Annotated in this window: 44 protein-coding genes and 1 other RNA gene (1 of these 45 only partly in view); 34 read left to right on the top strand and 11 right to left on the bottom strand. The window is 64.9% G+C overall.

The genetic code is table 11. The features are described from left to right. Positions 1-83: 83 nt before the first annotated feature. Genes WS61_RS17095 through WS61_RS17090 form a run of 3 tightly spaced genes read left to right on the top strand, consistent with a single transcriptional unit; the run spans position 84 to position 1,996 of the window. A complete protein-coding gene (locus tag WS61_RS17095; protein WP_059501709.1) occupies positions 84-1,343 on the top strand; it encodes a hypothetical protein in 1,260 nt (419 codons plus the stop codon). Between the two features lie 4 nt (positions 1,344-1,347). Beyond that, positions 1,348-1,821: a hypothetical protein gene (locus WS61_RS34900; protein ID WP_157692743.1), complete on the top strand. Its 474-nt coding sequence runs from the start codon at positions 1,348-1,350 to the stop codon at positions 1,819-1,821. Then, positions 1,796-1,996 carry a transcriptional coactivator p15/PC4 family protein gene (locus WS61_RS17090; protein ID WP_059501707.1) on the top strand — a complete coding sequence of 67 codons (201 nt, stop codon included), beginning with the start codon at positions 1,796-1,798 and terminating at the stop codon, positions 1,994-1,996. Before WS61_RS34900 ends, WS61_RS17090 begins: the two co-directional genes overlap by 26 nt. Positions 1,997-2,017: 21 nt before the next feature. Here the strand turns inward: WS61_RS17090 and WS61_RS17085 are convergent, their stop codons facing one another. Further along, positions 2,018-2,320 carry a hypothetical protein gene (locus WS61_RS17085; protein WP_157692742.1) on the bottom strand — a complete coding sequence of 101 codons (303 nt, stop codon included), beginning with the start codon at positions 2,318-2,320 and terminating at the stop codon, positions 2,018-2,020. A 1,049-nt stretch (positions 2,321-3,369) separates the two neighbouring features. On the opposite strand from WS61_RS17085, the gene WS61_RS17080 reads away from it, so the two are divergent. Both WS61_RS17080 and WS61_RS33595 read left to right on the top strand, forming a co-directional pair. Continuing rightward, positions 3,370-4,284 carry an integrase domain-containing protein gene (locus WS61_RS17080; RefSeq protein WP_059501704.1) on the top strand — a complete coding sequence of 305 codons (915 nt, stop codon included), beginning with the start codon at positions 3,370-3,372 and terminating at the stop codon, positions 4,282-4,284. Further along, on the top strand, positions 4,277-4,486 hold the full coding sequence (locus WS61_RS33595; RefSeq protein ID WP_095211757.1) for an AlpA family transcriptional regulator: 210 nt from the start codon (positions 4,277-4,279) through the stop codon (positions 4,484-4,486). The genes WS61_RS17080 and WS61_RS33595 overlap by 8 nt, the downstream gene beginning before the upstream one ends. Before the next feature lie 57 nt (positions 4,487-4,543). On the opposite strand, the gene WS61_RS17070 is transcribed toward WS61_RS33595, so the two are convergent. The 5 genes from WS61_RS17070 to ompA form a co-directional block, all read right to left on the bottom strand. Then, a complete protein-coding gene (locus tag WS61_RS17070; protein WP_059501699.1) occupies positions 4,544-5,791 on the bottom strand; it encodes an integrase arm-type DNA-binding domain-containing protein in 1,248 nt (415 codons plus the stop codon). Positions 5,792-5,992: 201 nt separating this feature from the next. Beyond that, positions 5,993-6,362: a transfer-messenger RNA gene (gene ssrA / locus WS61_RS17065) on the bottom strand. 17 nt (positions 6,363-6,379) lie between these two features. Continuing rightward, positions 6,380-7,093: a phosphoglycolate phosphatase gene (gene gph / locus WS61_RS17060; protein ID WP_059501698.1), complete on the bottom strand. Its 714-nt coding sequence runs from the start codon at positions 7,091-7,093 to the stop codon at positions 6,380-6,382. 13 nt (positions 7,094-7,106) lie between these two features. Beyond that, positions 7,107-7,805 (bottom strand): bifunctional 2-polyprenyl-6-hydroxyphenol methylase/3-demethylubiquinol 3-O-methyltransferase UbiG, encoded by a 699-nt coding sequence (gene ubiG, locus WS61_RS17055; RefSeq protein ID WP_059501696.1) that lies wholly within the window; start codon positions 7,803-7,805, stop codon positions 7,107-7,109. A gap of 152 nt (positions 7,806-7,957) precedes the next feature. Then, a complete protein-coding gene (ompA, locus tag WS61_RS17050) occupies positions 7,958-8,626 on the bottom strand; it encodes an outer membrane protein OmpA (RefSeq protein ID WP_006400736.1) in 669 nt (222 codons plus the stop codon). Between the two features lie 528 nt (positions 8,627-9,154). On the opposite strand from ompA, the gene gyrA reads away from it, so the two are divergent. The 16 genes from gyrA to cysM all read left to right on the top strand — a co-directional run bounded on the left by gyrA (position 9,155) and on the right by cysM (position 26,891). After that, positions 9,155-11,758 (top strand): DNA gyrase subunit A, encoded by a 2,604-nt coding sequence (gyrA, locus tag WS61_RS17045; RefSeq protein ID WP_059501694.1) that lies wholly within the window; start codon positions 9,155-9,157, stop codon positions 11,756-11,758. Positions 11,759-11,841: 83 nt separating this feature from the next. Next, the gene (locus WS61_RS17040; protein WP_006486966.1) at positions 11,842-12,441 is read left to right on the top strand and encodes a DUF2059 domain-containing protein; all 600 of its coding nucleotides are present in this window, start codon (positions 11,842-11,844) and stop codon (positions 12,439-12,441) included. Between the two features lie 155 nt (positions 12,442-12,596). Further along, positions 12,597-13,679, top strand: coding sequence for a 3-phosphoserine/phosphohydroxythreonine transaminase (serC, locus tag WS61_RS17035; RefSeq protein WP_059501692.1), 1,083 nt, complete (start codon positions 12,597-12,599; stop codon positions 13,677-13,679). Positions 13,680-13,712: 33 nt separating this feature from the next. Next, on the top strand, positions 13,713-14,795 hold the full coding sequence (gene pheA, locus WS61_RS17030; protein ID WP_059501691.1) for a prephenate dehydratase: 1,083 nt from the start codon (positions 13,713-13,715) through the stop codon (positions 14,793-14,795). A 187-nt stretch (positions 14,796-14,982) separates the two neighbouring features. Further along, positions 14,983-15,909, top strand: coding sequence for a prephenate dehydrogenase/arogenate dehydrogenase family protein (locus tag WS61_RS17025; protein WP_059501689.1), 927 nt, complete (start codon positions 14,983-14,985; stop codon positions 15,907-15,909). A 13-nt stretch (positions 15,910-15,922) separates the two neighbouring features. Beyond that, on the top strand, positions 15,923-17,227 hold the full coding sequence (gene aroA, locus WS61_RS17020) for a 3-phosphoshikimate 1-carboxyvinyltransferase (protein ID WP_059501687.1): 1,305 nt from the start codon (positions 15,923-15,925) through the stop codon (positions 17,225-17,227). 13 nt (positions 17,228-17,240) lie between these two features. After that, a complete protein-coding gene (cmk, locus tag WS61_RS17015; RefSeq protein ID WP_059501685.1) occupies positions 17,241-17,927 on the top strand; it encodes a (d)CMP kinase in 687 nt (228 codons plus the stop codon). A 141-nt stretch (positions 17,928-18,068) separates the two neighbouring features. Next, entirely contained in the window at positions 18,069-19,781 is a 1,713-nt protein-coding gene (gene rpsA / locus WS61_RS17010; protein WP_011544885.1) for a 30S ribosomal protein S1, read from the top strand. A gap of 22 nt (positions 19,782-19,803) precedes the next feature. Beyond that, entirely contained in the window at positions 19,804-20,127 is a 324-nt protein-coding gene (locus WS61_RS17005) for an integration host factor subunit beta (RefSeq protein WP_006486894.1), read from the top strand. Between the two features lie 209 nt (positions 20,128-20,336). Next, entirely contained in the window at positions 20,337-20,630 is a 294-nt protein-coding gene (locus WS61_RS17000; RefSeq protein ID WP_012328123.1) for a lipopolysaccharide assembly protein LapA domain-containing protein, read from the top strand. 53 nt (positions 20,631-20,683) lie between these two features. Next, complete coding sequence (gene lapB / locus WS61_RS16995; RefSeq protein ID WP_059501683.1) at positions 20,684-21,856, top strand: lipopolysaccharide assembly protein LapB; 1,173 nt, start codon at positions 20,684-20,686, stop codon at positions 21,854-21,856. An 89-nt stretch (positions 21,857-21,945) separates the two neighbouring features. Further along, on the top strand, positions 21,946-23,346 hold the full coding sequence (locus WS61_RS16990; protein ID WP_059501682.1) for a UDP-glucose/GDP-mannose dehydrogenase family protein: 1,401 nt from the start codon (positions 21,946-21,948) through the stop codon (positions 23,344-23,346). Between the two features lie 7 nt (positions 23,347-23,353). Continuing rightward, on the top strand, positions 23,354-24,304 hold the full coding sequence (rfaE1, locus tag WS61_RS16985) for a D-glycero-beta-D-manno-heptose-7-phosphate kinase (protein ID WP_059501680.1): 951 nt from the start codon (positions 23,354-23,356) through the stop codon (positions 24,302-24,304). Positions 24,305-24,367: 63 nt separating this feature from the next. Then, positions 24,368-25,360 carry an ADP-glyceromanno-heptose 6-epimerase gene (rfaD, locus tag WS61_RS16980; RefSeq protein WP_006496538.1) on the top strand — a complete coding sequence of 331 codons (993 nt, stop codon included), beginning with the start codon at positions 24,368-24,370 and terminating at the stop codon, positions 25,358-25,360. A gap of 74 nt (positions 25,361-25,434) precedes the next feature. Next, the gene (locus tag WS61_RS16975) at positions 25,435-25,776 is read left to right on the top strand and encodes a helix-hairpin-helix domain-containing protein (RefSeq protein ID WP_059501678.1); all 342 of its coding nucleotides are present in this window, start codon (positions 25,435-25,437) and stop codon (positions 25,774-25,776) included. A 212-nt stretch (positions 25,777-25,988) separates the two neighbouring features. Continuing rightward, positions 25,989-26,891 carry a cysteine synthase CysM gene (gene cysM, locus WS61_RS16970; protein ID WP_059501676.1) on the top strand — a complete coding sequence of 301 codons (903 nt, stop codon included), beginning with the start codon at positions 25,989-25,991 and terminating at the stop codon, positions 26,889-26,891. Between the two features lie 76 nt (positions 26,892-26,967). Here the strand turns inward: cysM and mltB are convergent, their stop codons facing one another. Next, positions 26,968-28,311, bottom strand: a complete 1,344-nt coding sequence (mltB, locus tag WS61_RS16965; protein ID WP_082751483.1) for a lytic murein transglycosylase B — start codon at positions 28,309-28,311, stop codon at positions 26,968-26,970. A gap of 43 nt (positions 28,312-28,354) precedes the next feature. Between mltB and WS61_RS16960 the strand changes: the two genes are divergently transcribed. Then, positions 28,355-29,278 carry a histone deacetylase family protein gene (locus WS61_RS16960; protein WP_034206723.1) on the top strand — a complete coding sequence of 308 codons (924 nt, stop codon included), beginning with the start codon at positions 28,355-28,357 and terminating at the stop codon, positions 29,276-29,278. A 30-nt stretch (positions 29,279-29,308) separates the two neighbouring features. Here WS61_RS16960 and WS61_RS16955 read toward each other — a convergent pair whose 3' ends face one another. Beyond that, a complete protein-coding gene (locus WS61_RS16955; protein ID WP_059501726.1) occupies positions 29,309-30,229 on the bottom strand; it encodes an alpha/beta hydrolase in 921 nt (306 codons plus the stop codon). Between the two features lie 218 nt (positions 30,230-30,447). Between WS61_RS16955 and WS61_RS16950 the strand changes: the two genes are divergently transcribed. The 5 genes from WS61_RS16950 (at position 30,448) to WS61_RS16930 (ending at position 34,877) form a co-directional block, all read left to right on the top strand. Further along, entirely contained in the window at positions 30,448-31,482 is a 1,035-nt protein-coding gene (locus WS61_RS16950) for a methionine ABC transporter ATP-binding protein (RefSeq protein WP_059501671.1), read from the top strand. Beyond that, positions 31,472-32,125, top strand: coding sequence for a methionine ABC transporter permease (locus WS61_RS16945; protein ID WP_006486982.1), 654 nt, complete (start codon positions 31,472-31,474; stop codon positions 32,123-32,125). The genes WS61_RS16950 and WS61_RS16945 overlap by 11 nt, the downstream gene beginning before the upstream one ends. Before the next feature lie 29 nt (positions 32,126-32,154). Continuing rightward, positions 32,155-32,949, top strand: coding sequence for a MetQ/NlpA family ABC transporter substrate-binding protein (locus WS61_RS16940; RefSeq protein ID WP_059501669.1), 795 nt, complete (start codon positions 32,155-32,157; stop codon positions 32,947-32,949). A gap of 226 nt (positions 32,950-33,175) precedes the next feature. Further along, positions 33,176-33,925, top strand: coding sequence for an electron transfer flavoprotein subunit beta/FixA family protein (locus WS61_RS16935; RefSeq protein ID WP_059501667.1), 750 nt, complete (start codon positions 33,176-33,178; stop codon positions 33,923-33,925). A 16-nt stretch (positions 33,926-33,941) separates the two neighbouring features. Further along, the gene (locus WS61_RS16930; RefSeq protein ID WP_059501666.1) at positions 33,942-34,877 is read left to right on the top strand and encodes an electron transfer flavoprotein subunit alpha/FixB family protein; all 936 of its coding nucleotides are present in this window, start codon (positions 33,942-33,944) and stop codon (positions 34,875-34,877) included. A gap of 361 nt (positions 34,878-35,238) precedes the next feature. On the opposite strand, the gene WS61_RS16925 is transcribed toward WS61_RS16930, so the two are convergent. Then, positions 35,239-36,525 carry a D-amino acid dehydrogenase gene (locus WS61_RS16925; protein ID WP_059501664.1) on the bottom strand — a complete coding sequence of 429 codons (1,287 nt, stop codon included), beginning with the start codon at positions 36,523-36,525 and terminating at the stop codon, positions 35,239-35,241. A gap of 145 nt (positions 36,526-36,670) precedes the next feature. Here WS61_RS16925 and WS61_RS16920 point away from each other — a divergent pair, with 145 nt between their 5' ends. Both WS61_RS16920 and WS61_RS16915 read left to right on the top strand, forming a co-directional pair. Further along, a complete protein-coding gene (locus tag WS61_RS16920) occupies positions 36,671-37,159 on the top strand; it encodes an Lrp/AsnC ligand binding domain-containing protein (RefSeq protein ID WP_012492860.1) in 489 nt (162 codons plus the stop codon). 91 nt (positions 37,160-37,250) lie between these two features. Then, positions 37,251-38,429: a PA0069 family radical SAM protein gene (locus tag WS61_RS16915; RefSeq protein WP_059501662.1), complete on the top strand. Its 1,179-nt coding sequence runs from the start codon at positions 37,251-37,253 to the stop codon at positions 38,427-38,429. 51 nt (positions 38,430-38,480) lie between these two features. On the opposite strand, the gene WS61_RS16910 is transcribed toward WS61_RS16915, so the two are convergent. Further along, the gene (locus tag WS61_RS16910) at positions 38,481-38,948 is read right to left on the bottom strand and encodes an NINE protein (RefSeq protein WP_059501660.1); all 468 of its coding nucleotides are present in this window, start codon (positions 38,946-38,948) and stop codon (positions 38,481-38,483) included. A 111-nt stretch (positions 38,949-39,059) separates the two neighbouring features. After that, positions 39,060-40,199 (bottom strand): sorbosone dehydrogenase family protein, encoded by a 1,140-nt coding sequence (locus WS61_RS16905; RefSeq protein WP_059501723.1) that lies wholly within the window; start codon positions 40,197-40,199, stop codon positions 39,060-39,062. 152 nt (positions 40,200-40,351) lie between these two features. Between WS61_RS16905 and rpsP the strand changes: the two genes are divergently transcribed. From rpsP to WS61_RS16880, 5 genes are all read left to right on the top strand, one after another. Further along, the gene (rpsP, locus tag WS61_RS16900) at positions 40,352-40,606 is read left to right on the top strand and encodes a 30S ribosomal protein S16 (RefSeq protein ID WP_006476550.1); all 255 of its coding nucleotides are present in this window, start codon (positions 40,352-40,354) and stop codon (positions 40,604-40,606) included. A gap of 42 nt (positions 40,607-40,648) precedes the next feature. Continuing rightward, complete coding sequence (rimM, locus tag WS61_RS16895) at positions 40,649-41,326, top strand: ribosome maturation factor RimM (protein ID WP_059501658.1); 678 nt, start codon at positions 40,649-40,651, stop codon at positions 41,324-41,326. 1 nt (position 41,327) lies between these two features. After that, a complete protein-coding gene (gene trmD, locus WS61_RS16890; RefSeq protein ID WP_059501656.1) occupies positions 41,328-42,122 on the top strand; it encodes a tRNA (guanosine(37)-N1)-methyltransferase TrmD in 795 nt (264 codons plus the stop codon). A gap of 132 nt (positions 42,123-42,254) precedes the next feature. Next, positions 42,255-42,647 carry a 50S ribosomal protein L19 gene (gene rplS, locus WS61_RS16885; protein WP_006486838.1) on the top strand — a complete coding sequence of 131 codons (393 nt, stop codon included), beginning with the start codon at positions 42,255-42,257 and terminating at the stop codon, positions 42,645-42,647. 87 nt (positions 42,648-42,734) lie between these two features. After that, positions 42,735-42,854, top strand: partial view of a CoA pyrophosphatase gene (locus WS61_RS16880; protein WP_059501654.1) — the 5' portion only. Its footprint extends 567 nt past the window's final position; 120 of the gene's 687 nt are visible here — the first part of the coding sequence; it begins with the start codon at positions 42,735-42,737; its stop codon lies off the right edge, out of view.

Raw genomic sequence — 42,854 nt, 5'->3', positions numbered from 1 at the left:
AGGAGAAACTCATCCCCCATTGATGACTCGTTCTTTGTCGGCCCGACTACCTGTCAGATCAAGTCCCGGCTAATACATCTGACTTGCATACGATCGCGGTCACGGCCGGCGTCAACAAGCTGCCGTACTTTCAGCTGCTACAGGACGTCGGCGCCGCCGCATTCCACGGCGAGACGAAGGACTTCCTGACGATGCATGGCATCATCGCCGAATCGCTGGCCGGCGAGCTGAATCGCATCTCGGGTGACCTGCTGAACCCGTCTCTGGCCGGGAAGCTCGCCAATTCGACGATGAAGGTGTCGCTGCTGCAGGCGTGGACCGACGGCCTTCGCCGCGGATTCAGTCTGTCGATGATGGGTGCGCTGGGAAAAATGGGACAGACGCCGTGGGAGCGGCTCCACAACTATGATCGCACGCGTCTCGAGCGCGCCGGCTTCACGCCCGAGGATTGGGAAGTGATCAATCGGACGCAACTGACCGAATACCGCGGACGCCAATTGCTCACGCCGGAGTCGATACACGACACCGGCGCGCCGCGCACCCAGGAAGTCGTTCAGAAGGTGCTGTCCTTCATCAACAATGAGGGCGAGACGGCCGTCCTCAATCCCGATCTTGCGACGCGTGGCGTGACGACGTGGGGTATCAAGGCGGGCACGGTGCCCGGCGAGCTCGCGCGCGCGGTGATGCAGTTCAAGGCGTTCCCGATCGCACTGATCTCCCGCCACTGGCGTCGCATGTTGAGCCTGCCGACGGGCTTCGAGGAAGGACAGCCGCTGATGGCAAACCGGTACTTGTACGCGTCATCGTTTCTAGCGTCGTCGGTCCTGCTCGGCGCGGTGATCACGCAGGTGAAGCAACTGCTGCAGGGCAAGGATCCGATCGACATGAGCCGCCCGAAGTTCTGGCTGCAGGCTTCATCCCAAGGCGGTGGCTTGAGTTTTCTCGGGGACATGCTGCTGCAAGATCCAAACAGCCAATACGGCTCTCCTGCGGCGAACGGGATCAAAAGTCTGGTTGGCCCGGCCCCTGGCGCGGTTCTTGGGGATCTTCTATACGACATGGTGATCGCCAACACGTACAAGGCGGCTCAGGGAAAATCCACTGATCTCGGCGCGAAGGCGGTCAACCTTGTGCGCTCACACACTCCGTTCATTAACCTCTGGTACCTGAAAGCCGCGATCGACCACGGCTTCATGAATGCCTTGCAGGAGAACCTGTCGCCGGGCTATCTCGGCCGTCAGCAGCAGAAGGCGGCGCAGGAATGGGGCCAGTCGTTCTACTGGGCGCCGCAGGAGCATACGCCTCATCGCGCGCCGGATCTCAGCCATGCATTCGGAGGGTGATCGAATGGTCGACAGCGAACGTCTTCGGAAGCTGCGTGCGCTTTCCGATTCGTTGGACGGCCACGCCGCGCGTGCGGTGTCCGAGCCGGCGATCGAACGAGCGCTTGCGCGGAAATCGTCGAGCAGCCGGCCCGGATCGTTACGCGCGGAAGCGTCGTCGGCTCGGAACCTCGCTCATTGCCTGCGACGGGCGGTCGAAGTCCTGTCGAGACAGGCGACACCGTCGGTGCCCAAGCCGACGGTGTCCGTGATGCCCGGAAATCAGGCCCTGATCGCGATGGGGCTGACGCGCTGCGCCAGTGGAAGCTGGCGGCACGAACGCGGATTCTCGATCGACCGTCACGACGATGGTATGTGGCAGGTGTCGGAGGCCGGAGCGCTTCTGGCGCTCGGTCAATTCAGGACGGCAAGGGCCGCTGCGACGGCACTCGTTCAGCACATGGAGGCAACCGATGGAAGTCTTGGCACGCGTGCGTAAGAACGACTCGGCGGAAATTCGGATCACGCGCGAGATCTACATGGGCCGGCCCGTGATCAATATCCGTTTGTGGTGCCTTCCGGATGGCGGAGGCGAGATGGTGCCGAGCCGGAAGGGGCTGACCTTCGACGCAGGCAAATGGCCGGAGCTTCTGGAACAGCTGACGCACCGCTAGAGCGGCGTGCTGCCGTTCGCCTCACGACTTTCGCAGGATGTCGGAGACGGACGGCATCCGCTGAAGCTTGGGCGCGTCGTTTGTCGGCTTGCCCGTGACCTGCGCCCAGAGCTTCAGCAGCGTGACGCCGGCGTAATGCTTCGGCTCGGCACCGAGATTGCGATAACCGAGCAGCGTCGTGCGCGGGATCTGGGTGAACTGCGCGATCTCCGCGAGGGTGTAGTCGGCCCGCCGCACGTCCTCGAGGACGCGGAACCAGTCAACACTTTGAGCCGGCTCGATCGGCCGTTTCGTCTGGGTGCCTGCAGAAAGGGATAGCGACATTGCGGTCCCCCAGAGTGGTGATATGTGGAATTGCGCGAATCACCTCGCGCGCGCACATTTTATATATAACGAAGCGAAAATGAGAGTATTAATGTCGAATATTTGGAATTGGTTGGAATATGTGTGAACGTGTGCTGAAGTTTGGACAACTTTTCATCGTGGCGCGGTGATCGCCGCCATCCTCACGAAAAGGGAGCGCGCATACCATCGTGTTGCAAGGACGATACAGGCAATTTGCGGCGCCAATGCGGTGCATCACTTTGCGAAATCGCGAGTACTGGCACGACACATCATCATGTTCGGTGTGCGTCACTCTGTAGACGTGACCGCCATTTTTCGGTGCGGGGCGCAGACTGCTGAAAAGTCGTTGCCAATCTGTATGAGCACCGCTAATGTTGCTCCACACCCCGCCTGGGTAAGGCATCGACTGAAGTGCGCCGAAAGTGATCGGCAATTGCTTGAAAAGCCCGCTCTGCGGGCGCGGTGACTTGATCACCGAATGAACTGAGTAGGGCCCACGCCCAAAATCCGTCCATCGCTTCCTGATGGACTCGTGACTGCTTCGCCGGTAGGCGAGGCCCCAGCTGCTTTTCGCGTCCTGCGAAAGGCAGTGCTATGCAATCCCCGTATGCCGCGCCTGCGGCAATCAATCCGTGACGTGCGCTCCCCAGCGCTAACGCCGTGCCGTGGCGCGCCCGTTTCAATCGTCCTCGTGACGACCGACGGCGCGCCTAACCTCGGCGTCTGCAATCTCGTACCGACTCGCTCGGTACGCATCAATTCGCGCGGTCGGGGCATTGGCGCCCCTCGATCGGTCGCAAAGCCAAAAACACGGATCAAACGGGGGAAGCGTCCTCCTGCCACGCGTCGAACCTCACCGGGTTCATGCGTGCCGGGCTGCGTCAGCTGGCTGGCGTAGAACGCTCCCAATCTCACCAGGCCGAGGCTCGTGCCCCCGTTTGTTGTCTCCCAGCTGCGTTTTCGCGGCTCCGTCCAGCGGATAGGGAGGCAACTGGGGTCGAGCCTCACGTCATGGATTCGGGGTACGCATGTCGCACAAATCTCTCACGGCCGACCTGTGCCGTGCTGCGCGCGGGGCGCGTGGCAAACAGGCAAACTCGACCTCCAAAGGTCGGGAGAAGTCGCTCGCGCGTTTCGCGCGATTTCTGTGGGACACGGGCTTTCAGGTTCACACGACCGGTCAGCTAAAAGAAAAGCATCTGCTCGCATGGTCGAACGACATGACGGCCCGAGGGCGTTCGAAGCGGACGGCCATCAACAACATGACGCACATCCGAACGGCGCTCGAAGGGATCGGGCGCCGGCCGTTTGCCGACAAGATGAGCAATGCGTCACTCGGGCTATCGGGTGCAAGTCGGGCCGGCACGAAGCGGCCGATGATGCGCGACGAGCTGGAACCGTATCGTGCTGCTGTTGCTGCGATCGATCCCGGCATTGCGGTTGTGCTCGAGCTGCAGCTCGAGTTGGGACTGCGTGCCCGCGAGGCTGTCGAAAGCATCAAGTCGCTGGCTGACTGGCAGCGCGCGCTGTCGAGCTCGATCGGAGACGGCTTCGTGACCATCATCCACGGGACGAAGGGAGGCAAGACGCGACGGAGTCCGCCATTGGATCGGCAGCGCGCCGCCGAGCTGGTGGAGCGTGCGATTGGACTGTCGAACCAGTACGGCGGGAAGCTGGTTCGCAAGCCGGATCTGAAGCGGGCGATGGAGCGCTATCACTATGTCGTTCGCAAGGTCGGCATGACCGACGAGCGCGCGCCGCATAGCCTTCGCTACGCATACGCAACTGAGCACCTGGAGCGGCAGAGGGCCGCGGGCGTATCGCGCCGGGAGGCGGCCGCCGGTGTGTCGACGTGGCTTGGTCACGGGGACGGGCGGGGAACGTGGGTGGAGCAAGTGTACGGACGGGAGGCGCTTGCTGAAGGGGAGGCACGCCATGCATAAGCACGTCGACTCGCTGCCGCTCAATGGTCTTTCGCGGTGGAACCAGATTGCGCCGTTCGTGGGCGTGTCCCGCGAGACATGGCGGAAGCGATGCTTGGAAGGGCGCGCACCGCAGCCGATACAGCTGACCGCGCGCTGCACCGTCTGGCGAAACGAAGAGGTGCATCGCTGGTTGGCCGACCCGCAGAGCTATTCCGCGTGAGTGGAGGGGCCGCCGGGCAGGGAGGTGGCGCTCGTTTCTGGGTGGTCGGGCGGGAGTCTACGCGGCTCCAGACGCGGCGGTGATCGGGATGATGTCGGCGCCGGCCCTGAGCCGGTCGAGGTAGTCGGCCCATCGCTGCATCATTTCACGGCGATGCGGCAGGTGTGCGGTGCGGTTGTACGCGCGACCGAGCGGATCTCGCACGGCGTGAGCGAGCTGCGCCTCGACGATCTCTGCCGGCACGCCCAGCACCTCGTCGAGAATCGTCCGCGCCATTGCTCTGAAGCCGTGACCGGTCATCGTGTCGCCGTCATATCCGAGGCGGCGCAGCGCGCCGTTGATCGTGTTGTCGGACATCGGGCGGTCTTTCGTTCGAACGCTCGGAAACAGGAACCGACCGGCGCCAGTCAGCGCGTGCAGTTCGCGCAGGATCGCGACCGCTTGCGCTGACAGCGGAACGATGTGCGCGCCGCCAGCCGCTTTGCCTTGTCTGGTGCGTTTCATCCGCAGGCTCGGGATTTCCCAGGAGCCGGCGTCGAGGTCGAACTCCGACCACTCGGCTGCGCGCAGCTCGCCGGGCCGCTGAAAAACCAGCGGGGCAAGGCGCAACGCACATACGACGGGGAACGTGCCCTGATAACCGTCGATCGCTCGAAGCAGCTCCGCAACCTGCTTCGGATCGGTGATGGCTGCCATGTGCGTTTGCTGTACCGGCGGAAGAGCGCCGCGTAGATCGGCGGTGACGTCGCGCATCGCCCGACCGGTTGCCACTGCATAGCGGCAAACCTGACCGATGTTCGCGTGCAGGCGGTGGGCCGTTTCAAGCGCGCCGCGCTTCTCGACACGGCGCAGCGCGTCAAGCACGTCCGGCGGCGCGAGGTCGGCAACCGGCTTGCCACCGATCCACGGAAACGCGTCGACTTCCAGTCGGCGCAGGATGCGGGCTGCGTGGCTCTCGGACCAAGACGGAGCGTACTTTGCGTGCCACTCGCGCGCGACAGCCTCGAACGAGTTTTCCGCGTTGAGGCGCTGGCTGCGCTTCTCGGCCTTCTTCACCTCGCCCGGGTCGATCCCTGCCGCCAGTTTGTCGCGCGCGGCGTCGCGCCGCTTGCGCGCCTCGATGAGGGGCACGGTCGGATATGTGCCGAGCGCAAGGCTCTTCTCTTTCCCGCCAAATCTGTACTTGAGCACCCACCGCTTATTGCCGGTCGGCTTGATGAGCAGGAACAGGCCTCCGCCGTCGAAAAGCTTCTGCTGCTTTTCGGTCGGTTTGGCGTTACGGATCGCGATGTCAGTGAGGGCCATATGCGCGCTCTTGTGCAGGGGGCTTCCAGCGGGACGATCGGGGGTTCTCGATCCGAATTTTCGAGGAGAACCCCCGCGAGGACCCCCAAGTGGGGGTTGCTGTCGTTTGAAGAAGGTTGCAGAAGTTTGCAATAAAAAACCCCGCAGAGCTAGGCCCGGCGGGGTTTTCTAGTCAAACGTTGGAGACGTTTGGCGGGAATTTGGTGGAGGCGGCGGGAATCGAACCCGCGTCCAGAAGCGCTCCACGACTAGTTCTACATGTTTAGTCCAGTCTTTTGATTTAACCGCAGCGACGCGGACGAACACGCTGCACTACGGCGATTCGCTGGATTTTCGACCCTGGCGTCGCGACGCCGACAGGGCTTAACTGACGTAAATGACCTCTGGCGGTATTGCTACCGGTCTTGCGACACTAGCCCGTCAGTGAACTAGGCAGAGGACGGCGGCCCTTAGGCTGCCAGTGCGAACGTATCGTCGTTTGCAGTTACGATTTTCCCATTGATTAACGAGGTGACGGGTCCTCGACATGCCCTAGCCGCTTCACAACCCCTGTCGAAACCAGGTCGCCCCCGCGGATAAGATCAAACATTATAGCCCAACATCGCGCAGCAGGTCCCGCAGTTCCTGCGTCGTGTCGACGAGGTGCTGGGCCTGCCAGTCGACCGGCGCGACGCCGTCGCCGCAATAGCCGTACGCAGCTGCCACTGTGGCCATGCCGGCGGCGCTGCCGGCCTGAATGTCGCGCAGGTCGTCGCCGACGTAGACGATGCGCGCAGGCGCGAGCGCCAACTGGTCGGCCGCATGTAGCAGCGGGGCCGGATGCGGCTTCGAGTGCGGCGTTGTGTCGCCCCCGACGACGCACGCGGCGCGCGGCGCGAGACCGAGCAGCTCGACGAGCGGCGCCGTGAGCCGCATCGCCTTGTTCGTGACGATGCCCCAGCGCACGCCGCGCGCATCGAGTTCGTCGAGCACGTCGCCGATGCCGGGGAACAGCGTCGTATGCACGCAGAGATCGGTTGCGTAGTTGGCCAGGAACTCGTCGCGCATCGCTTCGTAGCCGGGCGTGTGCGGATCGATGCCGAACGCGCCGCCGAGCAGGCCGCGCGCGCCGGCCGAGGCCAGCGGCCGCAACACGTCGAGCGACGTTTCGGGTAGGCCGCGCTCGCGCTGCATCTTGTTGACGGCTGCCGCGAGATCGGGCGCCGTGTCGGCGAGCGTGCCGTCCAGATCGAACAGGACCGCATCGCAGTGCAGCAAGCGCGGTTCGTCAGCGATCCGCGCAGTCGAAAGGGGAGTCGTCATGCCGGTCGAAAGGTCATGCGCCGCGTCGGCATGCGACGAGGTAGTTGATGTCGGTGTCGTTCGACAGCGCGAAGCGCTTGCCGATCGGGTGATACGTGATGCCCTTGATCTCGACGATGTGCAGATCCGTCGCGCGCACGAAGCCGGCCAGTTCCGACGGGCGGATGAAGCGCGCGTAATCGTGCGTACCCTTCGGCAGCATTTGTGCGATGTATTCCGCGCCGATCACCGCGAACAGATAGGACTTCAGGTTGCGGTTCAGCGTCGAGAAGAACACCCAGCCGCCCGGTTTCACGAGCGTCGCGCACGCGGCCACGATATCGCCGGGTGACGGCACGTGCTCGAGCATCTCCATGCATGTGACGACGTCGTAGGTGCCCGGTTCGCGCGCGGCGATCGCTTCGGCGGCGATCGCCTCGTAATCGACCGAAATGCCGCTTTCGAGGCTGTGCAGGTCGGCAACGCCGAGCGCTTCGGTCGACAGATCGATGCCTTTCACCTGGGCGCCGAGCCCGGCCATCGATTCGGACAGGATGCCGCCGCCGCAGCCGATGTCGAGCGCGCGCTTGCCGGCCAGGTGCGCATGCGCGTCGATCCAGCCGAGCCGCACCGGGTTCAGGTCGTGCAGCGGCTTGAATTCGGCATTCGGATCCCACCATCGGTGGGCGAGGTCGCTGAATTTCTGGAGTTCGTGCGGATCGGCGTTGGTCATGTCGGCAAACGGGCTACGAGAGGAGGGCGATGCATCGGTGCGTCAGCCCCGAGTATATAAGCGGGCGGACGACGAGGCCAGCGAGCGCCTGGACGGGCATCAATGAAAAAGCCCCGCCGGAGCGGGGCTTTGAAGCAGTCGAAAACCGCGGCTTACTGCGCCGGAACGGTCGTCTTCTGCACTTCTTGCGTACCGACCACTTCGACTTCCACGCGGCGGTCCGGTGCGAGGCAGGCGATGAGTTGCTTGCGGTTCTTCTGGTTGCAGCCGGTCGTGACCGGGTTGCGCTTGCCCTTGCCTTCCGTGTAGATCTTGTTGGCCGGCACACCCTTGCTGACCAGGTACGACTTCACGGCTTGCGCACGGCGCAGCGACAGACGGTCGTTGTACTTGTCCGAACCGATGCGGTCCGTGTAGCCCGTTGCGACGACCACTTCCGTGTTCATGCCCTGGATCTTCGATGCCAGTTCGTCCAGCTTCTGCTTGCCCAGCGGCTTGAGCGTTGCCTTGTCGAAGTCGAACAGTGCGTCAGCTTGATACGTGATCTTCTGGCTCGTGATGGCCGGAGCGACCGGAGCGACCGGCGGCTGCGGTGCCTGGGCGACCAGTGCGCCATCGCACTTCGCGTTGGCGGTGGCCGGCGTCCAGAACGCATCGCGCCAGCAGAGCTCGTTCGTGCCGTTCATCCACACCCATTCGCCCGTGCCGTTCACCCAGTTGTCATTGACGGCTTGACGCGACGCCGGCACCGACTGTGCCGAAGCGGATGCAGCCATAACTGCGGTAGCTGCAATGAACGCGAGCTTTGAAAGTTTATTCATATTTCTCCTCTCGAAATTGAGATTACCGCAGGTTTACTGCGAGCCTGTTGACGGTGACAAGTCATACATTGCTCGAAGTATAACATTGGTGCGGCACAAAAAACGCGGCACCGCTCTGTGTAGACTTCGAGCAGCGTCTAACTTTCAGTGCGTTGGCATTTTGCCATATCGTTCCCTTCCTACGAAAAAAAATCCTCCCCACCCCAAGATCGCTTCAACTTTGTGGTGCATGCGCAACACCGGCCTGCCGTAACTTTTAGAGATTGTCAAGAGCGTGGCCGGGAAATCGTACGAATGCATGCCATCGTTTACTCGCGCGCGTGAAACACGGCGGATGGGATCGTATGCGACGTCTCCAGTCGCGCGCGATTTCGGCCGATTCGCCGCCGCCGCGATTTTTGCTGTTTACATATAGAGGGGGAGCGGATTGGCGGCTGATGGGCGCATGTTAGAATCTCGCGTTGCGTTGCGCATGCAGCGCCCACGCGAAAGGCGTTCGCCGTCTTCGCTCCGAAACGATACGGATACATGGATCAATTCGCCAAAGAGACCCTGCCCACCTCCCTCGAGGAGGAAATGCGCCGTTCGTATCTCGATTACGCGATGAGCGTGATCGTCGGACGTGCCCTTCCGGATGTCCGCGATGGCCTGAAGCCCGTGCACCGGCGCGTATTGTTCGCGATGCACGAACTGAACAACGACTGGAACCGCGCGTACAAGAAATCGGCGCGTATCGTCGGTGACGTGATCGGTAAATATCACCCTCACGGTGATACCGCGGTCTACGACACGATCGTGCGGATGGCGCAGGACTTCTCGCTGCGCTACATGCTGATCGACGGGCAGGGCAACTTCGGCTCGATCGACGGCGACAATGCCGCGGCGATGCGTTACACCGAAATTCGCATGGCGAAGATCGGTCACGAACTGCTCGCCGACATCGACAAGGAAACGGTCGATTTCGAGCCGAACTACGACGGCAACGAAACGCAGCCGTCGGTCCTGCCGTCGCGTATTCCGAACCTGCTGATCAACGGCTCGTCGGGCATCGCGGTCGGCATGGCGACCAACATCCCGCCGCACAACCTGAACGAAGTCGTCGACGCGTGCCAGCATCTGCTCGGCAATCCGGAGGCGACGATCGACGAGCTGATCGAGATCATCCCGGCGCCGGACTTCCCGACGGCCGGCATCATCTACGGCGTCGCCGGCGTGCGCGACGGCTACCGCACCGGGCGCGGCCGTGTCGTGATGCGCGCGGCCACGCATTTCGAGGAGATCGACCGCGGCCAGCGGATGGCGATCATCGTCGACGAGCTGCCGTACCAGGTGAACAAGCGCTCGCTGCTCGAGCGGATCGCCGAGCTCGTCAACGAGAAGAAGCTCGAAGGCATTTCCGACATCCGCGACGAGTCCGACAAGAGCGGCATGCGCGTCGTGATCGAGCTCAAGCGCGGCGAAGTGCCGGAAGTGGTGCTGAACAACCTGTACAAGGCGACGCAGCTTCAGGACACGTTCGGCATGAACATGGTCGCGCTCGTCGACGGCCAGCCGAAGCTGCTGAACCTGAAGGAAATCCTGCAGTGCTTCCTGTCGCATCGACGCGAAGTGCTGACGCGCCGCACGATCTACGAACTGCGCAAGGCCCGCGAGCGGGGCCACGTGCTCGAAGGTCTCGCGGTCGCGCTCGCGAACATCGACGAGTTCATCGCGATCATCAAGGCTGCGCCGACGCCGCCGATCGCGAAGCAGGAACTGATGGCGAAGCCGTGGGATTCGTCGCTCGTGCGCGAGATGCTGACGCGCGCCGAGAGCGAGAACGCGGCGGCCGGCGGCCGGTCCGCGTACCGTCCGGAAGGCCTGAACCCGGCGTTCGGGATGCAGACCGACGGGCTGTACCGCCTGTCCGACACGCAGGCGCAGGAAATCCTGCAGATGCGTCTGCAGCGCCTGACCGGCCTCGAGCAGGACAAGATCATCGGCGAGTACCGCGAAGTGATGGCGCAGATCGCCGACCTGCTGGACATCCTCGCGCGCCCCGAGCGGATCACGACGATGATCGGCGAGGAACTGACGTCGGTGAAGGCCGAATTCGGCGACGCGCGCCGCTCGAAGATCGAGCTGAACGCGACCGAGCTGAACACCGAGGATCTGATCACGCCGCAGGACATGGTCGTCACGATGTCGCATGCGGGCTACGTGAAGTCGCAACCGCTGTCCGAGTACCGCGCGCAGAAGCGCGGCGGTCGCGGCAAGCAGGCGACGCAGATGAAGGAAGACGACTGGATCGAGACGCTCTTCATCGCGAACACGCACGACTACATCCTGTGCTTCTCGAACCGCGGCCGCGTGTACTGGGTCAAGGTCTATGAAGTGCCGCAGGGCTCGCGCAACTCGCGCGGCCGCCCGATCGTCAACATGTTCCCGCTGCAGGAAGGCGAGAAGATCAACGTCGTGCTGCCGGTCAAGGAATTCTCGGCCGACAAGTTCATCTTCATGGCGACGTCGCTCGGCACCGTGAAGAAGACGCCGCTCGAAGCATTCAGCCGCCCGATGAAGAAGGGCATCATCGCGGTCGGCCTCGACGATGGCGACTACCTGATCGGTGCGTCGATCACCGACGGCGCGCACGACGTGATGCTGTTCTCGGATTCCGGCAAGGCCGTGCGTTTCGACGAGAACGACGTGCGCCCGATGGGGCGCGAGGCGCGCGGCGTGCGCGGCATGCAGCTCGAGGACGGGCAGCAGGTCATCGCGATGCTGGTCGCGGGCAGCGAGGAGCAGACCGTGCTCACCGCAACCGAGAACGGCTACGGCAAGCGCACCCCGATCACCGAATACACGCGTCACGGCCGCGGCACGAAGGGCATGATCGCGATCCAGACGTCCGAGCGCAACGGCAAGGTCGTGGCCGCCACGCTCGTCGACGCCGAGGATCAGATCATGCTGATCACGACGGCCGGCGTGTTGATTCGCACCCGTGTTTCCGAGATACGCGAGATGGGGCGCGCCACGCAAGGTGTTACACTCATCAGTCTCGATGAGGGTACCAAGCTCTCTGGCCTGCAGCAGATCGCGGAGGCCGAAGAGGGAGAGGGCGAGGCCGACGAGGCGTCGGACGGCGAAGCCTGAAGAACGGATGAGACTCTGGCCGCCGCGGGCGAAAAGCGCCGCGGCCGGCGAGCAACCATTCATATTTCCAAAAGGGAGTGATGATGCAAAAGCAATTCAAGCAACTGGTTCTGCTGGCTGCACTGGTGCCGACGTTCGCGATGGCGCAGGCGCTGTCGAATTCCGCACCGGCTGCTCCGGCGGCAGCTGCGCCGATCGACGCCGACAAGAAGGCGGCGATCAAGGATCTGCTCGACGCGATCGACGCGCCGAAGCTCGTGTCGGCAATCGGCAACAGCGCCGAAATGCAGGCCAAGCAGCTCGTGCCGGCGATCCTGTCGGACGCGCTGTCGGAAAACAAGACGCTGAACGACAAGCAGAAGCAGGCTGCCGTTCCGACGCTGCAGAAGAACGCGGTGCCGAAGCTGGTCGACGGTGCAGGCAAGGTGTTCGGCACGCAGCAGTTCCAGAGCGACGCGATGTCGGCTCAGTACGACGCGTACGCGAAGTACTACAGCACGTCGGAGATCAAGGATCTGACGACGTTCTACAAGAGCCCGACGGGCCGCAAGTTCATCCAGGTTCAGGATCAGGTCGGTCGCGACGTGGTCAACGGCCTGATGCAGAAGTACATGCCGCAAGCGATCCAGGCAACGCGTACGCAGGCTGACAAGGAAGTCGCAGCAGTCAAGCCGGGCAAGTAAGCTGTCCGGGCACGCCCCCGGCCGTTCGGCCGGGTTTGGCGGGAGCCTGACGACAGTGCGATAATGGCCGTTTGCGCGCGAGCGCAAGCGGCCATTTCTTTTCTGGCGCGTTTTGCCGGCGGCAAGCCGGTCGCGTCCCTCCCGAGGTTTTCACGATGCGCGTCTTTAATTTCTCCGCCGGCCCCGCGGCGATGCCCGAGGAAGTGTTGCGGCAGGCCGCCGACGAAATGCTCGACTGGCACGGCAGCGGCATGAGCGTGATGGAGATGAGCCATCGCGGCAAGGAATTCATGTCGATCCACGAGGCCGCGCTGACCGACCTGCGCGACCTCCTCGGCGTGCCGGCGAGCCACCGGATCCTGTTCCTGCAGGGCGGTGGCATCGCGGAAAACGCGATCGTGCCGATGAACCTGCTCGGCTCGCGCAAGACGGCCGACTTCGTCGTGACGGGTTCGTGGTCGCAGAAATCGTTCGGCGAGGCGAAGAAGTTCTGCACGCCGCATCTGGCCGCGACCGGCAAGACGGAGGGCGGCTTCACGCGTGCGCCCGCGCGCGCCGAATGGCAGCTGTCGGACGATCCCGCCTACGTGCATCTGTGCACCAACGAGACGATCGACGGCGTCGAGACGTTCGAGATCCCCGATCTCGGCGACGTGCCGCTGGTCGCGGATGTCTCGTCGCACATCCTGTCGCGCCCGATGGACGTCGCGAAGTACGGCGTGCTGTTCGGCGGTGCGCAGAAGAACATCGGGATGGCCGGCGTGACGGTCGTGATCGTGCGCGAGGATCTGCTCGATCGTGCGCTGTCGATCTGTCCGTCCGCATTCGAATGGAAGACCATCGCCGCGAACAACTCGCTGTACAACACGCCGCCCACCTACGCGATCTACATCGCGGGCCTCGTGTTCCAGTGGCTGAAGCGGCAGGGCGGCCTCGAAGCGATCGAGGCCCGCAATATCGAAAAATCGAAGCTGCTCTACGACACGATCGACGCGAGCAGTTTCTATCTGAACAAGGTCGAGCCGGCAGCACGTTCGCGGATGAACGTGCCGTTTTTCCTGGCCGACGAAACGCGCAACGAAGACTTCCTTGCCGGCGCAAAGGCGCGCGGGCTGCTGCAGCTGAAGGGCCACAAGTCCGTCGGCGGCATGCGGGCGTCGATCTACAACGCGGTGCCGCTCGAGGGCGTGAAGGCGCTCGTCGAGTACATGAAGGACTTCGAGCAGCGCGGCGCCTGACCGCGGCGCTGTTCAAACAGCACGGCAAAACGCATGGACGACGAACTGAATTCCCGCCTGAAACCGCTGCGCGACCGCATCGACGCGATCGACGCGCAGCTGATTGCGCTCCTGAACCAGCGCGCCGCGGTGGCGCTGGAGGTGGGCGAGGTCAAGAAGCATTTCAACGCGCCGGTGTTCCGGCCGGAGCGCGAGCTGCAGGTGATCGCGCGGCTGCAGGACATGAGCGCGGGGCCGCTCGCGAGCGAGCACATCAGCGCCATCTGGCGCGAGATCATGGCGGCGAGCCGCGCGCTCGAGCAGACGATCCACGTCGCGTTCCTCGGGCCGGTCGGCACGTACAGCGAGCAGGCGATGCTCGAGTATTTCGGTCAGTCGATCGAAGGGTTGCCGTGCCCGTCGATCGACGAGGTGTTCCGCTCGGTCGAGGCCGGCGCGTCCGCGTTCGGCGTCGCACCGGTCGAGAATTCGACCGAAGGCGCGGTATCGCGCACGCTCGACCTGCTGTTGCAGACCCAACTGGTGATCAGCGGCGAGCTCGCGCTGCCAATCCATCACAACCTGCTCACGCAGAGCGGCACGCTCGACGGCGTGAAGCGTGTCTGCGCGCATGCGCAGGCGCTCGCGCAATGCCAGCAGTGGCTCGCGGCGAATGCGCCGCAGCTCGAGCGGCAAGCCGTGGCGAGCAACGCGGAAGCCGCGCGTCTGGCCGCGGCCGACCCGACCGTCGCCGCGATCGCGGGCGATCGCGCGGCCGCGCATTACGGCCTGCAGATTGCGTTCTCGCTGATCCAGGACGATCCGCACAATCGCACGCGCTTCGTGATCGTCGGCAAGCAGCCGGCCGGCCAGAGCGGTCACGACCAGACGTCGCTGATCGTGTCGGTGAAGAACGAGCCGGGCGCCGTGTTCAAGCTGCTCGAGCCGCTCGCGCGGCACGGCGTGTCGATGACGCGCTTCGAGTCGCGTCCGGCGCGCGTCGGCACGTGGGAGTACTACTTCTACATCGACATCGAGGGGCATCGCGACGATGCGGCGGTGGCGGCCGCGCTGGCGGAACTCGGCCAAAAGGCTGCGTTCCTGAAGATACTCGGTTCGTATCCGCGCGCACGCTGACGCGGCGGCTCGTCGCCTGCGGTGCGCAGGCGGCGCGCGAAGAAGCGGGCAGGGCAGGCCGATCGGCGCTGCCGAAGGCGGGGGCGGGCGGTATCCGGCGCAGGTTGCGCCGGGTGCGGGCCGGTTGCCCGGAATCTGGAATTCCGCGTGCTGGGCGTCGTCCCGCACGCGTAACTTGGCTCTTGTCGTGTCAGGCTTTGCATTCAACAAACTGGTCATCTTCGGCGTCGGCCTGATCGGCGGATCGCTGGCCCGCGCGCTGCGCGAACGCGCGCCGGGCGGCGCGGGCGAGATCGTCGGCGTGGGCCGTTCGCGTGCATCGGTCGAGCGCGCGCTGTCGCTCGGCGTGATCGACCGCGCAGCGGCGCTCGACGACGACGCGCAGGTGCGCGATGCCCTTGCCGGCGCCGATCTCGTCTTGCTGGCCGCACCCGTCGCACAGACGGGCCCGTTGCTCGCACGTATTGCGCCGTGGCTCGACGGCGCGACGATCGTCACCGATGCAGGCAGCACCAAGTCCGATGTCGTTGCGGCTGCGCGCGACGCGCTCGGCGCGCGGATCGTGCAGTTCGTGCCGGGTCATCCGATCGCCGGACGCGAGTCGAGCGGCGTCGAGGCTGCGTTGCCGGACCTCTACGTCGGCCGCAACGTCGTGCTGTGCCCGCTGCCGGAGAACGCGCCCGAAGCGGTGGCCCGGATCGACGCGATGTGGCGCGCGACCGGCGCCGACGTGCGCACGATGACCACCGAACAGCACGATCGCGTATTCGCGTCGATCAGCCATCTGCCGCACGTGCTGTCGTTCGCGCTCGTCGAGCAGATTCTCGGCGAGGCCGACGCGGAACTGAAATTCTCGTATGCGGCCGGCGGTTTTCGCGATTTCACGCGCATCGCGGCGTCGAACCCGGAAATGTGGCGCGACGTGTGCGTCGCGAACCGCGCGGCGCTGCTCGACGAACTCGATGGCTACATGCGCGTGCTCACGCGGTTGCGCGCGGCGATCGACGCCGGCGACGGCGCGGCGCTCGAAGCCGTATTCACGCGCTCGCGCGCCGCGCGCAAGGCATGGCAGGAACGCGGCGGCACGCCCGCTGCCGAACCGGTCAAGAAATAACAGGACGATTCCCATGGACTATCTCGATCTCGGCCCGTACTCCAGCGCATCGGGCACCGTGCGCCTGCCCGGCTCGAAGAGCATTTCGAACCGCGTGCTGCTGCTCGCGGCGCTCGCCGAAGGTGAAACGACGATCACCAACCTGCTCGACTCCGACGATACGCGCGTGATGCTCGATGCACTCGGCAAGCTCGGCGTGAAGCTCGCGCGCGACGGCGACACCTGTGTCGTCGCCGGCACGCGCGGCGCGTTTACCGCGAAGACGGCCGACCTGTTCCTCGGCAACGCGGGCACGGCCGTGCGGCCGCTGACCGCCGCACTCGCGGTGAACGGCGGCGACTACCGTGTGCACGGCGTGCCCCGCATGCACGAGCGGCCGATCGGCGATCTCGTCGACGGCTTGCGCCAGATCGGCGCGCAGATCGACTACGAGCTGAACGAAGGCTACCCGCCGCTGAGGATCAAGCCCGCGACGATCTCGGTCGATGCGCCGATCCGCGTGCGCGGCGACGTGTCGAGCCAGTTCCTCACCGCGCTCCTGATGACGCTGCCGCTCGTGAAGGCGAGGGACGGCCGGATCGTCGTCGAAGTCGACGGCGAGCTGATCTCGAAGCCGTACATCGACATCACGATCCGGCTGATGGCGCGCTTCGGCGTGAGCGTCGAGCGCGACGGCTGGCAGCGCTTCGTCGTGCCGGCCGGCGTCCGCTATCGCTCGCCGGGGCGGATCATGGTCGAGGGCGACGCGTCGTCCGCGTCGTACTTCCTCGCGGCCGGCGCGCTGGGCGGCGGCCCGCTGCGGGTCGAGGGCGTCGGGCGGGCGAGCATCCAGGGCGACGTCGGCTTCGCGAATGCGCTGATGCAGATGGGCGCGAACGTGACGATGGGCGACGACTGGATCGACGTGCGCGGCATCGGCCACGATCACGGCAAGCTCGAGCCGATCGACATGGACTTCAATCTGATTCCCGACGCGGCGATGACCATCGCGGTCGCGGCGCTGTTCGCGAACGGCACGAGCACGCTGCGCAACATCGCGAGCTGGCGCGTGAAGGAGACCGACCGCATCGCCGCGATGGCGACCGAGCTGCGCAAGGTCGGCGCGATCGTCGAGGAAGGCCCCGACTATCTCGTCGTCACGCCGCCGGAAAAGCTCACGCCGAACGCGGCGATCGATACGTACGACGATCACCGGATGGCGATGTGCTTCTCGCTCGTCAGCCTGGGCGGCGTGCCCGTGCGGATCAACGATCCGAAGTGCGTCGGCAAGACGTTCCCCGACTATTTCGACCGCTTCGCCGCGCTCGCCAAAGCCTGATTCGACTGTTCCGATGAAATCGACCCGACCCTTTCACCCGACTCCCGTCATCACGATCGACGGCCCGACCGCCTCCGGCAAGGGCACCGTCGCGGCGCTCGTCGCCGCGCACCTCGGCTTCCACCTGCTCGACAGCGGCGCGCTGTACCGGCTCGCGGCGCTCGCGAGCGTGCGCTACGGAATCGCCGCGGAAGACGTCGACGCGCTGGTGAAGCTGATCGACGATCTGCACATCACGTTCCGTGAAGGCTGCGCGCAGCTTGACGGCGTCGACGTGTCGAACGACATCCGTGCCGAAGCGGTCGGCAACCGCGCGTCGGCCATTGCCGTGCACGGCCCCGTGCGCACCGCGCTCGTCGCGCGCCAGCGGGCGTTTCGCAAGACGCCGGGCCTCGTGGCGGACGGGCGCGACATGGGCACGGTGATCTTCCCCGACGCCGTGCTGAAGGTGTTCCTGACGGCCAGCGCCGAGGCGCGCGCGACCAGACGGCATAAGCAATTGATGCAAAAAGGTTTTTCTGCTAGCATAGATGACTTGCTCCGGGATCTTCGTGAACGTGACGCGCGCGACAGCAATCGCGCAGCCGCGCCGCTGAAGCCTGCGGCAGATGCCAAGCTGCTCGATACGTCGGCACTTTCGGTCGATGAAGCCGTCGATCAGGTGCTGCAGTGGTACCGGGCGCTCGGCCAGCCAGCCTGAGAAGGCGGGCGGCAGTAGGTGCTCCGCGCGTAAGTGCAGAGCGTGTTTCGAACCCTTAACCCCGTGTGGTCTTCGATCTGGCCCTTTCAGCCTGCCATTCCGGCCGGCGTGGCACAGCGAGCCATGCACAATCAGATTTTTATGTCCGACCTGCAAACCTCCACCCCGAATACCGAATCCTTTGCGGCTCTGTTCGAAGAGTCGCTGACCCGCCAAGACATGCGCGCCGGCGAAGTGATTTCCGCCGAAGTCGTGCGCGTCGACCACAACTTCGTGGTCGTCAATGCAGGCCTGAAGTCCGAGGCTTACATTCCGATCGAGGAATTCCTGAACGATCAGGGCGAGGTTGAGGTGCAGTCGGGCGATTTCGTGTCCGTCGCGATCGACGCACTCGAAAACGGCTACGGCGACACGATCCTGTCGCGCGACAAGGCGAAGCGCCTTGCATCGTGGCTGTCGCTGGAAAAGGCGCTCGACAACAACGAGCTCGTCACCGGCACGATCACCGGCAAGGTGAAGGGCGGCATGACCGTGATGGTCAACGGCATCCGCGCGTTCCTGCCGGGTTCGCTGGTCGACACGCGTCCGGTCAAGGACACGACCCCGTACGAAGGCAAGACGCTAGAGTTCCGCGTGATCAAGCTCGATCGCAAGCGTAACAACGTCGTGCTGTCGCGTCGTGCAGTGATCGAAGCAACGCAAGGCGAAGAGCGCGCGAAGCTGCTCGAGACGCTGAAGGAAGGCGCGATCGTCAACGGCGTGGTCAAGAACATCACCGATTACGGCGCGTTCGTCGACCTCGGCGGCATCGACGGCCTGCTGCACATCACCGACATCGCATGGCGTCGTGTGCGTCACCCGAGCGAAGTCCTGTCGGTTGGCCAGGAAGTCACCGCGAAGATCCTCAAGTTCGACCAAGAGAAGAACCGCGTCTCGCTGGGCATCAAGCAACTGGGCGACGATCCGTGGGAAGGCATCTCGCGCCGTTACCCGTCGGGCACGCGCCTGTTCGGCAAGGTCACGAACATCACCGACTACGGCGCATTCGTCGAAGTGGAATCGGGCATCGAAGGCCTCGTCCACGTGTCGGAAATGGACTGGACCAACAAGAACGTTGCGCCGTCGAAGGTTGTCCAGCTGGGCGACGAAGTCGAAGTCATGGTCCTCGAGATCGACGAAGACCGTCGTCGTATCAGCCTCGGCATGAAGCAGTGCAAGCCGAATCCGTGGGATGACTTCAGCCGCAACTTCAAGAAGGGCGACAAGATCACGGGCGCAATCAAGTCGATCACCGACTTCGGCGTGTTCATCGGTCTGCCGGGCGGCATCGACGGCCTGGTCCACCTGTCGGATCTGTCGTGGAGCGAAGCCGGCGAAGAAGCCGTTCGCAAGTACAAGAAGGGCGACGAAGTCGAAGCAATCGTGCTCGGTATCGACGTCGAGAAGGAGCGCATTTCGCTCGGCATCAAGCAGCTCGAAGGCGACCCGTTCAGCAACTACGTTGCAATGAACGACAAGGGCTCGATCGTCGACGGCGTCGTGAAGACGGTCGATGCGAAGGGTGCGGTCGTCACGCTGACGGGCGACATCGAAGGCTACCTGCGTGCGTCGGAAATCTCGCAGGATCGCGTCGAAGACGCACGCAACGTGCTGAAGGAAGGCGACAAGGTCAACGCGATGGTGATCAACATCGATCGCAAGTCGCGCGGCATCAACCTGTCGATCAAGGCGAAGGATTCGGCCGAACAACAGGAGGCGATCCGCGGCCTGCAGTCGGACTCCAGCGCTGCTGCGACCGGTACGACCAACCTCGGCGCGCTGCTGAAGGCGAAGCTCGACGGCCAAAACCAGTAAGCCTTACGAGGTCTGCTGAAGTATGACCAAATCCGAGTTGGTCGCGCAGCTGGCATCGCGATTTCCGCAACTTGTCCTCAAGGATGCGGATTTCGCGGTGAAAACGATGCTCGATGCGATGTCCGACGCCCTGGCGAAAGGGCATCGCATTGAAATTCGGGGTTTCGGCAGCTTTGGCCTCAATCGTCGCCCGGCGCGTGTCGGACGCAACCCGAAGTCGGGGGAGAAAGTGCAGGTGCCCGAGAAGTTCGTGCCGCACTTCAAACCTGGCAAGGAATTGCGTGAACGCGTCGACGGTCGCGCCGGTGAACCGCTGAAGGCTGACGATCCGGACGACGAGCGTTGAACGTCGTTCGGTGTGCCCGGAACCTGTCCGGCGAAGGCTGAAAAGAAAAGCGCCCCTTGCGGGCGCTTTTTTCATTTCCGGCCACCGATGCGCAACGCCGCACACAGGATGTGCGCAGCCGCGGAAACGCTTCCTTTACAATACGGGTCGATTCGGTGCGACGAAGGGGAGTCGCGCGCCGCGGCAAACCTCAACAAAGAGAGGGCTTCATGAAGTTTATCGTCTGGCTGATCCGGGTATTGGTGTTCGTCCTGCTGCTGGTGCTTGCGCTGGCCAATACGCAAACCGCGACGCTGAATTTCGTTGCCGGCTACGCATGGCAAGCGCCGCTGATCCTGATCGGCCTGGCATTCTTCGCCGTGGGGCTGCTGGCCGGCCTGCTGTCCGCGCTGCCTTCGATCTTCCGCCTGCGTCTCGAGAACGGGCGTTTGAAGCGCGATCTGCGTGCGGCGCGCGAAACGCCTGCCGTCATCGACCAGCCGCCGATGCCGCCCGTCATTTAACACGGACGCCGCGCGATCATCGCGCGGTTTTCGTCTCTGCTTCGATATTTCGCATGGATCTGGATTTCTGGTGGTTGCTCGCGATTCCGGTCGCGTTCGCGCTCGGTTGGGCGGCGTCACGCTATGACCTGAAGAATCTCCTGTCGGAGAGCGCCAACCTGCCGCGTTCGTATTTTCGCGGCCTGAATTTTCTGTTGAACGAACAACCCGACAAGGCGATCGATGCGTTCATCGAGGTTGCCAAGCTCGATCCCGAAACGGTCGAGCTGCACTTCGCGCTCGGCAACCTGTTTCGCCGTCGCGGCGAGACCGACCGCGCGATCCGCGTGCACCAGAACCTGCTGAGTCGCACCGATCTGCCGGTCAACGAACGCGACCACGCGCTGTACGAACTGGGCCAGGATTTCCTGAAAGCCGGCTTGCTGGATCGCGCGGAAGAGGCGTTCCACAAGCTCGCGGACGGCGACTACGCGCTCGGCGCGCAGCGGGCGCTGCTGACGATCTACGAGATCGAGAAGGACTGGAACAAGTCGATCGATACGGCGAAACGCATCGAGTCGATGAGCGACAAGCCGCTCGGCATCGAAATTGCGCAGTTTCACTGCGAACTCGCGCAGGACGCGCTGCAGCGCAAGAATGCCGCCGCAGCGGCCGAACAGTTGCGCCTTGCGTTGACCGTGAATCCGCAGAACGTGCGTGCGACGGTCCTGTCCGGCGACGCGGCGGAAGCGGCGGGCGATCACGCGGGCGCGATCGAGCATTGGAAGCGCGTCGAAGCGCAGAACCCGGCGTATCTGCCGCTCGTGGCCGACAAGCTGATGAAGGCATACGTCGCGCTCGGCAAGAACGTCGAAGGCGCGGAGTTGCTGATGGGGTACGTCGATCGTTATCCGTCGAACGACCTGCTCGACATCGCCTATCAGCATATCGCCGGGTTGCGTGGCCAGGATGCGGCGCACACGCTCGCGCGGACGCAGATGGAAAAGTCGCCGAACCTATCGGGGATGCTGCACCTGCTCGATGCGCAGATCGCGGCGGCCGAGGAACCGCGTCGTAAGGAACTTGAAATGATGCGTGCGCTGATCAAGCAGCGCACGAAAAATCTGCCACGGTATACGTGCCAGAATTGCGGTTTCCGGGCACGGCTCTTCTATTGGCAGTGCCCCGGATGCAGCGGCTGGGAAACCTATGCGCCGCGCCGCGTCGAACCTGCGATGCCGGGCTGATCCCGGCCGCGGAGCCAACGCGCTGCGGTTGCCGCCGGGCTCGCTCCGGCGGCCAAGTTAGTCAATTACCGGGAAGTACCGGAACATCTATGAAAATCACCATCATCGGCACCGGCTATGTCGGCCTCGTCACGGGCGCCTGCCTCGCGGAGATCGGTCACGACGTCTTCTGTCTCGACGTCGATCCGCGCAAGATCGATATCCTGAACAACGGCGGGATGCCGATTCACGAGCCGGGGTTGCTGGACATCATCGCGCGCAACCGCACGGCGGGGCGTCTGCGCTTCTCGACCGACATCGAGGCGAGCGTCGCGCATGGCGAGATCCAGTTCATCGCGGTCGGCACGCCGCCCGACGAGGACGGCTCGGCCGATCTGCAGTACGTGCTCGAGGCCGCGCGCAACATCGGCCGCCACATGACGGGCTTCAAGGTGATCGTCGACAAGTCGACGGTGCCGGTCGGCACCGCACGGCGCGTGCGCGGCGTGGTCGACGAGGCATTGGCTGCACGCGGGCTCGCGGGCAGCGTCGCGCATCGCTTCTCGGTCGTGTCGAACCCGGAATTCCTGAAGGAAGGCGCCGCGGTCGAGGACTTCATGCGCCCGGACCGGATCATCATCGGCGTCGACGACGACGACACCGGCACGATCGCGCGCGAGAAGATGAAGAAGCTCTACGCGCCGTTCAACCGCAACCACGAGCGCACGATCTACATGGACGTGCGTTCGGCCGAATTCGCGAAGTATGCGGCGAACGCGATGCTTGCGACGCGCATCTCGTTCATGAACGAGATGTCGAATCTCGCCGACAAGGTCGGCGCCGACATCGAGGCCGTGCGCCGCGGGATCGGCTCCGATCCGCGCATCGGCTATCACTTCCTGTATGCGGGCGTCGGCTACGGCGGCTCGTGCTTCCCGAAGGACGTGCAGGCGCTGATCCGCACCGCCGGCGAGAACGGCCAGCCGCTGCGCATCCTGGAGGCCGTCGAGGCCGCCAACCATGCTCAGAAGGACGTGCTGATCGGCAAGATCGAGCAGCGCTTCGGCGCCGACCTGACGGGGCGCGAATTCGCGGTCTGGGGCCTGGCGTTCAAGCCGAACACCGACGACATGCGCGAGGCGCCCAGCCGCCGCCTGATCGCCGCGCTGCTCGAACGCGGTGCGACCGTGCGCGCCTACGATCCGGTCGCCGTCGACGAAGCGCGGCGCGTGTTCGCGCTGGATTTCGGCGACGATGCGCACATGCTGGCGCGACTGCATCTCGTCGACACGCAGGACGCCGCGGTCACGGGCGCGGACGCACTCGTGATCGTGACCGAGTGGAAGGAATTCCGCAGCCCCGATTTCACGCGCCTGAAGGCCGAACTGAAGGCGCCGGTGATCTTCGACGGGCGCAATCTGTACGAGCCGGACGCGATGGCCGAACTGGGCATCGATTACTACGCGATCGGCCGGCCGTATGTCGATCCCCTGTCGTTCTCCCGTGGCTGAACGTACGATGGATACTCTTCGCGAAGTCGTTCCGGTGCCGCGCGAGCAACTCGCGCGCTCGCGTGTGCTCGTCGTCGGCGACGTGATGCTCGACCGTTACTGGTTCGGCAACGTCGATCGCATTTCGCCTGAAGCGCCGGTGCCGGTGGTGCACGTGCAGCGTCAGGAGGAGCGGCTCGGCGGTGCGGCCAACGTTGCGCGCAATGCCGTGACGCTCGGCGGCCAGGCCGGGCTGCTGTGCGTCGTCGGTTGCGACGAGCCCGGCGAGCGGATCGTCGAGCTGCTCGCCGGCAGCGGCGTGACGCCGCATCTCGAGCGCGATCCGGCGTTACCGACCACGATCAAGCTGCGCGTGCTCGCGCGTCAGCAGCAGTTGCTGCGCGTCGACTTCGAGGCGATGCCGACGCACGAGGTGCTGCTCGCGGGGCTCGCGCGCTTCGACGCGCTGTTGCCGCAGCACGACGTCGTGCTGATGTCGGATTACGCGAAAGGCGGCCTGACGCACGTCACGACGATGATCGAGAAGGCGCGTGCGGCCGGCAAGGCGGTTCTGGTCGACCCGAAGGGCGACGACTGGGAACGCTATCGCGGCGCATCGCTGATCACGCCGAATCGCGCGGAACTGCGCGAGGTGGTCGGGCAGTGGAAATCGGAAGACGACCTGCGCGCGCGCGTCGCGAATTTGCGTGCGGCGCTCGGCATCGACGCGTTGCTGCTCACGCGCTCGGAAGAGGGCATGACGCTCTTTTCCGCGGGCGGCGAACTGCATGCGCCGGCGCTCGCACGCGAAGTGTTCGACGTGTCGGGCGCGGGTGACACCGTGATCGCGACGGTCGCGACGATGCTCGGCGCCGGTGTGCCGCTCGTCGACGCCGTGGTGCTCGCGAATCGCGCGGCCGGCATCGTGGTCGGCAAGCTCGGCACGGCCACGGTGGACTACGACGAACTGTTTCACTGAGTGCATTCGGCGGCGCGACGAGCGCGCTGCACGAGTGGCTCGCACTTTTCAGGCAGGACGATCATGACCCTCATCGTTACCGGCGCAGCCGGTTTCATCGGCGCGAACATCGTCAAGGCGCTCAACGAGCGCGGCGAGACGCGCATCATCGCGGTCGACAACCTGACGCGCGCGGACAAGTTCCGCAATCTCGTCGACTGCGAGATCGATGACTATCTCGACAAGACCGAATTCGTCGAACGCTTCGCGCGCGGCGATTTCGGCAAGGTACGCGCGGTATTTCATGAAGGTGCCTGTTCGGACACGATGGAAACCGACGGCCGCTACATGATGGACAACAACTTCCGCTACAGCCGCGCGGTGCTCGATACCTGCCTCGCGCAGGGCACGCAGTTCCTGTATGCATCGTCGGCCGCGATCTACGGCGGCTCGACGCGTTTCGTCGAGGAACGCGACGTCGAGGCGCCGCTGAACGTATACGGCTATTCGAAGTTCCTGTTCGACCAGGTGATCCGTCGCGTGCTACCGAGCGCGAAGAGCCAGATCGCGGGCTTCCGCTATTTCAACGTGTACGGCCCGCGCGAGACGCACAAGGGACGCATGGCGTCGGTCGCGTTCCACAACTTCAACCAGTTCCGCGCGGAAGGCAAGGTGAAGTTGTTCGGCGAGTACAACGGTTATGCGCCGGGCGAGCAGACGCGCGATTTCGTGTCCGTCGAGGACGTGACCAAGGTGAACCTGTTCTTCTTCGATCATCCGGAGAAGTCGGGCATCTTCAATCTCGGCACGGGCCGGGCGCAACCGTTCAACGATATCGCGTCGACGGTCGTGAACACGCTGCGCGCACTCGACAACCAGCCGCCGCTGACGCTCGCGCAGCAGGTCGAGCAGGGATTGATCGAATACGTGCCGTTCCCCGATGCGCTGCGCGGCAAGTACCAGTGCTTCACGCAGGCCGACCAGACGAAACTGCGCGCGGCCGGCTACGACGCACCGTTCCTGACCGTGCAGGAAGGCGTCGACCGCTACGTCCGTTGGCTATCCGGCCAGGTTTAAACCGGCGCGTTGCATCGATAGACTGGGTCTCACGGTCGGCAACTGCCGGCCGTTTTTCTTCGGAGATCCAGCACATGATCAGGAAATGGTTTGCCGCGGCGGTCATGCTCGGCGCAGTGGCGTCGGCCTGGGCGGCCGTCGACGTTAACACCGCGAACGAGGATGCGCTCGTCGGTATCAAGGGGATCGGTCCGGCGCGGGCGAAGGCGATTCTCGACGAGCGCGGCGCACGCGGCCCGTTCAGGAATGCAGACGATCTGGCCACGCGCGTGAAGGGCATGGGCGGGCATACCGTCGAGCGGCTTCAGCAGGAAGGGTTGACGATCGGTGCGGTGGCGGGCGCGGCGCCGTCGGCCGCAGGCAAGCCGGCGGCAGCGAAACCGGCCGCCGCACCGGCTCGCACCGCGCAGAAATAACGGGTCGCACGTATCCGCAAAGGGCTCCTTCAGCCGCCGTCGTTGCGACGGCTTCCCGCGGCATGCCGCGGGTTTTTTGCATGGGGCGGCGTACGCGGCGATCGCGCACCGCGCGGCGCGCGTATTCCATCGTCGCAATGGGGTTGCCGGCGCGCGTGCTGGTGCTGGTTTACAATCGATCGATTGATCGGCCTCGTACTCACGGTATATCCATGGCTTACAAAACTATCGAAGACACGATCGGCAATACGCCGCTCGTGCAACTGGTCCGCCTGCCGGACGACGAGATTCGCGCCCGCAACAACGTGGTGCTCGCGAAGCTCGAGGGCAACAATCCGGCAGGTTCCGTGAAGGATCGCCCGGCGCTGTCGATGATCGGCAAGGCCGAGGCGCGCGGGCGCATCAAGCCGGGCGATACGCTGATCGAGGCGACGAGCGGCAACACGGGCATCGCGCTCGCGATGGCCGCGGCGATCCGCGGCTACAAGATGGTGCTGATCATGCCGGAGGATCTGTCGGTCGAGCGTCGCCAGAGCATGGCGGCGTATGGCGCCGAAATCATCCTGACGCCGGTGAAGGGCGGGATGGAACTGGCGCGCGACCTCGCGGAACAGATGCAGCGCGAAGGCAAGGGCGTGATCCTCGACCAGTTTGGCAACCCCGACAATCCCGTCGCGCACTACGAAGGAACGGGGCCGGAGATCTGGCGAGATACCGAGGGGCGTATCACGCACTTCGTGTCGGCCATGGGCACGACGGGCACGATCATGGGCACGTCGCGCTACCTGAAGGAACAGAATCCGGCGATCGAGATCGTCGGCGCGCAGCCGGAAGACGGCTCGCGTATTCCGGGCATTCGCAAGTGGCCGGAAGCGTACATGCCGACCATTTTCGATCGCAGCCGCGTCGACCGCGTCGAGAGCGTGAGTCAGGCTGCGTCGGAAACGATGACGCGCCGGCTCGCGGCGGTCGAAGGTATCTTCGCGGGCATTTCGTCGGGCGGCGCATGCGAAGTCGCGTTGCGCATTGCGCGCCAGGTCGAGAATGCGACGATCGTGTTCATCGTCTGCGATCGTGGCGACCGCTACCTGTCCACGGGCGTGTTTCCCGCCTGAGCGCGCGAGGGGTGCGCGATCGGCGCATCGATAAAAAAGCGCCGCTTCTGCGGCGCTTTTCTTTGACGGCCAGTGCTTACTGCGACTGCGTCGCGGCAGCGGCGGGTTGTAGCGCGCCGCTCGCTTCCATCTGTGCTTTCACTGCCTCGCCGAGCTGGTACACGGTGAGCGCGTAGAAGAAACTCCGGTTGTAGCGCGTCAGCACATAGAAGTTCTTCAGGCCAAGCATGTATTCGGTCGCGCGCCCGGGCGTCGGCAAGTCGACCACGGTGACCGGCGTGCCGGCTTCGGTCGTGATGTTGACCGTCGGCTCGTTCAACGTCATGCCCGCACGCAGCAGTTGCGACAGCGCCCAGTGCGGCTCGGGCTGGCCGTCGGCGGCGGCCTGCGCGATGCCCAGGCTGCCTGTATCGGGCGTGATCTGCCAGACCACCGGACGGTCCGTTTCCCAGCCGTGCTGCTTCAGGTAGTTCGCGACACTGCCGATCGCATCGACAGGACTGCTGCGCAGATCGACGTGGCCCGTGCCGTCGAAGTCGACCGCATATTCGCGGATGCTGCTCGGCAGGAACTGCGGAATCCCGATTGCGCCGGTGTACGAGCCGAGCACGGTGGTGGGGTCGAGCTGGTTGTCGCGGGTCCAGACCAGGAAGTCTTCGAGGTTCTTGCGGAACGTGGCCTGGCGGCTGTCGCGGTTCGGCGTGTCCGGGTAGTCGAACGTGAGCGTCGTCAGCGCGTCGAGCACGCGGAAATTGCCCATGTAGCGGCCATAGATGGTCTCGACGCCGATGATGCCGACGATCACCTCGGGCGGCACGCCGAACTGCTCGGACGCGCGCTGCAGCGTGGCCTGGTTCGCTTTCCAGAACTTCACGCCCGCGTTGATGCGGATCGGCTCGATGAAGCGCGAGCGATAGACGCGCCAGTTCTTGACCGTCGGCGACGGGGCCGGCTTCACGAGCTTGACGGCCGTCGCCGAGTAGCTGATGCGCGAGAACAGCGCATGCAGGCTTGCCGAATCGAAGCCGTTGCGGCTCACCATCTCGTCGATGAACGCGTCGACCTTCGCATTGTTCGCGTAACGCTGTGGAACGATTTCCTCTTCGAAGGTCTGGCCTTGCGGCGTCTCCTGCTGCGGTTGGGCTTGGGCGACGAGCGTGCCGGCGGGCTTCGCCGGCTGCGTCTGCGCGGCGGCAGGTGCGGTGCCGAGGGCAGCGGCGAGGGCAGCGGCGACGAGCGGAGCGCGAACCCGGAACAGCGCGGAAAGAAGGGCGGCAGGCTTGCTGGAATTCATGTCGAAGCGGGCGGACAGGGCGATTGTGTTCGGCGCAGTATACCCGACGCATCCGGCGCGCCGGGCCGAAGCTGGCCCCCGTTGTGGTAAGTTAGCGGCGAATTCGCGGCAGACGATGGACATCATTGATGGAGACCTGCGACGCACCGTGCGCCGCGGATGACAGCTTATGGCAACCGCTTTCTATACGCACCCCGACTGCATGCTGCACGAGATGGGGGAATGGCATCCGGAATGTCCGGCCCGCCTGTCGGCGATCCAGGATCAATTGATTGCGAGCCGCATCGACGACCTGATCGTGCACGAAACCGCACCGTTCGCGAGCGAGGTCGCGCTGGGCCGGGTGCATACGCAGGCGCACATCGACTACATCCGGAGCATGACGCCGGTCGACGGTTACGTCGAGATCGATCCCGACACGCTGATGAATCGCGACACGTGGCGCGCGGCACTGCGCGCGGCCGGCGCCGCGATCGCGGCGACCGACGCGGTGATCGAAGGCCGCTATGCAAATGCGTTCTGCGGCGTCCGTCCACCCGGCCACCATGCGGAGCCCGCGCGCGCGATGGGCTTCTGCTTCTTCAACAACGTCGCGATCGCCGCGCGGCACGCGCTCGACGTACACGGCATCGAGCGCGTCGCGATCGTCGATTTCGACGTGCATCACGGCAACGGCACCGAGGCGGCGTTCGCGAACGACGAGCGCGTGCTGATGTGCAGCTTCTTCCAGCATCCGCTGTATCCGTTCTCGGGCGTCGATCATCAGGCGCCGAACATGGTCAACCTGCCGATGCCCGCACGCAGCAACGGGATGGCGATCCGCGAAGCCGTCGACATGTTCTGGCTGCCGCGCCTCGACGCGTTCAAGCCGCAGATGCTGTTCGTGTCGGCCGGCTTCGATGCCCATCGCGAGGACGATATCGGCAACCTCGGGCTCGTCGAAGCCGACTTCGAATGGCTGACCGCGCGGATCGTCGACGTGGCGCGCCGACATGCGCAGGGCCGTATCGTCAGTTGCCTCGAGGGCGGCTACAACCTGTCCGCGCTCGGGCGCAGCGTCGTCGCGCACCTGCGCGTGCTGGCCGGGATCTGATTCGCGATTGACCGGCCGGGCCGGGCGCGTTCAGCGCGCCGGCACGCGCGCATGAATCCACGCGATCAGCGCGTCGATCACGCGGTCGCGTTCGAGATCGTTCATCGTTTCGTGGAAGCCGCCTTCGTACAGCGTCAGCGTACGATCGGGCGAACCGACGTGCGCGCCGAACGCCCGGCTCCCGTCGGGTTCGGTCAGCTTGTCCTCCGTGCCGTGATAGACGAGCACCGGCACGCGCAGCGCACCGCGGCCGCTCTCGATGCGCGCCATCGCATCGAGGATTTCCGCGCCGGTGCGGGCGGGCACGGCGCCGTGATGCACGAGCGGGTCGGCGCGATTGGCCGCGACGACGGCCGGATCGCGCGACAGCAGGGCCGCATCGATCCTGATCGCGGGGAAAGTAGGCCATGCACGGCTGATGAGGCGGCTGAGCGCAAGCATCCAGCGCGGCACGTCGCGCCCCGGCGCAAGCGCCGGGCTCGACAGCACGAGGCCGGCCAGCGCGTGGCCGCGAGCCGGTGCACGTTCGATCGCGTAGAGCGCCGCGATCGCGCCGCCCATGCTGTGCCCCATCAGGAACAGCGGCGCATCGCCGCGCGCGGCTTCGGCGACCAGCGCATCCGCGTCGTTCAGGTAGCCGTCGAAACGCTCGACCCACACGCGTTTGCCCGGCGACTGGCCATGCCCGCGCAGATCGATCGCAAGCACGTCGATGCCGGCTGCGTTCAGCCGGCCGGCGAGCGCGGCATAGCGGCCCGCGTGTTCGGCGAGGCCGTGCACGAGCGCGATCGTCGCGCGCGGCGGCACGCTGCCGTCGCCGGCCGGCCAGCGGTACGACGCCAGTTCGAGCCCGTCCGCGGTACGCAGTCGGCCCATGTGCGGCGCGGGCGCCGAAGGCGCCGATCCGGCGATGGCGGCGGGTGCGGCGGCCGGCGTGGTGGTGGCGCTCATCTGGCGTGTCTCCGGTTCGTTGGCAAGTGCGTTCCCGATCATAGTCGCGACCTTCCCATGGGGGCGAAGCGGCGCCCCTCTAATTTCGTCCGGTTATGAAAAGATCGAAATCGATTATTAAGGGGAATGAGGGGTTTGCGGTAAAATCGCCGGCTATTCCAGATGCATCGGCGGCCGACTGGCGGGCCAACTCGCCGGCCGGCCGCCGTTTTGTTTACATGATCGAATTACGCAATCTTTCGCAGCGTTTCCCCGGCCCGGGCGGTTGGGTCGAAGCGTTGCGCAACGTCAACCTGACGATCCCGCAAGGCGAGGTGTTCGGCATCATCGGCCGAAGCGGCGCCGGCAAGAGCACGCTCGTGCGCACCATCAACCTGCTCACGCGGCCGACCGAAGGCAATGTCGTCGTCGGCGGGCGTGACTTGATGCTGCTGTCGGCCAGTGCGCTGCGCGAGGCGCGCCGCGAGATCGGCATGATCTTCCAGCACTTCAACCTGCTGTCGTCGCGCACGGTGTTCGACAACGTTGCGCTGCCGCTCGAACTGGCCGGCGCGAGCCGTGCCGACATCGAGGCCGCCGTGTTGCCGCTGCTCGACCTGGTCGGGCTGTCCGCGCAGAAGGATCGCTATCCGGCGCAGATCAGCGGCGGCCAGAAGCAGCGCGTCGGCATCGCCCGCGCGCTGGCGAGCCAGCCGAAGGTGCTGCTGTCGGACGAGGCGACGTCCGCGCTCGATCCCGAAACCACGCGTTCGATCCTCGAGCTGCTCAAGCGCATCAACCGCGAACTCGGACTGACGATCGTGCTGATCACGCACCAGATGGAAGTGATCAAGCAGGTCTGCGATCGCGTGGCGGTGCTCGATGCCGGGCGCGTGGTCGAAGAGGGCCGCGTGATCGACGTGTTCCTGCAACCGCATCACGAAGTCACGCGCGCGCTGATCGGCGACGTGATCGCGCAGGAACTGCCGCCCGCGCTGAAGGCGCGCGTGGCCGAGCGGCTGAAGACGGGCAGCGGGCATCTGCTGCGGCTCGCGTTCACGGGCTCGGGTGTCGACCAGCCGATCCTGTCGGAGACGATCCGCCGGTACGAACTCGATTTCAACATCCTGCACGGCCAGATCGACGAGATCCAGGGGCAGGCATTCGGTTCGCTCGCGGTGCTCGCCGGCGGCGAGCCGGGCAAGGTCGGGCAGGCGCTCGCGTTCCTGCGCGAGCAAGGTGTGGTGGTAGAGGAGCTTTCGTATGTTGAGTGAGATGTTCGATATGTTCGTGCAGTCGTTCTGGGAGACGCTGATCATGGTCGGCATCTCCGGGGCGGTCGGCGCGCTCGTCGGCCTGCCGCTCGGCGTGCTGCTCTACCTGACCGACCGCCAGGGCGTGTTGCAGAACCTGGCGGTGAATCGCGTGCTCGGCGGCATCGTGAACGCGGTCCGCTCGACGCCGTTCATCATCCTGCTGGTCGCGGTGATTCCGTTTACGCGGCTCGTCACCGGTTCGTCGATCGGCACGGCCGCGGCGGTCGTGCCGCTGACGCTCGCAGCCGCGCCGTTCATCGCGCGTCTCGTCGAAACGGCGCTGCGCGAGGTCGATCGCGGGCTGATCGAGGCCGCGCAGTCGATGGGCGCGACCACGTCGCAGATCGTATTCAAGGTGCTGTTGCCCGAATCGCTGCCGGGCGTCGTCGCGGGCCTGACGATCACGTTCGTGTCGCTCGTCGGCTATTCGGCGATGGCGGGTGCGATCGGCGGCGGCGGGCTCGGCGATCTCGGGATCCGCTACGGGTACCAGCGCTATCTGCCGGAAGTGATGTGGACGGTCGTCGCGATCTTGATCGTGTTCGTGCAGATCGTGCAATCGTTCGGCGACTGGCTGGTGCGCCGGCTGAGCCACAAATAAGACCAAACCGATCCGATAGGAAAGACACGATGCAACGACGCTTCATGCTGAAGTTTGCGGCGGCGCTGGGCGCGGCCGCGCTGTTCGCGGGCGCGCATGCGCAGGCGGAAACCATCAAGGTGGGGGTGACGGGCGGTCCGCACGCGCAGATCATGGAAGTGGTGAAGAAGGTCGCGGCGAAGGACGGCCTGGAGATCCGCATCGTCGAATTCTCCGATTACGTGCAGCCGAACGCGGCGCTCGCGTCGGGCGACCTCGACGCGAACAGCTACCAGCACGATCCGTATCTGCAGGCGCAGGTGAAGGATCGCGGCTACAAGCTGCTCAAGGTCGCGGACACCGTCACGTTCCCGATGGGCATCTATTCGAAGCGCGTGAAGTCGCTGGCCGAACTGAAGCCGGGTGCGCGCGTCGCGGTTCCGAACGATCCGACCAACGGCGGCCGCGCGCTGCTGTTGCTGCAGAAGCAGGGGCTGTTGAAGCTGCGCGTGGATGCTGGGCTGAAGGCGACGCCGCTCGATATCGTCGACAATCCGCGCAAGCTGAAAATCGTCGAGCTCGATGCGGCGCAGATCCCGCGCTCGCTCGGCGACGTCGACGCGGCCGCGATCAATACCAACTACGCGATGGAAGCGGGGTTGAAACCGAAGCAGGACGCGATCGCGATCGAGGGCCCCAACGGCCCGTACGCGAACATCCTTGCGATCCGCGAGGCGGACCGGAACAAGCCGTGGGTCGCCAAGCTGATTGCGGCGTATCACTCGGCCGACGTGAAGCAGTTCATCGAAGGCAAGTTCGGCGGCGCGGTCGTTGCTGCCTGGTAACGGTGGAGCGCGGACGCCCGGCGGGATTAGAGTCGATGATCGAAAACCCGGGCTTTGCGTCCGGGTTTTTTCTCTTTTAAAATAGAACGACCGTTCGCTATCATTGGCGCGTCGCCAAGAAGCGGTATCCTCGACAACCATGATGGTTGGGGCCGCCTGGCCGCGCAGTCATGAGGTCGCGCTATAAAATGGCCTCTGGTCGTATTCGTAACTTTGGAGCGTGTGCATGAAAATCCTGGTGCCAGTGAAAAGAGTGGTCGACTACAACGTGAAGGTCCGCGTGAAGTCGGACAACACGGGTGTCGACATCGCGAACGTGAAGATGTCGATGAACCCGTTCGACGAAATCGCCGTTGAAGAAGCCGTGCGCCTGAAGGAAGCGGGCGTGGCGACCGAAGTGATCGCGGTGTCGGTGGGCGTCGCGCAAGCGCAGGAAACGCTGCGCACGGCGCTGGCGATCGGCGCGGATCGCGCGATCCTCGTCGAGTCGAACGACAGCGTCGAGCCGCTGGCCGTCGCGAAGATCCTCAAGGCGCTGGTCGACAAGGAACAGCCGCAGCTCGTGATCCTCGGCAAGCAGGCGATCGACGACGATTCGAACCAGACCGGCCAGATGCTCGCTGCGCTGGCCGGCCTGCCGCAGGCGACGTTCGCGTCGAAGGTGACGATCGCCGACGGCAAGGCAACCGTGGCACGTGAAGTCGACGGCGGCGCGGAAACGCTGTCGCTGACGCTGCCGGCAGTCGTGACGACCGACCTGCGCCTGAACGAGCCGCGCTACGTGACGCTGCCGAACATCATGAAGGCGAAGAAGAAGCCGCTCGAAACGGTGAAGCCGGAAGACCTGGGCGTTGACGTCACGCCGCGTCTGAAGACGCTGAAGGTGGCCGAGCCGCCGAAGCGCGCAGCCGGCGTGAAGGTGCCGGACGTGAAGACGCTGGTCGAGAAGCTGAAGACCGAAGCCAAGGTGCTGTAAGAGGGAGCGGAAAGAAATGACGATTCTGGTGATTGCAGAACACGACAACGCGTCGATCAAGGCCGCGACGCTGAACACGGTGGCGGCTGCTGCGAAGATCGGCGGCGACATCCACGTGCTGGTCGCGGGCCACAATGCACAAGCGGCTGCCGACGCGGCCGCGAAGATCGCAGGTGTGTCGACGGTGCTGCTGGCCGACGCGCCGCAGCTCGAAGCAGGCCTCGCGGAAAACGTCGAAGCGACCGCGCTGAACATTGCAAAGGACTACTCGCACATCCTCGCGCCGGCGACGGCCTACGGCAAGAACATCGCGCCGCGTATCGCCGCGAAGCTGGACGTTGCGCAGATCTCGGACATCACGGCGGTCGATTCGGCCGACACGTTCGAGCGCCCGATCTACGCGGGCAATGCGATTGCGACGGTGCAGTCGAGCGACCCGATCAAGGTCATCACGGTGCGTGCGACAGGCTTCGATCCGGTGGCGGCGGAAGGCGGCAGCGCAGCGGTCGAGAAGATCGAAGCGGCAGCCGACGCCGGCAAGTCGCAATTCGTCAGCCGTGAAGTGACGAAGCTGGACCGTCCGGAACTGACCAGCGCGAGCATCATCGTGTCCGGCGGCCGCGGCCTGGGCAGCGGCGAGAACTACACGAAGGTGCTGGAGCCGCTGGCGGACAAGCTCCAAGCGGCACTCGGCGCATCGCGCGCGGCAGTCGACGCCGGCTATGTGCCGAACGACTACCAGGTCGGCCAGACCGGCAAGATCGTCGCGCCGCAGCTGTACATCGCGGTCGGCATCTCGGGCGCGATCCAGCATCTGGCCGGCATGAAGGATTCGAAGGTGATCGTCGCGATCAACAAGGATCCGGAAGCACCGATCTTCAGCGTGGCCGACTATGGCCTCGTCGGCGATCTGTTCTCGCTCGTGCCGGAGCTCGTGACCGAGCTCGGCTGACGCGGCGTGACGCTTCAGCGGTAAAGCACACGAGAAGAGGGGCGCGACGAGCGCCCCTTTTTTGTTGTGTCTGTCCCGTCGTGAAATAGGTTGACGCTTTTTCGCCGAAGCGAAGAGGCGCGAGCGTCGCTCGTCAGGAAGATTCCGGATCGTACCGTGCCGTGCCGAACGTATCGTCGCGCACGCACGACTGGTAGCGTCGATTCGATCGCCGTGCGACGGCAGCATGCGCACGTTGACTGAAGCCTCGTGCCGAATCGACATTCGCGGTCGCTGCACATCGCAGCCGCCGAAGCGAAAAAGGCGCCCTCGGGCGCCTTTTTCGCTGATGCAACGGGCCCGCATCGCGGGCCGTTCCGATTTACGCGTATGCCGGGCGCGTCTGGCTGGGCACGTCCTTCAGATAACGATGCACCGACAGATCGTCGGCCTGGATCGCGGGCATCTTGCCCGAGATCAGGTCCGCGAGCAGTTGGCCCGAGCCGCACGACATCGTCCAGCCGAGCGTGCCGTGGCCGGTGTTCAGGAACAGGTTCGACACCGGCGTGCGGCCGACGATCGGCGTGCCGTCCGGTGTCATCGGGCGCAGGCCTGTCCAGAACGTGGCCTTCGACGTATCGCCGCCGCCCGGGAACAGGTCGTTCACGCACATCTCGAGCGTTTCGCGGCGCGCCGCGCGCAGCGTCTTGTCGAAGCCGACGATTTCCGCCATGCCGCCGACGCGGATGCGCTGGTCGAAGCGCGTGATCGCGATCTTGTAGGTCTCGTCGAGCACGGTTGACACGGGCGCGGCGGCTTCGTTGACGATCGGCGCGGTGATCGAATAGCCCTTGAGCGGATAGACGGGAATCTTCATCAGGTTCGAGATGAAGCGGGTCGAATACGAGCCGAGCGCGACGACGTACGCGTCGGCACGCACCGTCTCGCTGCCGCACTGCACGCCGGCGATCTTGCCGCCCGCGATCGCGAGCGCATCGATCGGCGTGTTGTAGCGGAACTTGACGCCGAGCGATTCGGCGAGGGCGGCGAGGCGCGTCGTGAACAGCTGGCAATCGCCTGTTTCGTCGCCCGGCAGGCGCAGGCCGCCCGTCAGCTTGTGCGAGACGGCGGCGAGCGCCGGTTCGGCTTTTTTCAGTTCGGCCGGCGACAGCAGTTCGAACGGCACGTTCGCTTCCTGCAGCACGGCGATGTCCTTCGCCGCGCCGTCGAGTTGCTGCTGCGTGCGGAACAGTTGCAGCGTGCCGCCCGTGCGGCCTTCGTACTGAATGCCGGTGTCGGCACGCAGCGCCTGCAGGCAGTCGCGGCTGTATTCGGCGAGACGGACCATGCGCCCCTTGTTGACCGCATAGCGCTCGGCCGTGCAGTTGCGCAGCATCTGATACATCCACTGGAGCTGGAAGCGCGTGCCGTCGAGGCGGATCGCGAGCGGCGCGTGCTTTTCGAACATCCACTTGACGGCCTTCAGCGGCACGCCGGGTGCGGCCCACGGCGCGGCATAGCCGGGCGAGATCTGGCCTGCGTTCGCGAAGCTCGTCTCCAGCGCCGGGCCGGCTTCCCGGTCGATCACAGTGACTTCATGGCCGGCGCGCGCAAGGTAATACGCGCTTGCCACGCCCACTACACCGCTGCCCAGAATGACGACTCGCATAGCTGCTCCAGATGGAAGGGACCAGATTGAGGCCGGGCGCACCTGCGGCTCCGTGTAACCTCTAGCTGATCTAGTTTTTCGAGCTATGGTATTGTCGAATGTGCAGTTTTTGTTATCGTATTTTTTCGGTTTTCAGCATAAACAAATGAGAACGCAACGTCAGCCCGTACGCTCGCTCGACAAGCTCGACCGGCGCATTCTGAAACTGCTCCAGGACGACGGCCGGATGGCGATGAAAGATCTCGCGGAACAGGTCGGACTGACCGTCACGCCGTGCATCGAGCGCGTGCGGCGCATGGAGCGCGACGGCGTGATCACCGGTTATCACGCGCGGGTCGACCCGGGCCAGCTGGGCGCCGCGCTGCTGGTGTTCGTCGAGATCACGCTCGGCCACAAGGGCGGCAACATGTTCGAGCAATTCCGCCGGGAAGTGATGAAGATCGACGAGGTGCTCGAATGCCATCTCGTTTCCGGCGATTTCGACTACCTGATCAAGGCGCGGATCGGCGAGATGGCCGACTACCGGAAGCTCCTCGGCGACATCCTGCTGCAGTTGCCCGGTGCCGTGCAGTCGAAGAGCTACGTCGTGATGGAAGAAATCAAGGAAACGCTGACGATCGCCGTCGGCGAGTGACGTACCGGCGGCCCGTTTGTCGGGCCCTTTATCCCGCCCTTGGCATGCTGCGCCCAATACTGTATAAATGTACAGTATTGGGCGCAGGCGAATGGGTGGGCACATGGACGATCGGTCCGACAACGAATTTCCGGTAGCGCCGCCCGTGCCCCGCAAGGGGCGCGGTGCGGTCGACAACTTGCAGGGGCGGTACGAAATCGCGCAGCGCGAAGCGGTGGACGACGGCTGGACGCACGAGTCCGACGATGCCGATTTCCCCGCGCCGCTGCGCACGCAGGTATTCGAGGAGCGGGCGAAGAGCATCCTGACGCACAATCAGTCGCCCGATATTCCGTTCAGCGTGTCGCTCAATCCGTATCGCGGCTGCGAGCACGGTTGTATCTACTGCTTCGCGCGGCCGACGCACAGCTACCTCGGGCTGTCGCCGGGGCTCGATTTCGAAAGCCGCATCTACGCGAAGGTGAACGCGGCCGACCTGCTCGAGCGCGAGATTTCGCGCAAGCGCTACGTGCCGGAGCCGATCGCGCTCGGCGTCAACACCGACGCATACCAGCCGGTCGAGCGCGACCTGCGCATTACGCGCAGCGTGATCCAGGTGATGCACGATCGCGGGCTGCCGTTCGCGGCGATCACGAAATCGTCGCTGATCGAGCGCGATCTCGACCTGCTCGCGCCGATGGCCGAACGCGGGCAGGTGATGGCGGCGGTCACGATCACGACGCTCGATGCCGAGCTAGCGCGCACGCTGGAGCCGCGTGCAGCCACGCCGGCGCGGCGGCTGCGCACGATTCGCGCGCTGCGAGATGCGGGCGTGCCGGTCGGCGTGAGCATTGCACCGGTGATACCGTTCGTGACCGAGCCCGACATGGAGCGCGTGCTGGAGGCCTGTGCGGAAGCCGGCGCGACGCATGCGAGCTACATCATCCTGAGGTTGCCGTGGGAGGTCGCGCCGTTGTTCAAGCAATGGCTTGCCGCGCATTTTCCCGATCGTGCGGAGCGCGTGATGAACCGCGTGCGCGACATGCGCGGCGGCAAGGATTACGACTCGGATTTCTCGAAACGGATGAAGGGCGAGGGAATCTGGGCCGACCTGTTGCGGCAGCGCTTCCGCCAGGCCGTCAAGCGGCTCGGGTTGAACGAACGCACGAACGGTATCCTCGATCTGTCGCGGTTCAGCGGTGCGCCTGCCGCCGGGGTGCCGGCACCGCGTGTCGCGGTGCGTGCAGCCGGCGCGAAGCCGCGCGACGACATGCAGTTGAACCTGTTCTGACCGGCGAGCCATGCAGTCGCCGGTGTGTCGTATCGACCGTATGGGTCGTGCTTACTGCGAAATCTGCTTGGCTGCTTCGACCTGCGATTCGAAGTACGTCTGGAACGACAGCGCGAGTGCGGTCATCAACAGGAACGCGCCGATCAGCAGCGAGAAGATCACGACGAAGATCACGGTCCAGCCCGACCGGCTGTGCTTGCCGGTGTCCGCGTTGAATTGCGCATCCCATTTTTCGTCGGGGCGCAGCCCGTAGACGAGTGCGGCAAGAAACGCCGCCAGCAGCGAGATTGCGCCGGGTACCGCGAGCCACCAGCCGAGGCCGGCGCTGCGCTGGGTTGCGGCGAGCAGGAGGAAGCCCGGGATGCCGACGATCGTCGCGAGCAGATGGGCCCAGCCGTACACATCGCGAAAGCCGTACAGATAGAAGCGGTGCGCGCCGAGCGAGCCGAACAGGAACGCGAGGGCGGCGGTGAGCGTCTTGGAGCGGAAGCGGCGGGGCGATGCGGTGCTGCTGGACATGGATGGCGGCGTATTGTCGTTGGCATGGGCGGGGTCGGCAGGCCGGCGCGGGCGCGCGGCCCGGCACGCATTCTACGATGCCCGGTCGGGCCCGGTCACGCCTCGCCTGCGTCAAGGTGCCGCATAGGTCACGCGGTAGATCGCGCCCGCGTAATCGTCGCTGACGAGCAGCGAGCCGTCCGGTAGCGGCAATACATCGGCCGGGCGTCCCCATACGGTGCCGTCGGGTCGCAGCCAGCCCGTGATGAACGGTATCTGGCGGGCGTGGCTGCCGTCCGCCGATGCGATCACGCGCATCACGCGGTAGCCGACCTTCGTGCTGCGATTCCACGAGCCGTGTTCGGCAATGAAGACATTGTTGCGATAGGGCGCCGGAAACATCGTCCCGGTATAGAAGCGCATCCCGAGCGCCGCGACGTGCGCGCCGAGTTTCAGGACGGGCGGCACGTAATGACGACAGACGTCGGCGCCGCCGAATTCGGGGTCGGGCGTATCGCCGCCGTGGCAGTATGGAAAGCCGAAGTCGAGGCCGGTGCGCGGCGCACGGTTCAGCTTGTCGTCGGGTACGTCGTCGCCCATCATGTCGCGCCCGTTGTCGGTGAACCACAGCTCGCCCGAGTCAGGGTGCCATGCAAAGCCGACCGTATTGCGTATGCCGCGAGCGATCACTTCACGCCCGCTGCCGTCGGCGTTCATCCGCGCGATGATCGCGTAGCGGCCGCGATCGGCGAGGCACGCGTTGCACGGCGCGCCGACCGGCACGTACAGCTTGCCGTCGGGGCCGAACGCGATGAATTTCCAACCGTGATGGTGGTCGGTCGGCAGCGCATCGGTCACGACGACGGGCGCGGGCGGTCTGGCGAGCCGGTCGTCGATATGGTCGAGGCGCAGGATGCGCGAGACGGCGGATATATAGAGGGCGCCATCGCGATAGGCGACGCCGACGGGCATGTCGAGCCCGGACGCGATGACGTAGTGTGCGCTGATCCGGCCCTCGTGCATTGCGAACGCGTGGACGCGGCCGTCTCGCGTGCCGACATACAGGATGCCGCGCGGCGACCACGCCATTTCACGCGCGGCCGGTACGGCGTCGGTCAGCACGCTCACATGGAATCCGGGCGGCACGACGAGTTCGTTCACCGGCAGCGGCGCGGCAAACGCCGCTGCGGACGCGACGCAGGCAAGGCCGGCAAGCAGCGCCGCCAACTGGCGCTGCACGCGGCGCATCGGGGTGGCGCGAAGGGGCGGCATGATGGTCGAGCGCATCCTGGACACGACGATTGTAGACCCGGTCGACGGGCCGTCCGCGGATTTTTACGCGTAAGTGTTTGTTGTACCTCTGGTTTCCGGCTATAATCGCGTGTTTCAGTAGTTTCGAACCCGGTTTTCCCGAAGGACATCATATGGTTATCATCCGTCTGGCTCGTGGCGGCTCGAAGAAGCGCCCGTTCTACAACATCGTTGCTACCGATTCGCGCAACCGTCGTGACGGCCGCTTCATCGAGCGCGTCGGCTTCTACAACCCGGTCGCCACGAAGGGCGAATCGCTGCGTATCGCTCAGGATCGCCTGACGTACTGGCAAGGTGTTGGCGCGCAACTGTCGCCGACCGTCCAGCGTCTCGTGAAGGAAGCGCAAAAGGCGCAACCGGCTGCCTGACATGGCGCGGTGTGCCGGTCGTGCCGGCTGTGAGGTGCATTGATGGCGGGTCACGATTCCGGTAATGCAAGGCGCGGGCGTGCGTCATTCGGCGCATTCGTCCGCAAGCCGGTCGAGCGCGACACGGGCGCGAACGCCGGTCAGGCTGCCGAACAGGGCGGCCCCGAAGCGACGCAAGCCTGGCCCGACGATGCCGTCGAGGTCGGGGCGGTGGTCGACGCCTACGGCCTGAAGGGCTGGGTCAAGGTGGCGACGCATGCCGATGCCGGTCGCGGTGGCGACGCGCTGCTCAGCGCGCGTCGCTGGTGGCTGGAACGCGGTGCGGAGCGGCTTTCCGTCCGCATCATGCAGTCGAAGACGCACAGCGACACTGTCGTTGCGCAACCCGCGGGTGTCGGCGACCGCGATGCTGCGCTGTCCATGCGCGGCTTTCGCGTGTTCGTGCGCCGGGAAGATTTCCCGGCACTGGCCGCGGACGAATTCTATTGGGTCGACCTGATCGGTCTCGATGTCGTCAACGAGCAATCGGTGGCGCTCGGGAAGGTGAGCGGGATGATCGACAACGGCGTGCATTCGATCATGCGCGTCGAGTATCCGGCAACCGGCAAAGACGGTCAGCCGACCACCGACGAGCGGTTGATTCCGTTCGTCGGCGTCTACGTCAAAACGGTGGATCAGGCGGCGCGTCGCATCGTCGTCGACTGGGAAGCCGATTACTGAAATGAACCAGGTTACCGAGAGCGCGGTGCAGTTCGACGTCATCACGCTCTTTCCCGAGATGTTCCGCGCACTGACCGACTGGGGAATCACCAGCCGGGCCGTCAAGCAGGGGCGCTTCGGGCTGCGCACCTGGAACCCGCGTGATTTCACGACGGACAACTACCGCACGGTCGACGATCGTCCGTACGGCGGCGGTCCGGGCATGGTGATGCTGGCCAGGCCGCTCGAAGCCGCGATCGACGCCGCGAAAGCGGCGCAGGCGGAGCAGGGCATCGCGAGCACGCGCGTCGTGATGATGTCGCCGCAAGGCGCGCCGCTCACGCATGATCGTGCGGTGCGGATGGCGCAGGAACCCGGCGTCGTCGTGCTGTGCGGTCGCTACGAAGCGATCGATCAGCGCTTGCTCGACCGTTGCGTCGACGAGGAAATCAGCCTCGGCGATTTCGTGCTGTCGGGCGGCGAACTGCCGGCGATGGCGATGATGGATGCGGTCGTGCGGTTGCTGCCCGGCGTGCTGAACGATTCGCTGTCGGCCGTGCAGGACAGCTTCGCCGACGGCCTGCTCGATTGCCCGCACTACACGCGCCCCGAGGAATACGCCGGCGTGCGCGTGCCGGACGTGCTGCTCGGCGGGCATCATGCCGAGATCGAGCGGTGGCGGCGTCAGGAAGCATTGAGGAATACGTTGCGGAAGCGGCCGGACCTGATCGTCCGGGCGCGCCGCGAGAAGTTGTTGAGCCGCGCCGACGAGGCGTGGCTCGCGAACCTCGCACGCGAAGCGAAGGACGCCTCCTGAGGCGGCTGCGCGAGCGGGAATTGGCGGTGCCGTACATGCGTGTGCGGCGCCTGATGTGAATCCATCCTCTATCGGGACCAAGCCTGGAAGCAGGCGGGTTGAACGCCGACACGATGGCATAAGGAGTCAGTAATGAATCTGATCGCAAAACTTGAGCAGGAAGAAATCGAGCGCGCGCTCGCCGGCAAGACGATCCCCGATTTCGCCCCGGGCGACACGGTGATCGTGAACGTGAACGTGGTTGAAGGTAACCGCAAGCGCGTTCAGGCTTACGAAGGCGTCGTGATCGCGATTCGCAATCGTGGTCTGAACTCGAACTTCATCGTCCGCAAGATCTCGTCGGGCGAAGGCGTCGAGCGTACGTTCCAGACGTACTCGCCGCTGCTGGCAAGCATCGTCGTGAAGCGTCGCGGTGATGTGCGTCGTGCGAAGCTGTACTACCTGCGCGAGCGTTCGGGCAAGTCGGCTCGTATCAAGGAAAAGCTGGTGTCGAAGGATCGCGCCGCAGCAGCTTCCCAAGAGTAAGGGCTGTAAGGAAAAAGCACCCAACCGGGTGCTTTTTTCATTCTGGCGCGACAATATGCTCGATACGACACGAACCCGAGAGCCCCATTGAATCGCCGCCCCATCATCGATCCCGAAGTATTGCCGGTCGAAGGCACAGGCGCCGGCCTGCCGGTCATCGATTCCCGGCTGATGACGCCGTCCGGCCTGCGCGAACGGTTCGCGCGC

Origin of the sequence: Burkholderia sp. ABCPW 11 (genome assembly GCF_001523445.1) — a bacterium.
Lineage (GTDB): Bacteria > Pseudomonadota > Gammaproteobacteria > Burkholderiales > Burkholderiaceae > Burkholderia.
The sequence above is the reverse complement of the archived record's forward strand: the minus strand, read 5'-3'. Positions and strand labels throughout refer to the sequence as shown.

What these genes read in the sequence shown, in the direction of transcription:
- WS61_RS34900 (WP_157692743.1), top strand. Translation starts at nt 1,348, where the DNA reads ATGGTCGACAGCGAACGTCTTCGGAAGCTGCGTGCGCTTTCCGATTCG.
- WS61_RS17090 (WP_059501707.1), top strand. Translation starts at nt 1,796, where the DNA reads ATGGAAGTCTTGGCACGCGTGCGTAAGAACGACTCGGCGGAAATTCGG.
- WS61_RS17085 (WP_157692742.1), bottom strand. Translation starts at nt 2,320, where the DNA reads ATGTCGCTATCCCTTTCTGCAGGCACCCAGACGAAACGGCCGATCGAG.
- WS61_RS17080 (WP_059501704.1), top strand. Translation starts at nt 3,370, where the DNA reads ATGTCGCACAAATCTCTCACGGCCGACCTGTGCCGTGCTGCGCGCGGG.
- WS61_RS33595 (WP_095211757.1), top strand. Translation starts at nt 4,277, where the DNA reads ATGCATAAGCACGTCGACTCGCTGCCGCTCAATGGTCTTTCGCGGTGG.
- WS61_RS17070 (WP_059501699.1), bottom strand. Translation starts at nt 5,791, where the DNA reads ATGGCCCTCACTGACATCGCGATCCGTAACGCCAAACCGACCGAAAAG.
- gph (WP_059501698.1), bottom strand. Translation starts at nt 7,093, where the DNA reads ATGACGACTCCCCTTTCGACTGCGCGGATCGCTGACGAACCGCGCTTG.
- ubiG (WP_059501696.1), bottom strand. Translation starts at nt 7,805, where the DNA reads ATGACCAACGCCGATCCGCACGAACTCCAGAAATTCAGCGACCTCGCC.
- ompA (WP_006400736.1), bottom strand. Translation starts at nt 8,626, where the DNA reads ATGAATAAACTTTCAAAGCTCGCGTTCATTGCAGCTACCGCAGTTATG.
- gyrA (WP_059501694.1), top strand. Translation starts at nt 9,155, where the DNA reads ATGGATCAATTCGCCAAAGAGACCCTGCCCACCTCCCTCGAGGAGGAA.
- WS61_RS17040 (WP_006486966.1), top strand. Translation starts at nt 11,842, where the DNA reads ATGCAAAAGCAATTCAAGCAACTGGTTCTGCTGGCTGCACTGGTGCCG.
- serC (WP_059501692.1), top strand. Translation starts at nt 12,597, where the DNA reads ATGCGCGTCTTTAATTTCTCCGCCGGCCCCGCGGCGATGCCCGAGGAA.
- pheA (WP_059501691.1), top strand. Translation starts at nt 13,713, where the DNA reads ATGGACGACGAACTGAATTCCCGCCTGAAACCGCTGCGCGACCGCATC.
- aroA (WP_059501687.1), top strand. Translation starts at nt 15,923, where the DNA reads ATGGACTATCTCGATCTCGGCCCGTACTCCAGCGCATCGGGCACCGTG.
- cmk (WP_059501685.1), top strand. Translation starts at nt 17,241, where the DNA reads ATGAAATCGACCCGACCCTTTCACCCGACTCCCGTCATCACGATCGAC.
- rpsA (WP_011544885.1), top strand. Translation starts at nt 18,069, where the DNA reads ATGTCCGACCTGCAAACCTCCACCCCGAATACCGAATCCTTTGCGGCT.
- WS61_RS17005 (WP_006486894.1), top strand. Translation starts at nt 19,804, where the DNA reads ATGACCAAATCCGAGTTGGTCGCGCAGCTGGCATCGCGATTTCCGCAA.
- WS61_RS17000 (WP_012328123.1), top strand. Translation starts at nt 20,337, where the DNA reads ATGAAGTTTATCGTCTGGCTGATCCGGGTATTGGTGTTCGTCCTGCTG.
- lapB (WP_059501683.1), top strand. Translation starts at nt 20,684, where the DNA reads ATGGATCTGGATTTCTGGTGGTTGCTCGCGATTCCGGTCGCGTTCGCG.
- WS61_RS16990 (WP_059501682.1), top strand. Translation starts at nt 21,946, where the DNA reads ATGAAAATCACCATCATCGGCACCGGCTATGTCGGCCTCGTCACGGGC.
- rfaE1 (WP_059501680.1), top strand. Translation starts at nt 23,354, where the DNA reads ATGGATACTCTTCGCGAAGTCGTTCCGGTGCCGCGCGAGCAACTCGCG.
- rfaD (WP_006496538.1), top strand. Translation starts at nt 24,368, where the DNA reads ATGACCCTCATCGTTACCGGCGCAGCCGGTTTCATCGGCGCGAACATC.
- WS61_RS16975 (WP_059501678.1), top strand. Translation starts at nt 25,435, where the DNA reads ATGATCAGGAAATGGTTTGCCGCGGCGGTCATGCTCGGCGCAGTGGCG.
- cysM (WP_059501676.1), top strand. Translation starts at nt 25,989, where the DNA reads ATGGCTTACAAAACTATCGAAGACACGATCGGCAATACGCCGCTCGTG.
- mltB (WP_082751483.1), bottom strand. Translation starts at nt 28,311, where the DNA reads ATGATGTCCATCGTCTGCCGCGAATTCGCCGCTAACTTACCACAACGG.
- WS61_RS16960 (WP_034206723.1), top strand. Translation starts at nt 28,355, where the DNA reads ATGGCAACCGCTTTCTATACGCACCCCGACTGCATGCTGCACGAGATG.
- WS61_RS16955 (WP_059501726.1), bottom strand. Translation starts at nt 30,229, where the DNA reads ATGAGCGCCACCACCACGCCGGCCGCCGCACCCGCCGCCATCGCCGGA.
- WS61_RS16950 (WP_059501671.1), top strand. Translation starts at nt 30,448, where the DNA reads ATGATCGAATTACGCAATCTTTCGCAGCGTTTCCCCGGCCCGGGCGGT.
- WS61_RS16945 (WP_006486982.1), top strand. Translation starts at nt 31,472, where the DNA reads ATGTTGAGTGAGATGTTCGATATGTTCGTGCAGTCGTTCTGGGAGACG.
- WS61_RS16940 (WP_059501669.1), top strand. Translation starts at nt 32,155, where the DNA reads ATGCAACGACGCTTCATGCTGAAGTTTGCGGCGGCGCTGGGCGCGGCC.
- WS61_RS16935 (WP_059501667.1), top strand. Translation starts at nt 33,176, where the DNA reads ATGAAAATCCTGGTGCCAGTGAAAAGAGTGGTCGACTACAACGTGAAG.
- WS61_RS16930 (WP_059501666.1), top strand. Translation starts at nt 33,942, where the DNA reads ATGACGATTCTGGTGATTGCAGAACACGACAACGCGTCGATCAAGGCC.
- WS61_RS16925 (WP_059501664.1), bottom strand. Translation starts at nt 36,525, where the DNA reads ATGCGAGTCGTCATTCTGGGCAGCGGTGTAGTGGGCGTGGCAAGCGCG.
- WS61_RS16920 (WP_012492860.1), top strand. Translation starts at nt 36,671, where the DNA reads ATGAGAACGCAACGTCAGCCCGTACGCTCGCTCGACAAGCTCGACCGG.
- WS61_RS16915 (WP_059501662.1), top strand. Translation starts at nt 37,251, where the DNA reads ATGGGTGGGCACATGGACGATCGGTCCGACAACGAATTTCCGGTAGCG.
- WS61_RS16910 (WP_059501660.1), bottom strand. Translation starts at nt 38,948, where the DNA reads ATGTCCAGCAGCACCGCATCGCCCCGCCGCTTCCGCTCCAAGACGCTC.
- WS61_RS16905 (WP_059501723.1), bottom strand. Translation starts at nt 40,199, where the DNA reads ATGCCGCCCCTTCGCGCCACCCCGATGCGCCGCGTGCAGCGCCAGTTG.
- rpsP (WP_006476550.1), top strand. Translation starts at nt 40,352, where the DNA reads ATGGTTATCATCCGTCTGGCTCGTGGCGGCTCGAAGAAGCGCCCGTTC.
- rimM (WP_059501658.1), top strand. Translation starts at nt 40,649, where the DNA reads ATGGCGGGTCACGATTCCGGTAATGCAAGGCGCGGGCGTGCGTCATTC.
- trmD (WP_059501656.1), top strand. Translation starts at nt 41,328, where the DNA reads ATGAACCAGGTTACCGAGAGCGCGGTGCAGTTCGACGTCATCACGCTC.
- rplS (WP_006486838.1), top strand. Translation starts at nt 42,255, where the DNA reads ATGAATCTGATCGCAAAACTTGAGCAGGAAGAAATCGAGCGCGCGCTC.